The sequence below is a fragment of the Pantoea folii genome (genome assembly GCF_056678875.1).
The window spans coordinates 115,343-173,013 of sequence record NZ_JBWXON010000012.1 but is presented as its reverse complement, the minus strand read 5'-3'; the positions used below and the strand labels follow the sequence as shown (position 1 = coordinate 173,013).

Genomic DNA, 57,671 nt, shown 5'->3' with positions numbered 1-57,671 from the left:
TGGCGTCGATGGTGCGGGCACGGTGGTCGCGGTTGGCTCCGATGTCGACCAGCACTGGTTGGGCAGGCGCGTTGCCTACCATCAGAATTTACAACGCAATGGCAGTTTCGCTGAGTATACCGTGCTGGCTGCGCAGGTTTTGCTGCCTATCCCGGATGGACTCGACTTCGCGACCGCCGCCGCTTTCCCTTGCCCGGCACTTACCGCCTGGCAGGCAATTGAAAAGATCCCGGTTGAGCCTGGCGCGCCACTCTTGATTTCGGGAGCGGGGGGATCGGTCGGGCATTTTCTTGTGCAGCTGGCCTACGCACGTGGCTTTGAGGTCACGACGTTAAGCGGTGAACGTCACTGGCCACGTCTGCACGCGCTGGGTGCGAAGCGCTGTTACAGCGATGAGCAGCATGATGCTTCTGCCGTGAAGGAGCGCTATTTTGCTGTTATCGATGCTGTCAGCCCGGAAAAAGCAGCGCTTCTGGCGAATAACCTGATGGCGAATGGGCATCTGGTATGCATTCAGGGGCGGGTGAAAGAGTGGCCAAATCCGGCGTTTGGTCGTGCGTTGTCGTTGCATGAAGTGGCGCTCGGCGCGCTGCACCAGCATGGTAATGCACAGCAATGGCAACGACTCACGCAGCAGGGTGAACAGATGCTGAGGCAGATTGCGCAGGGCACACTGCAAAGTGAAATGTTGCTGCACTTCAGCTGGGAACAACTCCCGGCGCAGCTGCTGGCTCTGCAGTATCGTAATTTTAGTGGTAAGCAGGTCATACTGCTCTAGTTGTAAAAGCGAAAGCACACTGGTTTGTCAGCACAATATCGATAGCCGGATTATGTCACTCGTAAATCGGCTAATTGTTTATTCAGTTCTCACGGCAGTGGAAGCCTTTACAGAATTATAAAATCCCCTCTCTCGGATGCTATCCCGGCACCGTTCGTTAGTTCGATTGTATCCACCCTCAGAAAGCAGTATTCACCGCACCCCTCATGCTGTATTCTGCTGTATATTGCAATATTTTGCGGTTTTGAGATCGGCATGCATAAAACAGCCAGACAAAAATTATTGATGGAATTGCTGCTTGAACAAGGTCAAGTGGGAATTGGGCAACTCGTGGAGCAGTTGCAGGTTTCAGCGGATACCGTGCGTCGCGACCTGGCCGATCTGGAAAAACAGGGTCTGGCGCAGAAAAACCATGGTGGAGCCGTGGCACTGGATCTGTCAGTGATGAATCGCCACCAGCGCAGCGCACTGATTCCCGATGTCAAAATTGAACTTGGCAGGCAGGTAGCGGAAAAAATACCGGCAGGTGCCACGCTGTTTCTGGATGCGGGCAGCACAGTGCTGGCGGTCGCCACGTTGCTAAAAGGCCCAGCAACGGTCATCACTACGTCACTGGATATTGCCCATCACCTCAGTGATAAGCCGGATGTCGAACTCATTCTTTTGGGCGGCAAATGGGACAAACAACAACGGCTGTTTTCTGGCAGCGCCACGCTATCTCTGCTTGAAAAGTATCGTGCCGACATCGCCATTCTGGGGGCCTGTGCGCTGCATGCCCGATTTGGATTGAGTGCTAGCCAGGAGGGGGATGCGGAAGTGAAGCGCGCCATGCTGGCGGCAAGCAGCGAACACTGGGTGGTGGCCGATCATATGAAGCTCAACCGTTGTGAACCCTATCTGGTCGCACCGCTCACCGATATCCATCAACTTTTCCTTGATGCGCCCTGGAGCGATTTTGACGTCACCGACGCTACACAGGTCAACATCACACATTCTTAATGGCAAGAGGAGTCAGAAATGAGTATTCAGAAAGAGATTCGCGTCGCCCTCATCGGCTACGGATTTGTCGGTAAAACATTTCATGCACCCTTAATTCAATCCGTTCCCGGTTTGAAGCTGCATGTTGTTTCGTCTGGCAGTGAGGAGAAGGTCAAAAAGGACCTGCATGACGTCATCGTTCTCGACTCCCCGGAAGCGGCCATCCAGCATGCTGAAATTGATTTGGTGGTGATCGCCTCGCCCAATGCGACTCATGCACCCCTGGCGAAGCTGGCGCTGAATGCCGGTAAGCATGTTGTGGTGGATAAACCCTTTACGCTGGATCTGGCAGAGGCCAGAGAGCTGGCGGCACTGGCCCGTGAGAAGACATTACTGCTCTCAGTATTTCAAAACCGTCGCTGGGATACCGATTATCTGGGGGTAAAAAAGGTCATCGATTCTGGCGCGATCGGTCAGGTCAAACATTTCGAGTCTCACATCGACCGATTCCGCCCGGAAGTGCGCGACCGCTGGAGAGAACACGATATTCCTGGCAGCGGTTTATGGTTCGACATCGGTCCTCATATCATCGACCAGGCGTTGCAGCTGTTCGGACTGCCAGAAACCGTTTCTGGTGACATCGCCGTCCTGCGTCATGGCGGAAAAAGCAATGACTGGGCGCACGTCACGCTTAGCTACCCTGAGCATAAAGTGATCCTGCATGCCAGCATGCTCGCCGCGGGTGGCGTGTCACGCTTTACCGTTCACGGGGACAAAGGCAGCGTGGTTAAACCCAAAGCCGACCAGCAGGAAGCGCAACTGATTGCTGGCATCGAACCGGGTTCCGCGACCTGGGGCGAAGATCAGGATGATTTGATGTTGTTTGACAGTAATCTGCAGGTCACGTCACTCAAAACGCCAAAAGGCGACCAGCGTCAGTACTATATCCAGGTGCGAGATGCGCTGGCGGGCAAGCAGGCTAATCCAGTTTCTCCCGCTCAGGCGATTGCGGTCATGGCGGTGCTTGAAGCGGCAGTGCGCTCATCTGAGACCGGTACGGTGCAGAAACTCGCGCTGAGTGAAGCGGAAGCTGGTGCGTTTTATCAACTGAGTTAGCCGGGCGGGGCTTTACGGACAAGCTTTTATACGCTGGTAGAAGCCTGCCAGCGGATTAGAAGCCTCTGGCAAGCCTGTCATACATGGAATCAATCGTGCCGCAATGGAATCTCACATCTCCGATAGCAGCGCGATTGATGTTCTGATCGTCTTCGCAAGATTTTATCCAAGGCAATGAAGGATGAAATTTGGTGAAATGCATGCACGCTTAGCTACGATCATCATTGCCATCGATGTTGCTCGCTTCTTACCCAAGTCATCATCGCGGTGAGAAATTGACCTGATTCATATTTTGATGCATGATGACATCAGTTTGTGAATCATATGAGGTGGCGAGATGCGTACTACAGTGACGATTGATGATGTGCTGTATGCTCAGGCTCTGGATATGGCCGATCCAGATATGGATAAAGCTGATATTTTCCGAGAAGCGATGAAAACGTTTGTTCGGGTACAAGCGGCAAAGCGCCTTGCTTCATTGGGTGGCGCAGCACCTGAAATGGAAAGCATTCCCCGCCGTCGCGAGGAACCGTCTGCATAATGTCCATTCTGGTTGATACATCTGTCTGGGTAGATCATTTCAAAAACAGAAATGAAGAGTTAGTGCGGTTACTGAGCGGGGACCTGGTATTGATTCATCCAATGGTGATTGGAGAACTTGCCTGCGGCACCCCGCCAGCGCCCCGCGTGCGCACACTCCGTGACCTGAACTTGTTACCGCAATGCCACCAAGCCAGCATGAGTGAGGTGATGGCATTCATTGAAAATAAAACGCTGTACGGACACGGCTGTGGCCTGGTGGATATCGCCTTGCTTGCATCTGCTCTCATTACCCCCGGAGCAACGCTCTGGACGCTCGATAAACGGCTCGTCAAGTTAGCCAATCATCTTAATGTAGGTTATCAGCCTGTTCACTAACGTTAACTTCATCGTTAAGTTATCCCGCCCGCACAATCATAGCGAGATGAACCTCTAACAACACCATATTCAACACCAATCAAACGCGTTCCGATATCCGCCGCTGCCAGTTCGGGGATGCTCAATGTCGCAGTGGTTGACTGCTCCCCGGCCAAACTGCCAACTAAATCGACATGCGTGCCAGGCGTGACCCAGCTCCCTTTAATCAGTGGGCAGGTGGCACTGGTTGCCTTGGAGATGATGTCTGCGTGTGAAACGACGGTAGCAAGATCTGGAGCAATACGAGCGTTGATGCCTTGCTGCTGCAGATTGTCTGACAGTGGATGAAGCTTCTCTGCGGAGCGATTCCACAGCAATACGTGTGTAATACCAGGGCGAACCTGTAAATGCGCTTGTACCAAGGCTCTCGCAATAGGGCCCGCGCCGATCACCAGTAGCGTGTGGCTATCTGGACAAGTTCTGAACAAGTTTACCGGTGGATTTGCCATATGACTGCATTATGAAAAAATGGCGGGATTCCTTATAACACCACCCCTCAAACAAAACAGCCACCCCAGAGGGATGGCTGTTGATCTCATTCACACCTTTAATTACGGCAACTTATAAGCAATCACATAATCACCGCGATCCGGTGAGTTACGTGCGCCGCCTGCAGAGATAAGCAGGTACTGCTTGCCATCCACCGGTGACTTATAGCTGATTGGCGTGCCCTGGCTACCCACTGGCAGTCGCGCTTTCCACACCTCTTTACCGGTAGAGGTATCGAAGCCGCGCAGATAGTAATCCTGCGTGGAGGCGATAAATACCAAACCGCCCTGAGTCGCGAGCGTACCGCCAATGGTTGGCATACCAATCGGCATCGGCAGGCCGATTTTCACGCCAAAGGGACCGGTATCCTGTACGGTACCGACGGGCACCTGCCAGGCAATTTTCTGCGTTTTCAAGTCAACCGCGGTCAGCGTGCCGAACGGTGGCTTCTGGCAAGGGATCTCCAGCGGTGACATAAAGCGCACTTTGGCATTAATGGCATACGGCGTGCCTGCTAATGGCAGAGGACGGCTGATTGCCGCGGCTTCGTTGCCATCATTTTTCGCGCCCTGAATCTCCGGTGAAGCCGGAATCAGCTGCACTTCCAGACCCACGCGCATATCGTTGATAAACAGATACTGATTAACCGGATCAATCGACAATCCGCCCCAGTTCATGCCGCCCAGCGAGCCAGGCAGATTGAGTGAAGGATCGGTACCTGGCGGGGTGAAGAGTCCGTTATAACGCTTTGATTTAAACTGAATGCGGCAAATCAGCTGATCGAATGGCGTGGCGCCCCACATATCCGACTCTTTCAACACATCAGCACCGATCGTGGGCATACCGACAGAGAAAGGTTGCGTCGGGGAGTAGATCTCATCAGGGATCTGTCCCTTGGACACCGGGCGCTCTTCCACTTTAGTCAGCGGTTTGCCGGTAGCGCGGTCCAGCACAAAAAGCTGACCCGATTTGGTACCGAAAATGAGTGCTGGTGTGGTTTTGCCATCAGGCCCTGGGAAGTCAGAGAATGAGGGCTGCATCGGCACATCGAAGTCCCACAGATCGTTATGAACCGTCTGATAGACCCATTTCACCCGGCCAGTGCTGGCATCCACGGCCACCATCGAGGCACCAAACTTACGATCCAGCGGGTTGTGTTTCACGCCCCATAAATCGACCGCCGCGCTGCCGGTTGGCATATAAACGGTGTTGGAATGGCTGTCATAAGACATTGGCGCCCACACGTTGGGTGTCGAGCGTGCATAGGTTTGACCCTCTGTTGGCGCCTGTTTCTGCTCAGGGTTGCCTGGATCAAACGCCCAACGCAGTTGGCCGGTGATCACATCAAATCCACGCACCACGCCGCCTGGCATATCGGTCGCCACGTTATCCGCGACGCGACCGCCGATGACCACGGTCGTGCCCGCCAGCGTTGGCGCAGAGGTAGGGTAGTATTCGCCTTTGTCCGCGCCTTTACCCATATGGTCGCTCAGGCTGACACGGCCGTTGTTACCGAAGTCATGGCAGAACTCACCGGTATCGGCATCCAGCGCAATCAGCTCTGGCGTCACGCTGTTCATCAGAATACGACGCTGGCACTGAGCATTTGCCGCAACAGACACGGTACTCACCGGAGTGGAGTCCGGCAAATCAGGTTGCTGTAACGGTGCCTGGGCATCGAAGTAGGCCAATCCGCGACAACGCATCCATTTTTTCTGCTTAGTGTTGATTTCGGTTTTCCACAGCTCTTTGCCCGTGGTGGCATCAACAGCAATCACGTTGTTGTGCGGAGTGCATAAATAAAGGCGGTTACCGATCTGCAAAGGTGTTTGCTGGTCTTCCGCTCCGCCACCGTTCGGGCTGACCGGGATATCCCCGGTGCGATAGGTCCATGCAACCTGCAGGTCCTTCACATTGTCGCGGGTGATTTGATCCAGTGCGACAAAGCGCGTCCCGCCTGAGGTGTTGCCGTAGTTGTCCCAGTTGACCTGCTCTTCGCCTGGCTTCACTTTGACCAGCGGCAATGCGTCACCTGAAGCGCTGATAGGATCGTGCGGCACAAACATACCGCCAAGGGTTGCAGCGAAGGCAATCGCCAGTCCACCGGCTAAGGAGGCGGTGAGTTTCCAGCCTGACTTTTTACCTGCTTTCTTAAGCAGAAGCGGTAGAGAGAGGGCCACTAAGATGCCAAAGCCTGCCAGCGTCAACAGTCGTGAGACCAGTGGCCAGAAATCCAGACCGACATCCCACAGCGCCCAAATAGCGGTGCCCAACAGCACAACGCCATACAGCAGCGCGCCGCTAACCCGTTGGCGGATGATCTGCACTCCCGAAATAAGCAATGCCACGCCAGCGATCAGGAAGTACGCGCTGCCGTGCAGGCTGACCAACTGCCAGCCGTAAAAGGTAAGAAATGCGGCCATCACCAGAATGATGGCCCCCAAAATAGCAAGCCATGCGGCTGCTGGTTTGGACAGTTTATGACCAGACATAAATGTTCCCTAAGGTGTAACGCAAGCAATAACAGTAAGGCTAAATCCTTACTGTTTGTGAAGTTTATCAATGAGATGTAAAAAAATGCGCGGTAATGTTAGTGAGTTTTTAAGCTAATGGCTATCGATCTTTAATTGGTACTGAATAAGGATTAATTGATTGGAGAAGGAGCAGAAAATCACCCTACGGGGAGGAGGGTGAGGGAAATTTTGCGCTGATGTTAATGCGACGCTTTGGGTCTGTCGTGATGTCAGGGGAAATTGTGGATGCGGGGCGAAAAAGGGTCCAGGCCAGGCTTCAGCAGCCAATCTCCATTTTGATTTACGCTGGAAAATGGCAGTGACTGAGTGAGTCATGTTATTCAGGACCTTCCTGACCGGCATTACCGCCCCGTGTCGCGTTGTTAGAGCGAGCGAGGCATGCCAGTTAGCTGGCCGTTGAAGCTTTATCGAGATGCTTCAGTTTCTCGACCATCACAGACTTAAGCCAGTCTGTGGCTTCCCGTTTTCCGCTGCGTTTATGGGTATAGATCTTCACAGTGAAGCGGGGTGCCTTAAACGGTAACGGGAAAGTGCTTACGCTGACGGTGGGAGCCAATTTCCCCGCCACGAACGATGGAATCGCCATCAGTAGATCACTCTCAGCCACGATAAAGGGCGAACTGAGCATCGACGGGGTTTTGATTACCGTCCTTCGTTTCAGACCCAGTCGTTCCAGGTGCGAGTCCAGCAATCCCTGTTTCTCATTCCAGGGAGTGACGACCAGATGGCCTGCTGACAGATACGATTCCAGTGTCAGACGGGTTCGGTTCAGATTACTGATCACCACAAACTCATCACTGAATAAATCGGTCTCTTCCATGTCGGGATGTTTGCTGTCACCCGGCTCGCTGAAGCTCAGCGCAAGATCGACCTCACCGGCCAGCAGTTCAGTGAGTGCCGGGTTGTGCGGTAAATGGCACAGTTCAAAACTCAGGTGAGGGGCGGCATCACTAAGGGCCTTCATCAGACCGGGAAACACGCAGAACGCGGTGTAATCCGTTACCGCAATTTTAAAACAGTCCTGGTTTAACAGGGGATTAAACGGTTCTGCAGGGCAAAGGTGTTTGTTTAGCGCGGCCAGCGTCTCGGCAATAAAGGGCGCAAGCTGGCAGGCATATACGCTTGGGCACATTTTATGTCCATCGCGGTAAAACAGCGGATCTTTGAGGAACTCACGCAAGCGCGTTAAAGCGTGACTGAGGGCTGAAGTGCTCAAGGAGAGTTCAATTGCTGCCAGTCTCACCGATCGGTGTCTGAACACCGCGTCAAAAACCGGTAAGAGATTAAGATCCAGCCGCCGCAATATATGATGCATGAAATTCACCTATTGTTGATTTTATTGCACTTCATTCACTCAACATTACCCTTTATCATCCAAAGCTTCAATTCATTGAAATAAAGAAGCTTTTATGACCCTGACTGTCCGGCAAGCCTGCCCTGATGATGCTGAAGCGATCTACAACATGATTGCTGAACTCTCTGTTTATAAACACGGTTTACAGGATTCGCTGACCAGTCCGGAAGCCATTAAAAGCATGCTGTTCAGCACTGAAAGCAATACCGAGGCATACCTGTGCGAAATCAGCGGTCGGGTGGCGGGTTATGCCGTGATCACCAGCAGCTATTCTGCCTGGCTGGGTCGGCGTGGCATTTATATGGAAGATCTCTATTTTTCGCCGGACTATCGCGGGCTGGGCGTGGGAAAAGCGCTGCTCAAATTCATCGCCCAGGAAGCGGTCAGACGCCAGTGTGGTCGGATTGAATGGAGCGCGCTGAGCTGGGATCAACCCGCTAAAGAGTTCTATCAAAGCATTGATGCGCTGCCATTAAACGAATGGGTGCGCTATCGACTGGATGGGCAAGCGCTGGAGCGGTTTGCCGAAAGTCACCTGAGTTGACGCTTCTGACATTCTCCAGCAGAAAACCCTTTGCACGCCTCTCCCTTGACCGATGCCTGAAGTCACGTCATCGGTGCCCCATAGTGAGTTATGAATACCAAACAAAAAAGGCCACCTCGCGGCAGCCTTCTCTGGCACATCCTTTTGCGACCATGATTAATTGGTCAAACGCGCCGTCATATGCACCTGATTGCCTGCGTAGGCTTCCGTGATGCTGTAGCCAGAATGTGCCAGTTTTGCTTTGGCGGCAATCTGCGCTTCGGCACCGTCTAAGGTTGAAGCGGTTGCAGTGATGGTCTGGGCGAAACTCGCAGATGAAACCAGTGAGAGTGCGATAACTGCAACGAAAGTTTTGATGTTTTTCATGGTCATTTCCTTAGGTTAATTTAGATTTGGTGAGGCGTTTTGCCTCGATGTGATGAATAGTAGACCTAAGGTGCGAGCATGAAAATCACATATTCATGTTCAATTAAGTCAAAAAAATTGAATAATAATTGACGGTCTTTTTCCTCCTTTATCAGAACAAATACGCCTTCAGAACTGACAACTAAAATGAGACATTCATTGCCGATTTGGCGCATTGTTGACGAATTATGTTTACGATAATTTTTCTCCTATCGAAAGGGCACTGGCGTCTTTTCCCTTACATTCAGGAGAGTAAACATGATTGAACAACGCTTAGCCGATGCTCGTGGTCTCGGTGATCATGGCTGGTTGCATTCACGCCATACGTTTTCATTCGCCAATTACTGGGATCCTAAACAAACCGGTTTCTCTGACTTGCTGGTTATTAATGATGACAGGGTGGCAAAGGGGCGGGGCTTTGGCGCGCATCCGCACAGCAATATGGAAATTATCTCTTATGTATTAGAGGGCGCGCTGGAGCATAAGGATTCAATGGGGACCGGTTCGGTGATTGTACCGGGGGATGTTCAGTTAATGAGTGCAGGCACCGGGGTGACGCACAGTGAGTTTAACCACTCACGAGATAACGGCGTTCACTTCCTGCAAATCTGGGTGGTCCCGGCGGAGAAGGGCAGTGAGCCGCGTTATCAACAGACGCGCATCTCTGAAGAAGAGAAACGCGGCAGATTCAAGCTGATCATTTCGCCGGACGGTGAGCAGGACTCCCTGCAGATCCGCCAGGACATGCGCATTTATGCCGGTCTGTTTGACGGTGATGAGCAGGAAACGGTACAGCTGGATGTCAACCGCTATGCCTATATTCACGTGGCGAAGGGCAGTGTGGTGGTGAATGGGGTGAAATTTAACGCGGGCGATGGTGCGCGCGTACGCCAGGAATCACAGTTGACCTTCAGTGGCGGTAAGCAGGCGGAAGTTCTGCTGTTTGATGTGCGGCCATTAGAGACCAATCAGCCCACGCGGTAAAAAAAACCGGCTTGGGAGCCGGTCAGTGAAAGCTTCTCCACTCAAGATGACAGCCATTAAGTGATGTGTGGCTGTCATTTTTTTACGATCAGAATGAGGGAACTGATCGTTCTACGCTTTATGCAATGACAGTGTCTTCAGGAATGACAGCAGATCAGCGTTCAGCTCATCACCGTGGGTGACGGCAAAGCCGTGCGGCGCGTTGTCATACACCTTAAGTTTGGCCCCCTGAATCATCTCTGCGGCCAGTTTGCCCGTGGTCTCAAACGGCACCACCTGGTCATTGCTGCCGTGGATCACCAGCGTCGGCACATCGATTTTGGCCATATCCGGACGGAAGTCGGTTTCGGAGAACGCGGTGACACAATCGAGCGTGCCTTTCAACGACGCCAGCAGCGCGATGTTCAGCGTTTGCGTCAATACGCCCTCAGACACAGTCTGGCCTGCATTGGTGCCGTAGAACGGCGCGGCGAAATCACTGATAAACTGCGCGCGATCTTTACGCAGCCCCTGACGGATCCCTTCGAATACCGACAGGTCAACACCCGCCGGATAGTCTTCCGCCTTACCGAAGATCGGCGTCACTGCACCCAGCAGCACCAGGCCGTCCACGCGCCCCGTACCGTAGTTATTGATATAACGCGTGACATCACCGCCACCCATCGAGAAGCCGACCAGCGTCACATCCTGCAGGTCGAGGCAGGTGATCAGGTCGTTAATATCAGAGGCGAAAGTGTTGTAATCGTAACCCGTCCACGGCTGGTCTGAACGGCCGAACCCACGGCGGTCGAAAGCGATCACGCGATAGCCATTTTCGGCCAGCAGGTTCAACTGGTTGTCCCACATATCTCCATCCAGTGGCCAGCCGTGGCTAAACAGTACCGGCTTTCCTTTACCCCAGTCTTTGTAATACAGGTTAGTGCCATCAGCTGTTTTGATCGTGCTCATCGTGATTTTCCTTGCGTTAAATTGAACAACAATAGTTGAGGTTGATGCTTATACCGGCGCAACCAGATAGCGCGCCTGTGGCATGTTTTCACCCTGATGGAATTGATAGACGCGGGTCTGGATCTTCTGATCGTTCATGGTGTAGCGCTCCAGCTGGCGCAGGTGTTCCATCCAGGATCCCACCACAAAGGTTTCAACAAAGATGCCCGGTTGCAGAATGTCTTCATACACTGCCCAGTTATCCGCGCCGCCACGACGTCGAACGCGGCGCATATCCTGCATGCAAAGCGTGAAAGCATGCGCATCTTCCAGCCGGATCAGATACTCGTAACTGACACGGACCGGCCCACGATCGTGATGAATTTCCAGTGCGGGGATGCTCTCGCTGACGTCACTGACGTCCAGATTGAGATCCGGGTCCTGATCCAATCGCCAGCGCAGCACCGTCAGGCTGGCGAGTGCCATGCCGACTGTCGCCACGCACAGCGACACCGGAATACTGAAGTGCGAGGCCAGCTGGCCCCAGATGGCGCTACCGACGGTCATCGAGCCAAAAAACACCGTCAGATACACCGCCAGCGCGCGCGCTTTCACCCACTTCGCGGCACTGCGCTGCGCACCCACGTTGAGCGTGGAGAGCACGGCAATCCAGGCGAAGCCGGTGAAGAACTCACACACATTCAGCAGCCAGAAATGACGGACGAATGCCAGCGCCAGCATCGTGGCGGCAAACATCAGGCTGGCCAGCACCATCAGTCGGTCCGGGTTGAAGCGTTGACGCAAACGCGGCAGCAGCACCGCACCGCAAATAGCGCCAACACCGATAAACGCCAGCATAATGCCGTAGCCGCCAGGCCCTAATCCCAGCTCACGGCGCGCCACCAGTGGCAGCAATGCCCAGCCCGCGCTGCCGAACACAAAGAACGCCACGGTGCGCACCAGCACATTGCGCAGCACCGGTGCGGCGTGGACGTAGCGAATACCCGCGCGCACCGCTGAGAAGAAGTGCTCAGGCGGCAGGCGCTGCACGCCTCCTTCCAGCGATAAAGCACCCATGCCACGCCCAGCACCGACAGAGCGTTGAGCATGAACACCATCCACGGACCGGCGAAGGAGAGGATTAAACCCCCGAGCGCCGGGCCAATGGCACGACTGATATTGATGCCCAGCGAGTTCAGCGCAATCGCCGGACTCAGCTCATGTTTCTCCACCAGATCCGGCACGATGGCCTGAAAAGGCGGTGAACTCATCGCCGCGCCAGCGCTCATCAGAAACGCCGCCATCAGCAGCACCAGCGGCGTGACGTGCCCGGTGAAGGAGAGCACGGTCAGACTGGCTGCCGCGATAAACACCCACAGCTGGGAGAACAGCAGATACTTACGACGGTCGATAATATCCGCCAGCACGCCTGACGGCAGTGCAAACAGGAACATCGGCAGACTGCTGGCCGCCTGGACCAACGCGACATTCAGCGGGTCGGCGCTGAGCGTCAGCATGGTCCAGTTAACCCCGACATCGTTCATCCATGAGCCGATGTTGGAGACCACGGTGGCAATCCACAGCATGCGAAAAATCGGCTGACGCAGTGGTTGCCAGGGCGATGCGCTGGTTGAGGTCACTGTGGCTGGCGTGGCGATGGCGTCCTCTTCCTGAGGAACATCATTGATATCATTGACCTGCGCCATGTCGGATTCCCTGCTGTTTGGTGGTCGCGATACGCCACGTGCCTGGTCCGGTAATGGCCAGGGTGGTGAAGATAATCAGCAGCAGCCAGCCAAACTGACCTTCAGCAATGCTCCAGCCAGGGTGCACAAACACCATCGCTACCAGCAGCACGCCGATAATCGGCAGGCAGGCCAGGCGAGTGAAGATGCCCAGCAGGATGAAGATGGGGCAGATCACCTCGGCAAAGATGGCCGGGATTAAGCTCATATAAGGACCGAGGCCAAAAGGATCCTCGATACGTGTCAGTTCTTCGCTGAAATGGAACACCTTAGGCAGCCCGTGTACGTGCAGTAACAGCAGGCAGCCGGTCAGGCGCAGGAAGAACAGCCCCGCATTCACGCGGGGCGGCTGAGAGAAGAGACTCGTCATGATAATCAGAACGCGAAGCAGCTGCAGCCGAGCGCGCCCCAAAAGGCGTTCTCTTCCGACACCGGCAGGTTGGCACCGCGCGCGATATCATGTGAATGGCTGTGTACGCCACACGGGCCGCTGCACTGGTGCGGCATCGGCTGCATGCCGACGCGCGTCTGTGCCGTTGGCGGCGCGCTGCGGTAGTGACCCGGCACCTTCACCACCGGGGACCACTCTGGCAGCACCGGAATAGACGGCGGGGCTTCTGAACCAAATGAACCAGCGGCATAAACGATATTGCCGTCGACCAGGGTCAGAACAGACTCGATCCCTTTGATCTCCTCTTCCGGCACGCTGAAGTAGTCCTTGCTCAGCACCACCATGTCCGCCAGCTGGCCAGCTTTGATCTGACCTTTTTTCCCCTGCTCGCTGGAGAACCAGGCGCTGCCCTGCGTCCACAGCATCAGCGCGGTGTCACGGTCCAGGCGGGCGTTGACGTCATACATCTGCATGCCGCCGACGGTGCGACCGGAGACCAGCCAGTACAGTGCGGTCCACGGGTTATAGCTGGCGACGCGGGTGGCATCCGTACCCAAACCGACCGGCACACCGGTTTCCAGCATGCGCGCCACCGGCGGAGTGTGGCGGGTGGCTTCAATGCCGTAGCGTTCGGCAAAGTATTCGCCCTGGAAAGCCATGCGGTGCTGAACCGCGATGCCGCCGCCCAGCTCTTTAATACGGTCGATGTTCCGTTGCGTCACGGTTTCGGCATGGTCGAAGAACCAGTGCAAACCATTGAATGGAATATCGCGGTTCACTTTTTCAAACACATCAAGCATGCGGCTAATGGATTCGTCGTAGGTGGCGTGCAGACGGAACGGCCAGCGATGTTCAACCAGATGACGTACCACGCGCTCCAGTTCATCTTCCATACCTGGCGCCAGATCCGGACGCGGCTCAAGGAAATCCTCGAAGTCAGCGGCGGAGAACACCAGCATTTCACCGGCACCGTTGTGACGGAAATAGTCGCTACCCTGACCCGGCGTCAGCATGTCGGTCCATTTCTCGAAATCTTCCAGTTCGTGCCCGGGGCGCTGGGTAAACAGGTTATAGGCGATACGAATCGTCATCTGCTTCTTCTCATGTAGTTCCGCGATGACTTCGTAATCTTCCGGGTAGTTCTGGAAACCGCCGCCTGCATCAATGGCGCTGGTCAGGCCGAGGCGGTTCAGTTCGCGCATAAACTGACGGGTCGAGTTGACCTGCTGTTCCAGCGGTAACTTAGGACCCTTGGCCAGGGTGGCATAAAGGATCATGGCGTTCGGGCGGGCAATCAGCATGCCGGTTGGGTTGCCATTGCTGTCGCGCTGGATTTCGCCACCTGGCGGGTTGGGGGTGTCTTTGGTGTAACCCACTACTTTCAGCGCAGCGCGGTTGAGCAGGGCGCGATCGTAGAGGTGCAGCACAAACACCGGCGTGTCCGGTGCCGCTTCGTTGATCTCATCCAGTGTTGGCATGCGGCGTTCAGCAAACTGGAACTCCGTCCAGCCGCCCACCACGCGTACCCACTGCGGATTTGGCGTACGCAGCGCCTGTTCTTTCAGCATGCGCAGCGCGTCAAACACCGAGGGCACGCCTTCCCAGCGCAATTCGAGGTTGTAGTTGAGGCCGCCACGAATCAGGTGCAGGTGCGAGTCATTCAGACCCGGCACGGCGGTGTGGCCCTTCAGGTCGATGACTTTAGTGCCTTCGCAGTGATGCTGCATCACTTCGGCAAGGGTGCCGACTTCCAGAAATTTACCATCGCGAATCGCCACCGCATCGGCAACCGGATTGCCGCGATCAACGGTGTGAAAACGGCCATTGGTGAGAATGACGTCCGCCTTACCTAAAGTCACCATAAAACCTCCTGAAAAAGAGTGGTCCTGCACATGCGCAAGAGAAGTAATAGGCGGAATTATGTTCAGCAGGTCAGGAGAGCGTCTAGTTATACAAAAGGATAGGTATACCTTCGTATAGTTATACCTAGAGATAATAGTGTGGAAAAAAAAGGCTCCCTACACTGCGCTGAGACAGTGAGTCTGAGCTGCCGTAAACGCGGCATCCCCGGCATGACTGTTCTTTTGACACCGTTCAATTTCGCGAAACTTCGCCACACTAACCTCAATGGGCAAAACCATGACCACTAGCAAACTTGAAGTACTGACGCCGCAGAACTGCCAGATCATCTTTATCGACCAGCAGCCACAGATGGCGTTTGGCGTGCAGTCGATTGACCGTCAGGTGCTGAAAAACAACGTTGTCGCATTAGCGAAAGCGGCCAAAGTCTTCAACATTCCTACCGTGCTGACCACCGTTGAGACGGAGAGCTTCTCAGGCAACACGTTCCCGGAGTTGCTGGATGTGTTCCCGGGTCAGGACATTCTTGAGCGTACCTCAATGAACTCCTGGGATGACCTGAAAGTGCGTGATGCGCTGAAAGCCAATGGTAAGAAAAAGGTGGTGGTATCGGGCCTGTGGACGGAAGTGTGCAACAACACCTTTGCACTTTGTGCGATGCTGGAGGGCGACTACGAAATCTACATGGTGGCGGATGCATCAGGCGGCACCACCAAAGAGGCTCACGACTATGCGATGCAGCGCATGATTCAGGCTGGCGTGATCCCGGTGACCTGGCAGCAGGTGATGCTGGAGTGGCAACGTGACTGGGCGCACAAAGACACCTATACCGCGGTGATGGATATCGCCAAAGAGCACTCCGGTGCCTACGGTATCGGCGTGGATTACGCCTACACCATGGTTCATAAAGCGCCTTCTCGTCAGAAGAGTGAGCACCGTACCCTGGCGCCGGTTCCTGCCCCGGTTCGCTAATGTGTTAAGGGCCAGACCTGTGCGCTGGCCCCCTTTTAAAAAGGAGGACCCATGAGTCCTTTGCTGATTTCTCTGGGGGCTGGCGCGTTAGCCGGTCTTATTTATGCACTGCTCAAGGTTCGCTCTCCGGCCCCGCCCGCCGTGGCACTGATTGGCCTGCTGGGCATGGTGATTGGCAGTGCGCTGGGCGGTAAGCTGCTGCATCAGGATGCGGCTGCGTTTACGCCGGCGGGTGTCTCGCTCCCCGTGGCAGCAGACTCTCGTCCTCACGCTTTAGAACAGGTGGGATGATCATGCTGAAATCCTATGTTTTATCGCTAGTGGTAGGCATACTCATCGGCTTACTTTATGCCGTCATGGATGTCAGCTCTCCGGCTCCACCTGTCATCGCGCTGTTAGGCCTGTTGGGGATGCAAATCGGCGAACATATTATTCCGGTTTGCCAACGGCTGATAAAGCGTGAACGGATCGCTCTCTCCTGGTTCCGCCACGAATATCCACCGAGAGCCATTGATACTCCACCGGCTTCGGGTGATAAAAACGCCTAATGATGCGCGTCAGGGAGTGGTAAATTTTATTAAGGAATACAGCATGCAGCTGTCGCAGCGCATCATCATTGTGGATGATGACCGTTCCGTTCGCAGTGCCCTGACCAACCTGCTACAGTCTGAAGGCTATGAGACGCAGGCATTCGAATCAGCGGAAGCATTGTTAAGTGATGAAGCAGCGCTCAGAGATGCGGCGCTGTTTATCATTGACGTCGAACTCAAAGGCATGTCTGGTTTTGACCTGTTTAAAGAACTGATAACACAGCTGAACAACCCGCCAGGCATCATCATTTCGGGCAATGGCGATGACAATTTACTGTGGTACGCCATCAACCTGGGCGCCATCACCTTCATGCGCAAGCCTATTGATATTGACGCGCTGTTCGAACATATTCGGGCTGAGTTATCTGCCCGGACGTTGCGACCATGAGTTCACTTTTTCTGGCTTTGAACCTGTCTGATGAAACCGCTTATGTACTGAATGATGACATCGTGTTCAGCCCGCTGGCACAGGAAGGCAACATCGAGTGGCTGCTTGGCAGGCATGCGGTGTCCGGTGAAAGCGTTATGTTGGCGACCGCTGCCAGTGAAGAGGCTGTTTTTCAGGTCACCCAACTGCTGAAAAATGAGTTTGCCCTGCGAGCGATGCTTTCCGAGAGCGGGGCGATCAAACCCATTCGATATACCTCCTATCAGGGGCGTTATGCGCTGCTCTATACCCCGTTTAACTACCGCACATTGGCTGACCAGCTATGCATGCCGCCGGGTAATCTGAAAAAATTCTTCCACAAAGCCACACTGCTATGTGAGGCGCTCGGCAAGATGCATTTGCAAGGCCTGGTGCACGGCGACATCAAACCCTCTCACTTTTTCTTTACTGAAGAGAATGTGGTGCAACTGGGTGGCTTCGGGCTCTCCTCGCTGGAATCGGATTTGATGCAACCCGCCCGCACGCCGGTCATCGGCGGCACGCTGGCTTATATGTCGCCTGAACATACCTCGCGCACGGTACATCGCGTCAGCCGCATCAGCGATTTGTACAGTCTGGGCATCGTGCTTTATGAGTTGCTGACGGGCAAATTGCCCTACGGTAGCGCGAACGGGGGCATGTCTGAGTGGGTACATCATCACATCGCATCAGAAGCGATCCCGCCGCACATGCTGCGCCGCGATGTGCCGGTGGTGCTGTCATCGATTATTTTACGCCTGCTGGCGAAGTCTCCTGAGTATCGTTACCAGACGGTAGAAGGGGTGATGGCGGATTTAAAACGCTGTGAATCCAACCTGATGCCAGATGGCGCCGTTGAGTCATTCGCGCTGGGACAACAAGACGCACAGCCGCTGACGCTCTCCTCCGAGACGCTGTATGCCGATCACGCACAGGCAGCGGATGTGCTGGCGGCATTTGATGATGTTAGCCGCAGCGGGAAGCACACGCTGGTGGTGATCAACGGCGCACCAGGCTCGGGGAAGTCATCGTTAATCGTCTCGGCACTGAAGGTTTTACGCAGTAAAAACGCCATGCTGACGGTAGTGAAAGCCGATAAAAACTCACCGGTGCTGCCGTTCTCGGTGTTTACCACCGCATTTCGTATGCTGACGTTGCATCTTCTGGGGCTGCCGGCCGAGGAGATGGCGCGCTGGAAAGCGCATATTTCACGCAATCTTGGCGAGTTTGCCGGGTTGGCTGTCAATCTGGTGCCGGAACTGGGCGTGGTGCTCGACAAGAGAGCGGTGGCGCAGCGTGATACGAATTTACCCGACGCGCGCGATCGCTTAAACCTGGTCGCCTGCAGCCTGGTCAGAGCGTTTACCGCACCAGGACGGCCACTGGTGATGCTGATCGATGATGTGCACTGGGCCGATCAGGCGACCCTTCAGCTACTGCAAAATCTGCTGAGCCTGAGCGAGGATCTTCCGCTATTACTGGTGATCAGCCATCGCGATAGCGTTTCAATGCCTTGTCCCACCGTTGCCAGCAATCTCAGCCGCATTCGCGCCTGCGCCTCACGCATTATTGATGTGACCCCAGAGCCGCTGTCGACCAAAAATATTGCGCGCTGGCTGGCGGGCATGTTTCATAGCCGCAGTGCCGCCACTGCCGAACTGGCACAGATCGTGTTTGAAAAAACCGCGGGCAATCCCCTCGCGACCCATGAGTTTTTCCGTCAGGCGGTGCGCGATCACCACATCACCCATCACGCCGCCTTTAAATGGACCTATGACGCGCAGGCATTAAAAAACAGCCATTACGCGGCAAATGTCGCAGCCTGCGTGCTGGAAGATCTTAAAACGCTGCCTCGTGCCGCTCACATGCTGTTGGGTGAGCTGGCACTGATTGGCGCCACTGGCGCACTTCGCGACATCAGCACGATCCTGGCGCTTTCACCGCTAAGGGTAGGTGAAATACTCAAACCCGCTGCGGAGAACCGTTTAATCGCATTAAGTGACACCACGTGGTCATTTATGCATGACAGCGTGCATGAGGCGGCAATGGGGTTGCTGAGTCCTGAGGAGAAGGATGATTTTCATTTTGCTGCCGCGCGTTATTACCTGCAGGAATCCAGCCTCGACCTCGCCAATGCCCCGCTGTTCAGCGCCGCGCATCACCTGGTGTCGGTCCAGAATATTGCAGTGATTGCCGATGAAACGGCGCGGTTTTGCCCGCTGCTTTTGCAGGCAACACGCCGGGCAAAAATCACCGGTGACTATGTCTCTGCGCTTCGCTATCTCCAGTTTGCCCGTCAGATAACGCTCCGTTCCGGCAGTGAGTGCAGTAATGAATTTCTGCTGGAGGAGGCTGAATGCGAATTCCTTAACGGTAATTTGCTGAGTGCCATGACGCTTAGCTCGCAGATTTTGGTCTCGCCCGGTGAGGTAACGGACAAAGCGGAAGCAGCCAGTCTGATCGCTGAAATTCATATGCGCAGGTCAGACAGCCAACTGGCGCTGGAAACGGCACTTGCCTGGTTGGCGGTGTTTGACATCCAGCTGAATCGCTACCCCGATCAGGACGAGTGTGATGCGGCAAGAATACTGCTCAAAGAGGACGTGGGTAAAAATCCTTACACGCGCTTTCGATCTCTGCCGCGGGTGAGTTGTAAAAAAACCGAAGCGATCATGAATTTGATGGCGAGTGCCAGTACCTTCGCGGCGTTTATCTGCCCGCGTTTGCAATTCCTGATCCTGTGCAAACTGCTGCATCTGACCATGGCACGCGGCCTGAGCGGTGCCTCGACGCTCGCGCTGTCATGGTACGGCGTGGTGTGTGGCGATCAGTATGATGAGTACAGCCGTGGATTTGCCAGCGCGTTACTGGCACGTGAGCTGGTGTACAAGCACGACTTCGTGAGTTACAAGGCGCGCACGCTGCTGCCACTCGATCAGGTCAGTATCTGGACGATGCCGCTCACCTATGCCATCGAACGCGCAAAAGCTGCGTTTGATGTCGGGGTCGAAATTGGCGATCGGACATCGGCATGTCTGGCGCTGCGTCATCTGGTGATGAATTACCTCACGCGTGGCGATCACCTTGACGGCGTTTGTACTTCGATCACGCGTGGCATGAGCTACGTGCGCAAGGCACAGTTCCGCGACGTTGAAATTGTGTTAGGGATGCAGCTGGATTACGTGATGTTTTTGCGTAAGCCGCGCGGGGAGATTTTCTCTGGGAATCACTTCATACCGCCTGATTTAGACAAAAAGCTGCATGAGTTTGCCATCGAGCCGGTGCTGCTGATGCAGTTCTGGTGCCGCCTCTACAAGGGCATGGCACACTTTTTTGCCGGTGAATATGAGGAGGCGGGAAGGTATTTTGCTGATGCCGCCCCTCTTACCGACTTCATTCCGGGTCATGTGCATCTGCTGGATCTTCATCTCTATAGCGCGCTGTCACTCTCCATCCCACTCAAGGCAGAGGAATATACGGCCGAACATCGGCAGGTACTGCTGCGCCATCTTGAGAGGCTGGTGACCTGGTCGAATGAGAATGAAAAGACCTTTGCGGACAAAGAAGCGCTGCTACGGGCTGAACTGGACAGGCTGGAAGGCGAAACCGCTAAGGCTACTGAGCAGTACGAAAAAGCCATCGATTTATCCCGTCAGGGTGAGTTCCATCATATCAACGGACTGGCCTGCGAGCTGGCGGCTCGAACGGCCGAGGCCCGTGGTATGCGCTTTGCGGCAGAAGCTTATATCAAGGGCGCCATCGCGGCCTGGGGGCGGTGGGGCGCTGGCGCCAAAGTGCACCAACTTGAATCGCTGTATCCCGGATTAGCGCACCCCTCGCCGCATACGGCGCTGGATACCGTGGCGTTTGAGCAGAGCGCCGCCATCAGCGATCTGCAAAGTATGGTCACGGCGATGCGTGCGCTAACCGAAGAGATCAATCTTGACCGTCTGATCCATACCCTGATGGTGATGCTGGTGGAGCGAGCCGGGGCGCAGGACTGTATGCTGATCCGGCTGGTCGATGGCAATGTGCCGGAGATACAGGCGAGAGCGACCACCACCGCTCAGGGGATTCGGGTCAAAATTGTTAAAGAGGTGCCGGTTGCCACGGATCTGCCCCTGTCCATCTTGTCCGCTGTCATACGCACCGGTAAGGAGATCCGCACCGGTAAGCCGGAAGTGTTCAGCCCCTTTAGCCAGGACAACTACCTGGTGGCCTCCGGGGCGGCCGTGATGTGTGTACCGATGTTCAAGCAGGCGCAGATGGTGGGTGTGCTGTATCTGGAAAATCGACTGATGCCGGATGTGTTTACCGCCGAACATTCGCGTATTGTCGCGATGCTGGGATCGCAGGCGGCAGTGTCGCTGGAAACGGCCCGGCTCTACGCCGAGCTGATGGACGAAAACATCCAGCGTGGCAAAATTGAGAAGCAGCTGCGCGCCAGTCAGACGTCATTAATGTTGGGTGAGAAAATCAGCCATACCGGCACCTGGCACTGGCTGATGGAACCGGATATCCAGTTCATCTCGGACGAGTACAAACGCATCATGGGCCTGCCTGACGGACAGAAGACCACCTCCATGGCGGAGTTCCAGAGCCGAGTGCACCCTGATGATATTCCCTGCCTTAGGGAATTGATTGATTCGCACTCCCGTCAGGGACTCATCATGCAGGCGGAGTTCCGAATCATCCGCGATGATGGTGAATGCCGCTACATTAAAGGCATTGGTGAGCCAGTCGATACCTGGCCCGAAGTGCGTGAATACTTCGGCACGCTGACGGACATCACCAGCCAGCGACTCTCTGAAGATGCCACGCGTATCGCGCAGGCTGAACTGGCTCGCGTGGCACGCGCCACCACGGTCGGACAGCTCACCTCATCCATCGCGCATGAAATTAACCAGCCGCTGATGTCAATCGTCGCTAATGCCGGTGCCAGCCTGCGATGGCTGAAACGCGATCCCGCCAATCTTGAGAATGCCAGTCACAGCCTGGAAGAGATCATCCGTGAAGGGCGTCGCGCAGGCGATATCATTCGCGGGCTGCAGGCGCTAACGCGTAATCAGGTTTCTGAGTTTGCACCGGCCAGATTGCATCAGCTGGCGCGCGACATCCTGAACCTCTCCAGAATGGAACTGGAAAGACGCTATATCTCACTGGAGCTGGACTTCAAAGCACAGATTGATGAGGTTTACTGTGAGCGGGTGCAGATCCAGCAGGTGCTGCTCAATCTGGTGATCAATGCTATTGAGGCCATGACAGACAACAGCGGTCTTTGCACGCTGCGATTGTCGTCATCTCATCCACGGCCAGATGTTATTCGCTTCGAGGTGGCTGATAATGGGACTGGACTCTCTGAAGAAGTGATTGGAAAAATTTTCGATTCATTCTACACCACCAAAGCGGAAGGCATGGGCATGGGGTTAACCATCAGCCATGAGATTATTAAGCGGCACGGCGGAGAGATTGGCGCCGGGAATCGGCAGGAGCAGGGAAGCGTGTTCTGGTTTACGCTGCCGGTTCATCAGCAGCCTGTGAATTGAAGAAAACTCCCGCCTGACAGGGCGGGAGCCTCAGGTGAGTCTACTCATCATCGAGCAAATTCAACTTCTCTGCGGCTCTGACCAGCTCTGATGCCGATCGCACCATCATCTTCTCCATCACCCGGCGTTTATGGACTTTCGCGGTGATTTCACTGATCCCCATTTCAGCGGCAACTTGCTTATTCAACAATCCACGCATCACCAGCTGCATCAGCTCTTTTTCACGCGGGGTGAGCGACTGATAGCGGCCGGTGAGTTCGACCTTCTCTTTGGCAACCGCATCACTTTTTTCGGATAACGCGATCGCGTCGCTTACGACGCTCAGCAGGTCATCGGGCATCACGGGTTTGGTTAAAAACTCAAAGGCTCCCGCCTTCATCGCTTTCACCGTAATCGGGATAGTGCCAAAACCGGTCAGGAAGATGGTCGGTATCGAGTATCCCCGCTCTGTCAGGCGGGCAGAGACGTCGAACCCATCGAGTCCAGGCATATTCAGGTCAACAATCAGACAACAAGGCGTGGTGAATTCCGGTTGGTTTAAAAATTCAGCCGGAGAAGTAAAAGCAAAGACCTGATATCCCTCAGAACTCAGAAGGTTTTTCAGGGAGGTGATGACTGAAACATCATCATCAACAAGATAAATCGTTTTATCCATAAAGACTCATTAAAACTCAGGCGAGTTCTCTTATACAGAACAGGCAATATACCTTTAAAGAGTTAGCGTTGGAATTGGCGAACGCTGATTTCAGGCGCTTTTAGGTCAATTGAGTGTTAATAAATGCGGCTGATATGCAGACCAGCGGTTAATCAATAAGCTGAGGCGTATTAAAGAATGGGTAAGCACACAGAATAATCAACAGGCTGAAAAAGCATTCGCAGACTTTCATATAACCTTATCCTGCTATAAATATGGAGCAAGGCCCTGGCAGGAAAATTCAATTATCCAAAAGTATAACTATCCTTTTGTATAATTCCCTTGCGGCAACGCCCAGCGGATAATCCCTGCACTAACCTTATCCCTGTCGCTCAGCCGTAGCCGCGGTGCGTTTGATATCGGAAGAGCCGGAATATGAATACCGTCAACCCGGAAGCGAAAAGCAGCAGTGTCCGTATTGAGATGAGAAGTGCCGTTATCCGGGATATGTTGCCCTGGATTGAAGGCATTTTGTCTGATGAGCGGGTGCGGGTAAAAACCATCACTGAAAAGAGCGGTTATGGTCACTGGCATTTCCAGCGCGTATTCAGAGAGCAGATAGGATACAACCTGGCAGAATATATTCGTGTCCGACGCATCGCCAGGGCGGCACATTCGTTGGCATTCACCGACAAAGAGTTCATCGATATTGCGATTGAGAATGGCTTTACCAGCCAGCAAAACTTCTCACGGACTTTCAAAAAGTATTTGCGGCTGCCGCCTATGCATTTCAGACAGGCCTGTTGCGGCAGGGACAGAGTGTTTCAGACATTCACGCGCGAGCTGCATGAGAATTATGTCAGTGTTTTTTACTGATCGTTATTTGGCGGTTTAACGCATTTATCCGTTCAACCATTTCACGGTTTAAACGTAACCTTTTTGCTGGGAATTATCATGAATGACACAACGCTGAAATTTGTCACGCTCACTTGTAGCCTGCGGGCAGGTTCCTTCAATGCGGCGATTGCGCATGCTCTGCCAGAACTGGCTCCTGTGGGTACGACCTTTGAATCACTTGGCTCACCCGGAGCGTTTCCGCATTACAGCTCTGATACCGAAGCTGAAGGTTTCCCTGCTGCAGTGCTGGCCATGGCTGAGTTAATCGCCAGCGCAGATGGACTGATTATTATCACCCCGGAATACAACCATTCGATTCCAGGTGTGCTTAAAAACGCGCTGGATTGGTTGTCCCGCGTATCGCCCCAGCCTATTGCGGGCAAACCGGTGTTAATTCAGTCCGCCTCACCTGGAAAATTGGGCGGAGTACGCGCGCAGATGCATTTACGCCAGATTCTGAATTACTTTGATGCGCGTGTGCTTAATAAGCCGGAAGCCATTATTGGTGACGTGGGGGAGAAAGTGATTAATGGCGAACTGACGGATGAAAATACACGCAGCTTCCTGTCTCGACAATTAGCGGCTTTCGCCAACTTTGCGGCGAAATAAACGCGGTGCAGCGATAATGCTCCCGCAGGGTCAGGCGTAACGGCAGGAATCTGACCTGCCAGAACAGCGGAGCTTTTATGTTGAGTAGCAACACCGTAGCCCTCCATGCTGACAAAACATATCACCAACAGAAAATGAGTCGTTCATCGATTAGAGCCAGCATTGAATTACGCCAGAGCGCGGTGCGGGTGACGGTTTGTGTCCCCTCAGTGCAACCGGGAGGCCGGATGACGCGTTACACTGGCGGAGCTTCTGCCATGATCGGTGAGAGAGAAAAATCGGTGGTTGCCGTTATTCAGCAAATGGTTGAATGGATCGATAACCATCTGGATGAAAACCTGTCAGTAGACAGAATCTCGAGCAAAAGTGGCTACTCCATCTGGCATTTTCAGCGCAAATTTGTCCAGCTCACGGGGTTAAACGTGTATGAATATGTTCGCGTACGCAGAATCATTAACACCGCCTATATTCTGACGCGAAGCCGTAAACGCATTCTGGAGGTGGCGGTGGAAAATGGCTTTAACTGTCAGGCTTCTTTTACCCGCACCATGCGTGATCTGACGGGATATACGCCTGGGCAAATTCGGGCGCATTTTACCGGGAATGAAGAGGGGCTCGTTGATATCATTCACGCCCTGATAAATCCTGCCTGAGTGAGTAATGCCAGCAATGCTGGCATTATTTTCATCTGAATTATTTCTTCGTGCCTGACATACTCTCAAATTGCTGCGTGAGATAATCGCTGGTGCTATTTAATGAACTCATGATGGTATCCAGGTGGGTAAACTGCGCCTTATAGCGGGCAATGGTGTCATCAATTTTCTTGCTGGCGTTGTTATATTGTTCCGTCAGTGCGTTTAGCTTTTTACTGATACTGTCAGTGGCGCCTTGCAGCACACCTTTACTACTCAGAATGAGCGTCATACTGGATGCCATTCCGGTCGCGATACCGGTTTTCTCACCATCCCCCGAAAAGATATCTCTGACTGCTTCCGGAGTGACGGCTAATGCGCTGGTTAATTTATCCGTATCCAGTTTGAGTTTTCCATTCGTCGGATCGGTACTGATGCCTGCCTGAGTCAGAGTTTTGAACTGTGAGGAGCCCGATCCGTTTGCGAGAATGTTTTTCAGCTGGGTCTGAATCATGCGCAGTGTGCCATCCCCTAACAACGCACCATTTTTGCTGTCCTGATCGGCGCCGGCATCAACGGGGGTGTATTTTGTCAGGTTGTCCATGGTGTCCTGCAACGCGTTATAGGCATTGACCCAATCTGTGACGGCGGTTTTTGCTTTGGAATTATCACTGGCGATGGTGAGTGTCTGAGCGTCGGATGTCTGATCGCTCAGATTGAGCGTGATCCCCTCAACGGCGTCCTTGATGGTGTTGCTGCTGCTGTCAATCGGGATGTTATTAATGGTCAGGCTGGCATTCTGCGCCTCGACGTTTTGCGTCATCCCTGATGCGCCGTTGGCAGGGTCATAACCCAGGAATGCCTGTAGCGTATCATCACCGGTTATCGCCAGGCTTTTGAGCGCATGTCCGGTTCCGGTTTGGGTAGAGGTCAACGACAGGCGATAGTCTTTATCTGACACCTTGATCAGACTTGCGCTGATGCCCGCATTCGACTTGTTAATCGCGTCTCTGATGGCGCTGAGCGAAGTTTGCTCCTGACCTAATTCAATGGTGTGCTCACTGCCATCTTCACTGATCAGTGTCATGCGGCGATTATCTGCTGCACTTCCCACAGCCTGATTGATATCTGAGCGTGTTGCACTGGTCAACGTTTGTGACTGGGCGAGCTGGGTGACGCTGATGCTGTACTTTCCCGGCAATGCATTTCCCGTTGAATCTGCGTTAAACGCACTGGAGCTGCTGGTGGCTTTAGTCTGCGTATATAAACCTGCGTCTTGAAGGCTTTTGTTCGCTGTCTGGAATGACTGCACGGCTGTTTTGAGTGTGCCGTAGGCGGAAAGCTTGGCCGTTGCAGCCGACTGCTGCTTTGAAATCGGCACTAGCACCTGTTTTTCTGCTGTTGTCAGGCTATCCAGAATATCGCCCAGTTTTAGACCGGACCCAATGCCTAAGGTTGAAATCCCTGCCATCATAAACTCCTGTTTTATGTTGTTACATATCATGTCGTTAGGCTTGCGCCAGTCAGGAGTTTACGTGGGGTGTATTTACGATTTCTTTACGAATACAGGGTTATGGCCAGGCGTTTGCACGGGGCAAGTGAGGGAGGAATGGGGGGGATAAAATAAGTCAGTGCTGTCGCTGCAATGTTGAGAAAAGAAAATAGCAAAATAAGCGGGCAGGAATAAAATCGTTATTATTTATTTCATATATTTAATATGGATGAGGATAAATATGTCATTCCAGTCATTAGGACAGCACCCCGACTGGATAAGTTTCAATTACAGATGGCTTCCATTTACGTATCTAAATGGAATTATCACTCTCAGGAATAAATTCAGCGTGATTTGTGTTTATTTTTCGTCATAAGAGTAAATAACTTGCTCAGAGAATTGTAATAATTATAATTCTCATTCGCCTTATTGGGCGAGTGGGAATCTGTTGCTGCGTACCTCTTTCACGCTAAAGCGCTTCCTACTAATTCAGTTTCGGAAATATGTTTTACAGGGAATTCTGTCTCTCATTCTGACGGAGTTGGGCGTTTGCGCATCTGAACACCCACCAGTCATCTCATTAATAAAAAATTTCAAAGGATGATAATGTCTCGTTCTTCACGTCAAGCCAGGGTAATAAAGGCGAATAATAATATCGGTGTGAGCCAAGCGCTGCCGGTGATCTCTTTACTGGCCTTGGTTATCGCGACTGCATTACACAGCCCGAAAGTTTCCGCTGCGGAGACCACCACTAAAGAGCAAACGCTGGAAGTCACGGCGGCAGCCGGTAGCACCAGTAACAGCCAGGACACGGATTACAACGTCCCGGTTACGCGCGCCGCCACAAAATTAGCGCTGACCGCGCGTGACACGCCGCAGTCTGTTTCTGTCATCACCAAACAGCGTATGCAGGATCAGAAGCTGGAGACGTTAACTGACGTCTTAACCAACACCACCGGCATCAGTCAGTTCAACTCCGGCGCCAACCGCAGCAATTTCTATTCACGCGGGTTCATGATCGATAACTACCAGATCGATGGCGTGCCAGCACTGGTTGATAGCGCCTGGAATCTGGGCGACACCCTGTCGGATACGGCGGTATATGATCGCGTTGAAGTGGTGCGCGGCGCGACGGGCCTGATGACCGGCGCTGGTAGCCCGGCAGCATCCGTAAATATGGTGCACAAGCAGGCAGACAGTAAAACGTTTCAGGGTAATCTCTCAGCCAGCTACGGCAGCTGGGATACCCAACGCTATGTGGCCGATCTTTCCGGTCCGTTGACCGAGTCCGGCAATGTGCGCGGACGCGTGGTCGCCGATTATCAGGATGGCGACAGCTGGCTGGATCACTACCATACGCAGAAGAAATTCCTGTATGGCACCGTCGCGGCCGATTTCACCGATTCCACGACATTGACACTGGGTTACGATTATCAGGAAACCAACATACAAGGTGCGACCTGGGGCGGTTTGCCGACTTTCTATCTTGACGGCAGCAAAACTAACTACTCCCGAAGTACTAACCTCGCGCCGGATTGGGCCTATAACAACAGCGATTCCAAAAAGGTGTTTGCCAGCCTGAAGCAGACGTTTAATAACGGCTGGGAGCTGAACCTGAGCGGCTCGCATACTGAAGCCACCATGGACAGTAAGCTGCTGTACATCGACGGTTACTTTGATAAATCGACCGGTATCGGCGTTGGCCCTTATGCAGGCTATGACTTGTTAGGCGGCACTGGCTACAACACTGCGAAACGCAAAGAAGATACCGCAGACGCTTATGTCACCGGTCCGTATGAGCTGTTTGGTCGCCAGCATGAGTTAATGGCGGGTGTCACTTATATTCGACAGCACGATCGCTACGTCAGTGCCTCAACCAGCTTCACCTCGGCAGACGTGGATGATTTCAATGACTGGGGCAATTATCCAGAACCGGATTGGGACGACCAGGCGCTGTCGCAGGATAATGTGATCCGTCAGAAATCTGCTTACTTAGCCACGCGCATTTCGCTGGCCGATCCGCTGCATCTGATCCTTGGCGCGCGTTACACGCAATACAACGCCAACACGCTGACGCAGAATATGGAGAAGAATAACATCACGCCTTATGCGGGCCTGGTGTATGACATCAACGACACCTATTCCGCCTACGCCAGCTATACCTCGATTTTCAAACCTCAGACTTATCGTAATGCGCAGGGTGCTTATCTCTCTCCTGTCACCGGTAAAAGCTATGAAACCGGGATCAAGGGCGACTGGATGAACAGCCGCATCACCGCTTCGCTGGCAGTGTTCCGTATCGAGCAGGATCACCTGGGCGCAACCGATTATGCGCTGGTGCCAAACAGCACCGATTACGCTTACTACGAGCAGAATGGCACGGTGAGTAAGGGTGTTGAATTCGAAATCAACGGTGCGGTGACCGATAACCTGCAGATGAGCTTCGGGGCAACGCGCTACGTAGCGAAAGATGGCGAGGATGCCGCGCTGAACCCAACTCAGCCGCGTACTTCACTGAAACTGTTCACCAGCTATCGCCTGCCGATGCTGCAGGACCTGACCGTGGGTGGCGGCGTGAACTGGCAGACGCACACGTGGGATAATGTAGCGGGCCCAGGCGGAACCTCAACGCTGTATGCAGAGCAGGGCAGTTATGCGCTGGTGGATTTGTTCGGTCGCTATCAGGTCACCAAACAGCTTTCCGTGCAGGCCAACCTGAACAACCTGTTCGACAAGACGTATAACATCGATGTCGGCAGAAACACCGTGTACGGCGAACCGCGTAACGTTTCCATCTCAGCGAACTACCGATTCTGATTTGGCTGAATTCTCCACGGAGAAAGGCCCTGTCGTAATCTGATAGCTGGAACCTTCACGCCTGGTGTGCGGAGGTTCCAGCGTCACACCCATCAAGTAAAGTTAATTCCGCAACACCTCAATGAGTAATCACAAGTCTCTATACTTAACGTCATTCGTTAAATTGAGGGCGTAAGTTTTGATACCAGAATCTGAACATATTGATGCCATTGCCTGGCAGGAACTGCATAACGCAGCAAACGATCTCCATGCCGGGTTTCGTTATCTCAACGTCTGCACCATCGATACTGAACTAAAACCACAGGCTCGCATGATGGTGTTAAGGCGAACGGACAGTGCCCGGCGGTTTCTGGAGTTTCACACCGATATCCGCAGTGCAAAATGGCAGGAATTAGCCCTCAACCCCGCTGCAACGGTATTGGGATTTTGCTCGCAATCACGCCTGCAGTTACGTTTGCAGGGGATTTTCAAACGATATGAACCGGCAAGCGCTCTCGCCGGGCAAACGTGGCAAGGGCTCTCAGTCTGGACGCGCAGGAGTTATTCAGGCGGGCCGCCGGGAGAAGAATGGTTGTTTCCGCGCGATCAAAACCGACATGCCGAAGGTGAGGAGAGCGGGGAAGGCGGTCAGCGCCATTTTGGTGTGTTGGTTTTTCAGGCTGAGTCGCTCGACTGGTTTCGCCTTGAGCGCGACAATAATCGCAGGGCGCGACTGACTTATTCCGCAACGGGAAGTCTAACTTCATTCTCCTGGGTTAACCCTTAACGGTCCTGTATCGTTTTATTCCAGCGTAATAACAGCCCCGTTTTACTCCTTGTGCACCGAAAATAATACTTTGCTATTAATGAGGATGCCTGTGAAGGCAGACCCACGATATGAATTCGACAATCATAAGACTGCTGCACGAACCTCTCAGGACCAACGAATTACCGTGACCCAGATCTCATTCTTCAAATCCTGACTATACTCCTACCTTTCTTTACACAGTTTTGGCTGTGTTTTTAGCAACCCATGGAAGATCAAATGCAAAACTCTTCTCCGGCTCCATCGGATGATGGCGGCTCGCTCAATTTAACCGTGCAGCAACGTCTGTTCTTTGTGGTGTTAGTGGCCACCATGGGCGCGCTGGCGTTCGGTTATGACACGGGCATCATTTCCGGGGCGCTGCCCTACATGACACTGCCGACCTCGCTAGGCGGACTTGACCTCACCCCCTTTACTGAAGGGCTGGTCACTTCTGCGCTCACATTCGGTTCAGCATTCGGAGCCTTCGTTAGCGGGTTTGTCTCAGATCGCTTTGGCCGCCGAATCACGCTGCGCAGCCTGGCCGTGTTATTTGTTGCTGGCGCGTTAGGCACTACCATCGCGCCGAATCTTGAAATTATGGTGGTGATGCGATTTATCCTCGGATTCGCCGTGGGTGGCGGATCTTCCACGGTGCCAGTGTTCATCGCTGAGATTGCGGGGCCGAAACGTCGCGCACCCTTGGTCAGCCGCAACGAGCTAATGATTGTGTCAGGCCAGTTGCTGGCTTACATCGTCAGTGCGGCCATGAGTCTGTTACTGCATGATCCGAGCATGTGGCGCTATATGCTGTCGCTGGCGATGATTCCGGGCGTGCTGCTGTTTATTGGCACCTTTTTTGTGCCGGCCTCACCGCACTGGATGGTGGCCGAAGGGCGCATAAACGAGGCGTTACGTATTCTGCGTAAATTGCGTGAGAATCCTCGCGAAATCAAAAAAGAGATGGCGGAGATGCGCCAGAACGCGCGCGAAGCCCGTCAGGGGCCGCCCGCTCGTGAACTGCTGAAAGAAAAATGGATAGTGCGACTGCTGCTGTTAGGCTGCGGCATGGGGATCGTGGCGCAATTCACCGGTGTGAATGCTTTTATGTATTACACGCCTATCATTCTTAAAAGTACCGGACTTGGCACCAGCGCGTCGATCGCAGCCACGATAGGCAACGGCGTGGTATCTGTGATCGCGACTTTTGCCGGCATCAAGGCGATCAGCCATTTTGGTCGCCGCCCAATGCTGATCACCGGGTTATCGGTGGTGATCGCGATGCAGCTGGCGCTGGGGGCGGTGCTGATACTGATGCCGCACAGTTTAGTGCAAAGCCTGCTGGCGCTGGCCTGCATCCTGGTGTTTCTCTTCTTTATGCAGATGTGTATTTCGCCCGTGTATTGGCTGCTGATGTCTGAGCTGTATCCGATGAAAGTACGTGGCGTATTGACCGGTTCTGCCGTCGCTTTTCAGTGGATATGTAACGCCATCGTTGCGTTAGCTTTCCCACCACTGCTGTCGCTGGTGGGAAATAATGCCTTCTTTATCTTCGCTGCCATCAACGTGGCTTCCCTGGTGTTTGTCGCGGTGATGTTGCCTGAAACCCGTGGCAAATCGCTGGAAGAGATCGAATCGCACATGCGTGAACATTTTGGTGAGAGCGCGACTGAAACGGCGGCTTCAGCGTAGCGATCAAATCGTGTCAGGACCCGCTGCTGTCCGTGTGGCCTTTGGCTGCACGGCGGCAGCGCTCCGAGCAGTACTGCACCTCTTCCCAGCAATTTTCCCACTTTTTACGCCAGGTCATCGGCTTATGGCACTGCTTGCAAAAGCGGACGGGCAGGGATTTTTTGTTTCCTTTGAAATCTTTCATATCGTTTGAATGGGGCTTTTCCCAATAATTGGACTGCTGACCTGGAGCTGGACACCAAGGCAATGACATTGCCTATCGCACGCCATTTGAGCGGGACGGTAAGGAGTGCTTTGAGCAGATCAGGCGTCAAACAATAGTAGATCATTTGGTGAGGATGGTCGTTTCATGTTGCCAGGGTTGCTATTCAGGTATGACGCGCTGATGGTTCGCGCTCCTGGCATTAATCATTAATAACAGAACGAATAAAACGGTTTAACCTTGAGTCAAACCAGCGCAGCGCTGCTGCTAACAACGTTAAGGGATAGAGATGAGTCAACTATTTAGTTCCGTAAAGATTGGAGAGCTTGAGCTGGGGAACCGCATCGTGATCGCCCCGATGTGCCAATACTCCGCCGATGCGGGATGCGCCAGCAGCTGGCACCGCATCCATTTAGGTTCACTGGCGCTTTCTGGCGCAGGATTGCTGATTCTGGAAGCCACCGCCGTCGAAGCACCGGGGCGTATCTCGCCGGGAGATCTCGGGCTGTGGGATGACAAAACAGAAGCCGCGTTACACAGCGTGCTGTCTGACATTCGCGCCTGGTCACCGATCCGTCTGGGTATCCAGCTGGGCCACGCAGGGCGTAAAGCCTCATGCCGTGCGCCGTGGCAGGGCGGGCATCAACTGCCGGAGAGTGAAGGTGGCTGGCAAACCGTCGCACCTTCTGCATTGAGCTTTGCTGAACAGGATGCCGCTCCAGCAGCACTGGATTCGGCGGGCTTGGCGCGAATCAAACAGGCATTTGTAGACAGCGCGCAGCGTGCGGTGCGTTTGGGTATCGAGCTGATCGAAATCCACGCGGCACACGGTTATCTGCTGCACCAATTCCTGTCGCCGCTGAGCAACCAACGTCAGGACCAATACGGTGGTTCGCTGGAAAATCGTTTACGTTTCCCACTCGAGGTGTTTGCGGCGGTACGTGCTGCTGTGCCAGCTTCGATTCCGGTTGGCGTGCGTCTCTCGGCCAGCGATTGGGTTGAGGGTGGCTGGGATGTTGAGCAATCCATTGTGTTTAGCCAGCAACTGGAAGCACAGGGCTGTGATTATGTGCATGTGTCGAGCGGTGGGCTATCACCACAACAATCCATCACTGTGGGGCCGGGTTATCAGTTGCCGTTCGCACGCGATATCCGCCAGCAGGTGAAGATTCCGGTTATTGGCGTGGGCTTGATTACCGAGCCGGAGCAGGCAGAAGCGGTGGTGGAGCAGGGGGACGCGGATCTGGTCGCGTTAGGACGTGCCGTGCTCTACAACCCGCACTGGCCATGGCAGGCTGCTGCCGCGCTGAATGCGCAGGTCAAAGTACCGTCACAGTATTTGCGTTCTGAACCGCATGGCGTGAAGGGGACGCTGGTTTAATTTTAATTAGCCTGGCGGCTCAGCATTCTGGGCCGCCTATGAATCTTCCGAGTGTAAACCCTGAGTACTCCATTCCCCAATGCCATCGCTTTAAACTTCAATCATGCTCAATGTTGACCCTTTAATTGGCATCATTGAGTCACGGTTTAACGATAATGCTAATAATTATCATTTCTATTAATTTTAAGTTACTTGTCGATGAACTCTGCTCATACTTCTCAACATCGGGGCGCGGCTCTAACCGTCTCCGCTCAACAGCCTTCTTCTGTGTTTACCTCTTTTGTCTCAACGGCCTCAGTGCCCCGGCTTAATTCTCACTGGCTAGTGGCCTCTGCACTGATGGCGAGCGCTTTCGCGCCTTCACTGGCAATAGCCAATCTGGTGGATGACAGCCAACTCGATCTCACCGCACGCACGCTGTACTACAACAATGACACGCGAGGTGCCGTCAAAAATCAGCCGACCGGCGAGCAGCTGGGGCAGGGATTTATTCTCAATGGCCGTTCAGGCTATACCGATGGCCCTGTTGGGCTGGGTGCGGATGCGATCGGCATGCTCGGACTCAAGCTCGCCGGACGGGATGGGTATAACACGGCAACCGGATTGTTTCCGCAGCATAGCGATAACAGTGCACCGGGTAGTTTCGCTTCAGCGCGTTTTGCATTGAAGGCCAAGGTGAGCAAGACCGAGGCAAAAGCGGGCTTTCAGTCATTGAACCTGCCGGTGATAAAAACCAATGATGGCAGGCTGCTGCCGTCGCTTTACCGTGGCTATACGCTGCATTCAACCGACGTTGAAAACCTGGTTCTGGATGCCGGATTTATCGATCGTGTTCAAGGGCGTAACCAAACTCACTACCAGCCGTTAAAGGCCACCGGCAAAGCGAGCGGATTCAGTTCTGGATTAAGCTATGCTGGTGGCCGCTATACGCCAGTCAAAGCGCTGGAACTCAGCTATTAATTTGCGCAACTTAATGACTTTTACCAACAGAATTTTGTGGGTGTGACGAAGACGTTACCAATCGGCCCCGGCATGCTGAAAGCAGATCTGCGCTATTTCAGCAGCCGTGGTAATGGCAATGAGTATGGGGGAAGTGTCGATAACAATGCCTACGGAGGGATAGTCTCCTGGTCAGCGTGGGGCAATACTTTGGGGTTAGGTTATCAGCAACTGACGGGATCAAGCGGGTTTCCTTACCTCGATCCAGGTCAGACGGTGGACGGTGTCTCAACCGATACGTCCGGAGGCTCGACGGGGTTGATCAGTGAGTCACCGCTCTCGAAGTTCAAGACCGCCCATGAGCGTGCGCTGGTGGTGCGTTACAGTGCAAAACTCGATGCGCTGGGCTTACCAGGCCTGAGTTTTAACAGTCGCTATGTGTCAGGCAGTCATGCGCGTGCCTCCAGCACCAGCGGTAACCAGAATGAGTGGGTGCGTACATTGGGTTTAAGTTACCAGCTCCCGGAACGCGTGGCGAAAGGTGTCACCCTGGCGTGGAAAAATGTGACTTATCGCACCAACATTACCGGTACGCGTAGCCAGGACCAGAATATGCTGGTTGTGAATTGGAAGTTTGGCTTGCTGTAAATTTATGAACCCGGACGCAGCCCATATCTAATATCGTCGTGTGATTAACAGGCAGCTTTAGTTGCCTGAATTTTTGGTTAGGCATGAATTTTTAAGGCTGACTGACGGAGCGTGATTCAGCCACATGCCTTTCCAGAAAATCAATAAATGCGCGCACTTTTTCAGGTAAATGGCGGGTATTGGGATAGATCGCATAAATACCCTGGCGGGGAAAATGATGATCTTGCAACACGTGGACTAAATCGCCTCGCATTAATTTATCCTCGACCAGCCATGCGGGAAGGATCGCCACTCCAGCGCCTGCCAACGTAAAGGCAAGCAACGACGCTGCGCTGTCGGCCATTATCATTGCTGGATGGCGGGCGCTAAACAGGACCGATTCTCCTGCTGGTGTAGTGACCTGCCAGCTTAAGGGTGCTGATAAGCGGCTGTGCGCAATCCACTTCGCTTCGGCGAGTTGTTCCAGAGTCACAATGGGTTGTGCGGTTAAGTACTGGGGAGCCGCAACCGGTAGAATAGCGAACCGATCGATGAGCCTGGCTTGATGGTTGGAATCCGCCAGTTGACCGAGACGAATAGCCACATCAAAACGGCCGGCAATCAGATCATCATTTTTGGACGATGAAACATGCTGTACGCGCAAATGGGGATGCTTGAGCGTAAACGCCGCCAGCGCGGGAACCACCACGCGTGCCCCGTATTCGGGCGTGGTGGTGATGCGCAGTGTGCCACTCAGCCCGAGGTGATCGCTGCGAACATCGTCCAGAACGCGTTCTGCATCCTGCAAAAGGCCCTGGCAACGATGGTAAAACTTATCACCGGTGTCTGTCGCCGCCACTCGCCGCGTGCTTCTGGTCAGTAAAGAGACGCCGAGCTCCTTTTCCAGCTGCTTTATATTAAAACTCACTACGGCTTTAGTGAGCCCTAAAGTCTGGGCCGCGCCAGTGAAACTTCCAGCCTCGACCACCGCGACGAACATTTCCAGACGCTGCATGTTAATCATCACGCACTCCATTGATATTAGATGACTGTCAAAAATCGTATGACAGTATAACCATGTTGAGTGGATTTATCGCGATGATCCCGGCGCTTATACTGCGCGCATAACGGCTGATCTGGCGGAAAGAATCATGAGTTATCGCGTGCGTGTTGCCATTGTGTATTTACTGGGGTTCTTCATCGACCTGGTGAACATGTTTATTGCCAATGTTGCCTATCCTGAGATAGCGCGGCATTTTGCTGCCCCGGTCAGCCAGCTGGCGTGGGTTAGCAATGCTTACATTCTTGGCCTGACGCTCGTGATACCGCTTAGCCGCTGGTGGATGGAACGTGTTGGCGCGAAGCGACTTTTTATCCTTTCCCTGGTTATTTTCATGGGGAGCAGTGCGGGCGTTGCCGCATCACAGTCAATGTTTCACCTGATTGGCTGGCGTTTGTTGCAGGGAATAGGGGGTGGATTGCTCATCCCAATCGGGCAAACCATGACTTATGCGCTGTATCGCAGCCATGAGCGCGCAAAGCTGTCCTCTGCAGTGATGTTAGTGGCTTTACTGGCTCCGGCGCTGGCACCAGCCGCCGGTGGACTATTGATTGAAATACTTAACTGGCGTTGGGTGTTTCTGGCCAGTCTCCCGTTGGTCATCGTGGCACTGGTGTTGGCGACATTGTGGCTGGAGGCGGATAAATCCCCGGCTGCGAATGGGCGCTTGGATTTGGTGGGATTGATCAGTGGGTGCAGTGGCTTAACCCTGATCCTTTTAGGTCTGACTTCATTGGGCGAATCTCAGCTTATACATCAAGGCGCGTTGTTGCTCTTAGGTGGGCTGATTGTCTTCGGCGGATACGTGTGGAATGCGCTGGGTAAAAGCCAGCCGCTGGTGAATTTGCATCTGGCAAAAGATCCTCTGTTGCAGACTGCCATGCTGATTTATCAATTTGTACCGGGTGTTTTTACCGGAGTCAGCTTGATAGCCATGCTCTACCTGCAAAATGAGTTTGGCCTGCCAGCTGCCTCTGTCGGTGCATTGATGTTGCCCTGGTCGGCCGCTTCATTTATAGCGATTAGCGTTACGGGGAAGTGGTTCAATATGCTGGGCCCGCGTCCACTGTTTATTATTGGGAGTATCACTCAGGCGTTGGGCATTGGGGTGCTAGCCACCATCGGCCATCCTGCATCAGCAGTGGTGTGTGTCATCGCATTCTGTCTTATGGGATTTGGCGGCAGTTTGTGCAGCAGTGCGGCACAAAGCTCGGCCTTCCTGCAGATTCCTGACGAGCAACTGGCCGATGCCAGTGCGATATGGAATATCAATCGTCAGCTGAGTTTTTGTCTTGGCGTCACATTAGTCACCTTGCTATTTAATCTGCTCGCCAACAGCAGCATATCGGTTGATCGCGCCTATCGACTTTGCTTTCTACTCGCCGCGTGTAGCGCCATAGTGCCAGTTATATGTTGCCTGCACATTGCGAACCGAAAAATATTATTCACTCTTAATCAGGAAAAAAAATGAACCGCTATTTTCAGGAAGTTCTGGATGCACACGAAATCATTCGTCACTGGCTTGGTGATGCAGAAGCAAAGGGTGATCTTTGCGATAATCTATTAGCGCGTTTTAGCCCAGACTTTATGATGGTGAGCCCGGCAGGCGTCATACTGAACTTTGATGCGTTGAACCGTTTCTTCCGCACACAGCGTGGCGCTCGTCAAGGTCTCACGCTTGATATCATGGCTATGCAGGTCGTGGCTGAAAGTGAAACGGGCGCGACGGTGTGCTACCAGGAACACCAGCAAATACCCGGACAACAATCGAGCTTGCGCTTTTCGACGGCGGTTTTTGAATTAGGTCCACAAGGGCATGTGATCTGGCGTCATCTGCATGAGACGGCCCTGCCGCAGGAATGATGGTGCAGTTTATTCCAATACATTGCGAAGCCAATACAGCAGCGGTGATAGGTAGAGCATTTATCTGCACTATTAATATCACTCAGACTGCATCGCCTGCTCCAGATAATTAATGAATGTTCTGACCTTTGTATTAAGCGCTGAACGTTCGCTAACGCAGGCGTAAATATTCATGGGCGAAGACGCGATACAGCCTTCATTGCATTGACTGGAGTGAAATAAAGCGATGAGTTGCCCATTGTCGATCAACGGTTGTGCAATAAAACTCGCCAGACGGGCAATACCTCCGCCATTGATCGCGATATTAGCGATGATATCAATATCGTCACTGATAAATCCGGGATTGAGTTTCGCTGTTACCAGTTGACCGTCAACTTTAAACGTCCAGGGCAAAAAGCGGCCGTCGGTGGGATAACGGAAAACCAGACAGGCGTGCTGGCTTAGCTCTTCGGGGCTTTCCGGTATGCCCGCACGCTCCAGATATGCTGGAGATGCGCAGAAAATAAAAGGTAAGGATGCAATTTTCCGGGCAATTAGTTGATCGTTCAGTTGTGCTTCAATGCGAATGCTGACGTCAACCCCCTCCCGACGATGGTCAACGTTGCGGTCGGTGCTAATCAATTCGATATCAATGTCAGGGTAGTTCTCTTTGAATTCCGGCATCAGTGGCGCAAGCACATAGCGCCCAAATGCCGCTGTGGTGGCGATGCAAAGTGACCCCTGTGGTTTGGTTTCCAACGCAGCAGCCTGCGAAGCGTCATCCACATCATGTGGAATGTGACGCACTTTCTCGAAATAGCGTTTACCGCTTTCCGTGAGGGTCATACTGCGGGTAGTGCGTGATAGCAGGCGTACCCCTAAATGCGATTCCAACCGGGCAAGACTCTGACTGACTGCCGCAGGGCTCATCCCTTTCGCGCGCGCCGCCGCGGCGATGCTGCCATTCTCCACCACACGGATAAAGGTAGTGATTAAGCCTAACAAATCCATAAGACCTCATTACATGATTCGTTATGTTTACTTAATAATGATTTAAGCAGTGCCGTTCTACTGCCGCTTTAGTTTGATTGATAGTTTAGCGGCTGTTTCGCTAACTTTGTTTAACAGGATATCGCTATGACGGATGCAGTCACCAAGAAAAACATCAATTTACGCCTTCCCAAACACGCTTCACCTTACATCTTCGCACTCTATATGGCGACCATCATGGCCTTTCTCATGAGTTTGGTCATTACCTATGCGGAGTTCGGTATGGGGGTAAATTACATGATAAATGTGATGAATGCTTACAAGGTTGCCATGCCCGCCGCGTTTGTTTGTATCCTGGTTGTGCGCCCGATGGTGGTTAAGCTGGTGGGGATGACGGTGCATGGGCATTGAGAAGGATAAATTGGCTAAGTCTTTTCAGTTAGGTTGGATTCCGGTAAAGGGATAAGTCCTTAGCTTTGGGGAGCTAAATGCATGCGAACGTACTGAATACCGTTCTTTAGGAAAGGTGCCCCATCAGAGATGAAATTAAAGCGACGATAAAACGCTTCTCCGCTGAGTCGTGCATCAAGGAAAACATATTGAACGTCATCCTCCTGCAGTTTAATAAGAACTGATTTCATCAGGAAGCTGCCGAAACCTTTCATCTGGCACGCTTTCATTGTGGCAAATTTTCTGATTTGCCTGGAGCCCTGACCGGCGTCAAATACGGACAGACAGCAAACGATTTCGGCCTCAAATTCCACGCCATAATGCAGAGCCAGGTGGTCGCCGGGCACCCGTACAAAATCACGACTCTTTTCAGGCCATAAAACGGCATGCCTGATATTAAGGCACTCATCAAGGGTGATAGCTTTAAATTCCATATACTCGCTCCAGGTGTGAAAACGAACCCAAATTTATCAAACATCGGGATGGTTTTGAATGTTATTAATCCAGGAGATTAGTTACCCTGAAATGGCTTTGTGCAAGAATGTTTAGCGTTGTGTTCTCTTAGGAAATTCCCTGGTTTTTATTAAAATGATGAAAATATCTACATTTTCCCCTGATTATTCAGGCAGCTATTATATTTATCAAGGCATCTGAAAGCGCACTCCAGACCGTGTCTGGCTATCACCTACCTAATCCTAAAGCTTGTAAGGCTCCAGCACAGAATAGCTGCGGAGCCCGTTTCCAATTAATATTTAGACATTTTCAAGATCAATACCGGTAGCATTTGGTAGGCAAAGCGCAGCCACTATCCCTATGAGGTAAGAAGTAATCGCCAGGGCTCCCATTGCGTACCCAAGATGAATATGACTAGATACAATCCCTACTATTGCAGGCATTAGTGAACCAAAGCCACGACCAAAACTTGCACAAAAACCGGCTCCACTTCCGCGTATATATGTCGAGTAAAGCTCCGAAAATGCGGGAGTTAAGCCAGAGGCCAAGCCGCCTTGTAAGGAGCCCAGGAAAAAGCCAAGCACTAATGTAATGTTCAGACTGATATCAGCAAACATATAGACACTGACCACCGCAATTTGGCCCATCAGGAAAAGGATGATAGTTTTCCATCGACCGAATCGGTCGCTTAATCTTCCATAAAGAAACGGACCTATCAAAGACCCCAGTATATTAATTGCCAGATAACCAGACATGGATAATACCGGCAATCCTAATTCCATCCTCAGATAGGTCGGTAGCCAGGTAATCATGACATAGGCTCCGCCAAATATTCCAGAGGCGAGCAATGTCGCGGTAATAGTGATGCGTAGATTCTTACCTTTGAAAATGTCGCTAACACTGCTTTTATTCTCTTCTACTTTTTTTCTCAAAAAGACAGGCGATTCCGGCACCAAACGGCGGATAAACCAAACGAGAATGGCTGGCACGATTCCTGCCAGGAAAAAAAGTTTCCACGCTATTTGTTGTGGGAAAAAATTGAGCAGCATAGGTAGGACTGCTAAAGAGATTGCGTAACCAATGGCGTAACCACTTTGGATAGAAGCACCCACTCGTCCCCGATAGCTGGCCCGGATCACTTCGCTGATCAATACACCGCCGACAACGACTTCACCGCCATAACCCAGTCCCTGAAGAAATCGGACGATGAGAAATTGCCAAAAATCACCGCACAGTGCGGTTAATGCTGTAAAGCAAGCCACCCACAATACCGTCAACTGCATGACACGAATACGCCCCAGGCGATCGGCCAGCATACCAGCGCTCCATCCGCCTAATGCACTTCCAATTAATGACGCGGATCCTAAAATACCTGCTTCTGATTTTGTCAGGATTGCAAGGCTCAATAATATGGGCATGACTAGAGAGTATATGGTGCTATCCATAGAATCGAGCGTGAATCCTCCAAGACATGCCCACCATGTTTTTCGCTCATCCCTGTTTAGATTACTGTACCATCCCAATTTCATTGCTCACCTGCCATTTTATAATATTAATTTATTGAGCACCGTGTAGGTGTCGAGGGTTTCAAGTTTTCAGATGTTGAGGAGTTAAATTTTATAAAAACACGCGACATTAACATCGGTATCTGGTTAACCCGAGGTGGTGTAATTTGTCTTAATACCACATTTTTATATAGACATTAAATATTGGAAAGGCACCCAGAATACCGATTGAATTTTGTCTGGGATAATGAAAATTAATTGCTCCACCAGTACGTCGGTCGAATAAGGGTTGTTCAACAAGACACTTTTTTCGCTGCTTTTTCAATGGTTATTGCCTGTTTGCCCCTCTAATTTCATCCTGACACGCACTCAGCATCACGAATAATACCTTTCATTTAGTATTCTATGAGTTCTATTTATGTTGTGATGGTGATCTCATCTAAGAATAAAAGGATGCGAGCCGCAATAGGATAAATTGAATATTAAACAATGAATTAAGAGGATTATAAGAGTTTTGACAAAATCTTCCCTCATAAAACCGTCACCCCCTGCGAATAAACTCTGTCAGCGCTCTCAGCGCAGGCGGCACCAGCCGATGGCCTGGATAATAGAGACAGAGCGCCCCCAGATTGACATGCCAGTCCGGCAGCAATCGCACCAGCCTTCCAGCCTGCACATCCGCCGCAATATGTCGTTCCGACAAACAGGCAATCCCTAATCCAGCAATCGCCGCTTTGTGCATTGACGCTAAATCGCTCGCGGCAAAACGGGGTTCACCCTGCAATTTGTAGGATTGCTGCTGATGGCTCAATTCCCAGCGATAAAGACTGCCGTCGGACATGCGCATACACAAGGTTGCGTGTTCGCTGAGTTGCTCTGGCTGCGTGGGGGCCTGGGCACGATCAAGATAATCCGGCGCAGCGACCACAATCATGCGCAAATCTGGCGTCAGCTTGACCGCAATCATATCGGCGGGAATGTCTTCCGCCAGACGAATCCCGGCATCAAATCCCTCGGCCACAATATCCACCCGCTCTCTCTGGCTGCAGATATCGACACGAATGCGCGGATAGCGCTGTAAAAAGGGGATAAGCACCGACTCGTACCAGAGTGAGCAACTCTCTGGGGGCACATTAAGACGCAGAATACCGGCTGGATCGTGAGGCTCGCTGCTCACCTCTTCCGATGCGCTACGAATAATTTCCAGCGCTGGCGCGATCTTCTGCATAAAACGGCGCCCCGCATCCGTTAGGGCCACGCTACGCGTGGTGCGATTGAACAGACGCACGTCCAAACGTTTCTCCAGCGCGGCTACAGCATTGGTGACTGCAGAAGGGGACATTTCCAGCTCGCTGGCAGCGGCTTTAAAGGTGCCACGCCGCGCGACAGCCAGCATGATTTCCAGTTCAGTAATACCCGTTCGGCTCATTGATTATTCCGTTAAACGTAATACCCCTTGCAGGGTTTCGCGGATTATTCTCGCGCACAGGACATGATAATTTTCCTGCCAATTCATCTCAGGAGCAGCGTCATGCATGTTATCGAACACATCTACATTAATGGCCGTTTTGTTACCCCTGCCGGCAACGAGTGGCTGGACATCATCAAGCCTGCCGACGGCAGCGTTATGGGCAAAGCGCGTCTGGCAAATGAACAGGATGCCGAACGCGCTATTGCTGCTGCTCATGCAGCGTTTCCCGCTTTTTCCCGCACTTCGGTGACGGAGCGTATCACGCTGCTGGAGCAGATGTATGACGCCGTAAAAAGCTGTGAAACGGATCTGCATACCGCCATCCTCGAGGAGTATGGCGCACCGACTTCACGTTCGCAGTGGATGGCAAGTTATCCGGCGGACGTCATTCTCCAGGTCATCGAAGAACTGAAGCAATATCCATTTATACAGCAAGCCGGGCGCGCCCGTGTCCAGATGCTGCCGCTCGGTGTCGCCGGACTCATTACCCCCTGGAACAGCAACGCGGGCTTTATCTGCCATAAGCTGGCGACTGCTCTGGCAGCGGGGTGCACGGCAGTGATTAAGCCCAGTGAATATAGCCTGATTCAGACCGAGGTGATCACCCAGGCGTTGCACCGCGCCGGATTGCCTGACGGCCTGTTCAACATCGTCACCGGGCGTGGCGCTGAGGTAGGCGATGCTATCAGCCGCAGTGAAAAGGTGGCAAAAATTTCCTTCACCGGTTCAACCGCCACAGGCAAAGCCATTTTGCGCACGGCCGCCGACACGTTCAAACGCGTCACGCTTGAGTTGGGCGGTAAATCACCGACGCTGATCCTGCCGGATGCCGATGCCTCCACCGCAGCAAAACTTGCCGTTCAGGCCGGATTTATCAATAGCGGACAAGCCTGTATTGCCGGTACGCGTATTCTGGTGCCTGAAGCCCGCAAAGACGAGTTCGAACGTGCACTGGCGGCAGAAGTTGAGGCACAGCACTCTGGCGATCCCGCCGATGCCAGCACCACCATCGGCCCGATGATCAATGAAAAGCAGTGGCAACGGGTGCAACACTATATTGGGCTCGGCGAGGAGGAAGGGGCGCGCTTATTGAGCGGGGGACCGGGAAGACCGGATGGGTTAACTCACGGTTGGTATATTAAGCCAACGCTGTTCAGCGACGTAAACCCGCAGATGCGCATTGCCCGCGAAGAGATCTTTGGGCCGGTGCTCAGCCTCATCAGCTATCGCGATGAATCGGAAGCAATTGCGATCGCTAACGATACGGAATATGGCCTGTCCGCGCTGGTAATCGGCGCAGATGAGCAGCATGCGCGTGACGTGGGCGAGCAGATTCTGGCGGGCCGGGTGATGATCAATACGCTGGCGCACGAACCCCGCGCGCCTTTTGGTGGCTTTGGCCATTCCGGAATCGGTCGGGAAATGGGGCAATGGGGTATCAATGCCTTTCTGGAACCGCGCGCGGTGACGATTGCTTAAACCGTTCAGGATGCGCAGAAATGCGCATCCTGCAATCATCGCGACGGTACAAGCAAGGTCGCCAGCAATGGCGACCTCCATTTACGTCCTCGCCTCTTTGAGCAACTGCTGAATCACGCGTTCCTGCTCCGCATAATTACCTTCACCAAAGGCGGTGTACCGCACCTGACCATGCGCATCGAAAATATAATGTGCGGGCCAGTATTGATTACCAAAGCGATTCCAGATGCTGTAGTTATTGTCCGCTACCACGGTATACGGCAGTTGCCACTGTTTGATCGCGCGGTTCACCGCTTTCTCATCCCGTTCCCACGGATATTCCGGGGTGTGAACCCCGATGACCGCTAATCCGTGAGACTGATACTTGTTGGCCCAGTCACGTACGTGCGGCAAGGTGTGTTGGCAGTTAATACAGTCGTAGGTCCAGAAATCCACCAACACCACTTTGCCTTTTAATGTCTCAGGCGTCACCGGTGAACCGTTCAGCCATGACGTACCACCATCCAGTGAGGGCAGGTCGCTGCGAGTTTTTGGCATCACGACAGGTTCGAGGCGAGGTGTCGTTGTAGGTCGAGGTGTCCACTCACTGAGACGCTGCTCCAGATGCTGTGCAAACGCAGGGCCACTTTGCAACTGACCTTGTGTTCCGCTAGCGATCAGCGCGACCGCTGCCAGCATGAATATCCCCGCCACCTGGCGCAAACGTGTAGTGAATGCCAAACCCGGCCGCAATCGTGTGACTAATCCCCGTCCTGCCACGTAAAGCAGTGCCAGCATCAGTGCCGCACCGCTGCCATAGGCTGCCAGCAAAAGGCCAACCGAGACAGGATCCTTCCCCACCACGGCCAGGCTGAGAATCGCACCCAACACTGGCCCGGCGCAGGGTGACCACAGCATTCCGGTAGCCAACCCCGCCAAAAATGCTGCCGTTAAACCGCGACGGCATTGGCTGGCATTATTGATGCGATTACCCAACGCCACAAAGGGTTGGGCAACATGCTGAGCAATGCGCGGTGACAGTAAGGTCAGTGCGGTTACCGCCAGAAAGGCCAGAGCTATCCAGCGCCCGGCGGCCGTAACACTGGCGACCCAGTGGCTGGTGACCGAAACCAGAAGCGCTACGGCGGTAAACATCACCACCATACCGCTCAACAGTGCCAGCAACTGCCCTTTTTGACCGCGCACGCTGGCAAACACAAACGGAATCACAGGCAAGGTACAAGGGCTGAGTAACGTCAACATGCCTGCAAAGAAAGCAATAATGAAAGACATACGGCCTCCTTAATGGGCGTTAACCGCAGCGGTGATTACACGCACCACGCTATCCGGCTGGCTCAACATCGACACATGGCTTGCCGTGACTTCACTCACGTGCGCATGGATTTTTTTCACCATATCAGCGAATGCATCGTGGACCAGCACAACCGAGTGCAGACTTTCAGCCTGCGCGAAGGGGGTAACAGAAAGTGCCAGCAGGGTGGTGGCGAAGAGTTGAGACAATGCTTTCATAGGAACCTCGTGACAGTGGTTAAAAGGCTGCGTGCTTGAGCAGTGCGCTCATTTAACCAGGCTGATGTGTTCACGAAGTGTCGGATACCGCCCGTATTGTCAGCCTGTATGTGTACGGGCGGCGCAGATACAAAAGGCTACAAATCGGTTTGTTGCAGAGTGATGTGTGCGTCGAGCCCGCCTTCAGGTCGATTGGATAGATGCAGCGTGCCGGACATCTGACCCACCAGCTGCGTGGCAATCGCCAAACCCAATCCAGTGCCGCCGGTGTGACGATTGCGAGAACTCTCAACGCGATAGAAAGGTTCCAGCACTGCCTGCAGTTCCGCTTCAGGAATACCCGGTCCGTTATCCAGTGCGTGAATCTCTACCCGATCCCCTTGCGGTGCGCTCAGTACAATGCGAGCCTCGCTACCAAACTTCAGCGCGTTATCAATCAGGTTGGTCATGATGCGGTGCAGCGCCTGAGGCCTGACGGCAAAATTATCTCTGCCGTGACAGGGCGTGAAACTGACCGCTTTGCCGATGTCCTGATAGTCGCAGGCAATACTGTCGAGAAACGCATTCAGACTGACGATCTGCCGCGCTTCCTCCAGTACTTCCGATGAGCGCGCATAGGCAATGCCTTCCCGCACTAAGCGGCTCATGTTATCGAGATCGCCGAGTAATTTATCGCGCAATTCCGGCTGTTCCGACATCTCCACGCGCAGCTTCATACGGGTAATCGGCGTTTGCAGATCGTGAGAGATTGCTGCCAGAATCTGGGCTCGCTCTTTGAGATGATCCTGAATGCGCGTCTGCATCGCATTGAACGCACGCGCCGCCTGTTGCACTTCTTCCGGACCACTCTCTGGCATCAGTTGCGCGCTGTTTGACGCGGGTTTCAGCCCTTCGACGGCTTGGGTGAATCGCATAAAGGGCCGCACCACCTGACGCACCGCCAGCCAGGCACAACACAGCAACAGCAACAGTTGGCCGATTAATACCACTGGCAGCCAGCGCGCGATGGCGGGCATGCGCGGCCAGAGATCCAGCGTCAGCGGCGCGCCATCGTGGAGTGTCAGATGCACCTGAATATGCTCTCGCGGGCCGGGAATGGCGTGAATGCTCATCTGATAACGTCCGCCGAGACTCTCCTGCAGGGAACGGACCGCATCACGCGCACGCCAGCTGCTGGGATAGGGACCTGGTAAACCCTCTGATAATTCATAGCGATAATTACCGCGCTCCAGTTTTGCCAGCCAAGCCGGTCGCTCCGCCGCAGGCAGACGGTCGAGAATGGCGACGCTGGTTGCCACATCATATTCAAGATTGCCGAGCATTACCGTTTTGGCACTGCTCATACGCTCGATCATCAAGCTGACTAAGGTGGTGGCATTCGCCAGCAACAAACCACCCAGCACGATAATCAGCAGGCGCGCCAGCAACGATCGCGGCCACAGCTTCATTCATGCGCCTCTTTGATGATCACCGGTGCAGCCAGCACATAACCTTCGCTGCGCACTGTTTTGAGGTAGGCGGGCTCACGCGCATCATCACGCAGGCGCTGGCGTAAGCGGCTGACCAGCAGGTCAATGGATCGTTCGAACAGCTCGGCATCGCGGCCCTGTGTCAGATTCAATAGTTGGTCGCGGTTTAATACACGCTGTGGATGATCAAGAAACACGCGCAGCAGGCGATATTCAGCCCCACTCAATGCCACAATCACGCCTTCTTGATCGATGAGATGTCGCGCAGAGGTATCTAATTGCCAGTCGCCAAAAGCGATAACGCGACCGACCTCGGTGATTTGCAGATTGGGCGGCAAGGCGCGGGTGCGACGCAGAATGGCTTTGATGCGCGCCAGCAGCTCGCGGGCGACAAAGGGTTTGATCAGATAATCATCCGCACCCATCTCCAGGCCAAGAATACGGTCGGTATCCTCGCTGCGCGCGGTGAGCATCAGAATCGGCAAGTTTCGTTGGGGATCGCTGCGCAGCTGACGGCACAGTGTCAGGCCATCATCGCCTGGCATCATGATATCGAGCACCACCAGGTCGATAGCATTCGCCGATAACATCGCGCGCATCTCCCGTCCATTGGCAGCGCCCGTCGCACGATAGCCGGACTTGATGAGGTAATCGGTAATCAGTTCACGGATATCCCGGTCATCATCGACAACCAGGATGTGATCAATGTGCTCCAAAACAACCTCCTGTTTTCAACCTACGCAAAAAAGACCGGCATCATGGATACCGGCCCTGAAAAATCATCGTTACAGCGCAGCGGCATCAATCACCGCTTTGACAAAGTCCTGCGGATCTTCCGCTGGTGGATTATGTCCGATGTTGCCGGTGAACGTCCGATGCTCATATTTGCCGCTGAATTTGGCGCGATACGCCTGCGGTGCCGGATGTGGCGCACCGTTGTTGTCTCCTTCAATGGTAATCGTTGGCACGCTAATCACCGGCAAGGTGGCTAACTTTTTCTCATAAGCATCATACTTTTGCTCGCCTTTTTCCAGGCCAAGGCGCCAGCGGTAGTTGCTGAGGGTCACCGCTACCTGATCGGGATTATCCAGTGCTTTAGCGCTCACGTTGAAGGTGGCATCACTGAATTTCCAGCCCGGCGAGGCTTGTTGCCAAATCAGTTTGGCAAAATCATGGGTGTTTTTCGCATAGCCTTGCGCGCCGCGTTCAGTCGCGAAATAGAACTGATACCACCACTGCAATTCCGCCTGCGGCGGTAAAGCTTTTCTGCCAACCTCCTGGCTGCTGATCAGATAACCGCTCACCGAGACTAATGCTTTCACGCGTTCAGGCCAGAGTGCCGCCACAATATCCGCCGTGCGTGCGCCCCAGTCGAAGCCGCCAAACACCGCCTGTTTGATGCCCAGCGCATCCATCAATGCCACCGTGTCGGCAGCCAGTGCCGAAGGCTGGCCGTTGCGCGGGGTTTTATCGGAGAGGAAATGCGTAGTGCCGTATCCGCGCAGATAAGGCACGATGACGCGATAACCCTTAGCCGCCAGTTGTGGCGCGACGCTGGCATAGCTTTGGATGTCATACGGCCAGCCATGCAGCAGAATCACGGCCTGCCCATCGCGTGGACCGATATCGACATAACCGACGTTCAGCACGCCTGCTTTCACCTGATGAATAGTATTAAAAGCGGCAACGTAATCCGTTTCCGTTGAGGTGGCGGCAAAGGCAGAGGTCGTTGCGGTTAACACCAGTGCAGCCAGCAGTGATTGACGGACGATCTTCTTCATGATGTTTTCCTCAAATAATTAATGATGTGCAGCTGGCGCAGGCACGATGAAGTGAAGGGTTTTGCTATCGATAGGTTTATGCGTGGGATCGGCGAGAATAATCGTCACCTTGTGTGGCCCGGCGGGCAGTCCAACCAAAATGATCGGTTCACCGCTGGTATCCGCCCAGTGCCACGGGTTGCTATCAACGATCACGTGGATATGGCCGATGCGTGGTGTCACCTTAAGCGCATCGGGACCGAAAACCGGCTCGATGCGCAGGTTTTCAGCGCGATATTGGATGAACACCGCGCCTTTGCGCAGCGGGCCCGCTAACGGCGCGTCCACGATCAATTTCGCCGGAGGCTGAGGAGTATCGAGTGGTGCCACGGCGGCAGCGCCCAGCACATCTGCGGCGCCGAGGTCGTTGAGTTTTTCGGCCCAGGCACAGGTCGCCGAAGCGGCCATCAGGAAAGATGAAATCAGGAGTCGGGTTAACATCGGGTTATCTCTACGCAGTTGTTGAGTGCGTATAGAAAAACACGGCAATGTACGTGGGATATGTTCAGAACGGTGGGTTGTGCAACGTGCTGTATGCGTTCGGCAGAAAGATACACTGCGATACAAAACGGCTAAAAGATCATATTAAAAATTTTGTTGATAGATATCACTAGTGACAAAAGTGGACGAAGTGGGATTTACGACATGTTCGGACTTCTTAACGTGATACTGAATTCCGGTACAAAGGTGAGCTGACTTCAGGTCAGCGCATAGGGAAATCTCAGCATAAATACCGAGAGAGGGGTTTTATATTGCCTGCCGTAAAGCTCGTGGACAACCAGCTGTCGGCCATTCTCAATTCTGATCTCCAAAATTGTTGTAAAGCTTGCGCCGGCATTGTTTTCAGCTGATACGAAACGCCTGCCTACCAGTGCGACCAATTCCGCATCCGTTAATTTCAGTATCATGCACCTCTTTTCCCTTAAGATTGTCCATATGAAGAAGATAGCGGAACGGTGGCCAGCTGATGAGGTTTGCATGCTTTATCTGAAGATTTCAGATCTGACATGCGTCCCGGTGAATACGGTCAGACAGATATCTGCCTGACCGTATTCAGTTAATCACCTACTAATAACTCACCGGCGTGATGGAAGCAGGATCCAGATTCCGGCCGAGGGCCTTCAGGGCCGTCTTCATTGGACACAACGTGCCCACTTCGGTGATCCGGCAGTCGGACTGGCGCCACTCTTCCCGCAGTAACGGATGTTCCTTATCGACCGTCTGCAGGCGTCGCAGATCATCAAGACTCTGCCCCTGGAAATAGACGTGCAGGAACCGTTCGCCGCTTTTCCTATCGCGCCAGCGCTCAAACACAAGGCTGCTGCCCGGCGGAATGTTGCCACGCGTGTAGCCTGACAGCGTCCAGGTGAAGTTCATCAGGGTGCGCACCATGGCGATGTTGGTATCGTGCGCAACCAGCAGCAGCCAGCGGGTGTCCGGCAGCCTGTCTGTCGTCCCGGAAACACCCTGTCCGACGCCCTGCAGCATAGTGTTGAGCAGGATCGACCCGCGTTTTTGCGCGGTATACATCACATCGTTGCCCAGATCGTAATTCGCAGTGAGCAGCGGCAGCACCGCCGTGATCTGCGTGGATGAGGTGATGTTACCCCACGCTAGCTGGCCCAGTGGCAGGTTTTCATTCCATCCAAGACGCAGAGTTTCGACCATGTTTGCCAGCACGCTCAGGCCGTCGATGGACGCTTTGCCGCTTTTGCCCTGCTTAATTTGCCATGGCTTATCGAAGAAGGAGCAGTCGGCATCCGGGCTGCATACGGCCTTTTTCAGCGCTTGTACCGCAGGCTGCAACGCTTGCTGACGTTTAGCTAAATCGCCAGCAGCGGCTTTAACAGCAGCGAGCTGTTTTGCCGGATCGGTGTTCGTCGCGGGAAACGCTTCCGTCTGAAACAGCGGATCGTCCTCACCCTCTACCCGATGGACCGATACGCCGCAACCGGGAAAGGCCCCGTCAACCAGCGCCTGTGCCGTGGCGCGGGTGCGCTGAAGTGGGCTGGCCCGCACGTATACATCCTGCGGTTGCGGGCAGCCCGCTGTTAGCAGGCCCAGTTCGCGGTAATGCTCGCCTTCCCAGCGGCCCTTCTTAGCCACAGCGGCATAGCCGTGACCGGTGAGTTCACCGTCGTGCGTGGTCCAGGTTGTCCAGGCACGATGTGTGGCCGCTTCAATATCCTTACGGTTGCCCGGCGTGGGCGGGCGAATGCCGTGACGACTAAGCTCGACGACTTTCTCCAGCTGATACTGTGCTTCCGCATGCGCCTGAGACGCGCATAACCATAGTGTACCGGCGATAAACAGGCGTGCGGCGGCCTGATGTCTGCGTGGCATCATAATGTCTTCCTTACTGAACTGATTAAGAGGTAGAAAGGGTGCGGTGTTCGCTGGCGTTGCGTCTCGCCACCATTACGGCGGTGATAAAGCACAACAGCGCGGAAACGAGACCGGCTGCCACCCAGAACAGGGACAACGTGTGAAAATCGTAGATTTTTTTGCCGTTCTCAATCACCGATGTTCTGTCGATGATGATACCGGTGAGAAACTCACCAAACCCGGCGCCAGCGTAGCTGACGATGCCGATGGTACCCAGTGCCGCGCCCGCCGCTTTACGGGATGAAATGTCCACGGCCAGCAGGCCGCCCAGGAAGCAGGTCAGCGCACCGATGGTGGCACCAAAAATGACCATGGAGATGATGTCGGTGTAGTAACTGTGCGGTGACCACAGCATCAGCGCAAAGCCACCGGTGTTAATCAGGCTGATGAAACCGGCCATGATGCTGCGGTTTTTTGCAAAGAAACGGTCCGATAGTACGCCCGCCAGGATGGTGCCGACAATGCCCGCGATGGCATTCACGCCGATGATGGCCGAGGCCTCCACGGTGGTGTAGCCCTTGCCCTGCTGCAGGAAGAAAATGCCCCAGGAGTTCACGCCGTAGCGATCGATGTACATAAAGGCGGAGGCCAGCGCCAGCGTCCACAGTGCCGGGTTGCGCAGCGCAAACAGCTGGTTTTTCAGGATGGAGCTCTTCGCCTCGTGTTCTTCCAGGGGCTCGTTGCTGATTTCATGAATGGACGGGAAACCACTACTCTGCGGCGAGTCACGCATAAACAGCAGCATGATCACCACGCCTGCTGCGCCCAGCGCGGCAGTGGAGAGATAGCCCATGTGCCAGCCGTATCCGGCAATCACCGCGGCGATCACCATATAAGTCATGGCCTCACCGATGTTATGCGCGGTCGACCAGATCGAATAAAAGGTGCCGCGCTCTTTCGTGCCGTACCAGCGCGCGAGCGATACCGCACAGGGACCTACGCCCATCGACTGCGCCCAGCCGTTGATGCCCCAGAAGATGGCCAGCAGCATGGCGTTGGTGGTCATGCCCATCATCAGGTTCATGCCTGCGCTGAGCAGCAGGCCCAGGCTCATAAAGCGCACCACGTTAGCGTGGTCGGCAATAAATCCGTTCACCAGCTTGCCGATCGCATAGCTGAAAAACAGCGCCGAGCCGATCATGCCCAGCTCGGAAGGCGAAATACCAAGATCCACAAGGGCGCTTTTTGCCACGGTAAACGAAAGCCGGCACACGTAGAACGTCACGTAAGCGAGCGTCATCGCCAGAAACGTCTGCCACCGCACGAAGCGGAAGCGCTGTTCATTAAAGGCGCCAGCGTGTTTCTCCGGACTGGCGCGGAAATAGCTGAGTAATCCAGACATCTTGTTGTCTCCGAAAGGCGGAGGCGTTGCTGATTGCTGTGTATCATCCCTGACGGCCGGTTCCATTTTATGTAGAGTACAGAATCAGAAGCCCTGCCCGTGCAGGTTAGCGTAAGGGTTGTTTAACCCATTGTTTTAATTGTGGGTAAAGCGTTTCACTTGCCAGTAGTACCGGGTTGCCGCGCGCGATGCCATCGTCAGCCAGGTAGTCATTCGTGGAGCCGCCAGCCTCGCGCATCAGTACGATGCCAGGCAGGCCGTCCCACGGATTCATATGCGGTTCGTAATAACCAATCAATCGCCCTGCGGCGGCCCAGGCACTCATCAGGGCGCCCGAACCGTTGCGGACGAACATGCCGCCGTGCTGCAGCAGCTCATCCAGAAACGGCAGGAAATCCGCGGAGGACACGCGATGCGAGGTACCGACACCCATCACGCCGCCTGCCACGCTGTCCGCCGCATGCGGTGTGATACGCCGGTCATTGAGCCATGCGCCCTGTCCCTTCAGAGCATGAAAGAGTTCGTGGTGATTAGGGTCGTAGACCACACCAATCACCGGTTCACCGTCCACCACGATGGCGAGTGACAGGCACCAGGTGTGCAGACCATTGAGAAAGCAGCTGGTGCCGTCAATCGGATCGACAACCCACAGCACTCGCTGCTGCGCATCCACGGTGCCGCTCTCTTCACCAAGAAATCCATCTTCCGGGAAGGCTTCTGCAATGCGCGATTTAACGTAAGCCTCCACCTCGCAGTCTGCGCGGCTGACCACGTCCTGCAGGTCATCCCCCTTGTGCTCGGTGAGCAGGCTGTCGCGCTGCTGATAAAACTCATAGGCCAGCTTTCCCCCGGACTCCGCAAGACTGCAGGCGAAACGATAACGCGCCAAAAGCGAATCAACTTCATGGGTAGCCATAACTTCTCCTCGGTAATGCACACGTGTGCATTTTGTGGCAAAAAATTAGCCCCGCAGGGCAGAAAGGAGTCTGGCTGGATTGCGAAGATTAATCTGTGAGCAAACCCGCATAAAATTAATTTTCCATTATGCGCTTTGACGAACGATTAATTTCACCGCTACGGCGCGCTGGCGGGACGGGAGATCAAACTGTTCAATACGGGTGACCAGCAGGTCGACCGCCTGCTGCGCCAGGGCGTCCGTATCCTGCTGTACGGTGGTAAGGTGGTAGGGATCCCAGCTGGCCTGCGGAATGTCATCAAAACCGATGACCGCAGGAAGAGGGCCGCTGCTGTTCAGCGCCCGCAGGCCGTCCATCGCGCCCAGTGCCAGCATGTCCGTGGCGCACAGCAGCACCTGACATCCGCCGAGCTCCTGTGCCGCCGACCGGCCCGCCGCATAGCCACCGCCGGCAATGAAACGGGCGTTAACGGTGAGGTCCGGCGCACAGGCCAGCAGCGCCTCGTGGCGTTGTTCTGTGCTGAAATTGGTGCTGTGTCCGCCGATAAAGCCAATATTCTGCCAGCCCTGCTGGCGGCAGTAGTCGGCCATCAGCTGCATGCCCTGCGCGTTGTCACTGGTCACGCGGTCGCAGCCCGGGAGATCTGCGTGGCGGTTAATCAGCGTGACGGGGATTTTGCGCGCCAGATACTCTTCGGCAAGCGACAGCGGCGGAGCCCCGGAGGTGATGATGACGCCCGCGACGTGATAGCTGAGCAGCTGTCGCAGTGAAGGCGCCAGCTGTTCCGGGTCGTCGGCATTCATCAACAGCGGCATGAAGCCGTGCAGGGCCAGCTGGTGGACCAGGGGAGCGAGAAGTTTGCTGCGGAATGGGTTGTCGAATCCGGCGGTGACGATGCCGATAAAGTTGCTGCTGCCGGTGTTCATGGTGCGGGCAATGATATTGACCTGGTAGCCCAACTGCTCGGCGGCACGCATCACCTTAGCCCGGGTTTTTTCGGCAACGGATGCGCCGGGCGTAAAGGTTCTTGATACCGCAGAACGGGAAACCCCCGCCAGCCGTGCAACATCTTCTGCTTTGACCCAGCTTTTCCCTTTGTCACTCATCCGTTTTCCACCGTAACGATTAACCTACGCTGATTACACAGGTAAAACTCCTTACAGAGCCAGCACTATTTTTGATAATTTCACAATCAAACCTCCCGTTAAGGTGTGCGTTAATTCAAGCCGGGTCACTCGTTGGTCAGTCTGGTGAAAAGAGAATGATTGCATGAGTTATGCATATTTTAGCATTAGACGCTGACAGGTCTGCGCATATAGGATTTCGACTCTTAATTTGTTAATAACGCGGTGAATTTAAAATAAATTCACCTTAAAAATAATGAAAATAAAAAACCTTCCTTTTGACCAAAATATTAATGGCTGGTCATCAATAATCCCTTCCATTCGTGGCTTTCCCTCACTCAATCAAAAAATCACTGCTGACTGGTTAGTAATAGGTGCAGGTTACGCCGGACTGGCCTTCGCCAGGCGTATTGCTGAACTACGGCCACATCAGCATGTGGTGGTATTGGACGCCATTGGGATTGCGGACAACGCTTAGCGCAAAATTCCATAACGGACAAACGCTGACGGCTGGGGATGTGGTGAAACGCTGCGTAGCCAGATTGAGCCAATTTTCTGCAATTAGATCTAGGAAATTTCAGATATTTCATGCGGATGAGACCATTTTCATCTTTTTGAATTTATCCTCCTGACATCAATTGACTTAAAGGAAGATGAGATAAAATTGAAGCATTATTTATTAGTCAGCGCGCTGGGTCTGTTCAGCGCCACCGCCTTTGCCGCAGAAATGAAAAATCCGCTGAGTGTACATGTATTGAATTTGCAAACTGGCATACCGACAGCAGGCATTGAGGTCGAGTTGGATCGAAAACAAGGAGATAAGTGGGTAAAACTGGCCGAGGGAACCACCAACGCGCAGGGGCGTATTCCAGGACTTTATCCGGCGGGTCAAGTAGCTCAAACGGGTGTTTATCGTGTCGTTTTCAAAACCGGCGACTATTACAAAAAAAGCGGTGAGCCAACCTTCTTCCCGGAAATCCCTGTGATGTTCACCCTGGATAAAGCCGACCAGCACTACCATATTCCGCTGCTGCTTAGCCAGTTTGGCTACTCGACCTATCGCGGCAATTAAGCTTTTCGATGGAGTAATATTGCTGACGACTTTATTACTCCGCGCCATTAGTACTCCTGAAGATGTAGAGAGCCGCCACTATAAGATTCAAGTCTCAGCAGACAAGGATTTCCCAGACAAATGTGCCTGATAAAGAGTGGCGTAAACACCCTGCTTAGCCATTAAAACGTCATGACTCCCTTCTTCAAGAATTTGCTGATCACCTACCACCACGATGCGGTCAGCATGTTGAATGGTCGATAGACGGTGAGCGATGATCAGTGAAGTGCGGCCTTGCGAAAGCTCATTCAGTGATTGCTGAATGGATTGCTCGGTAGCCGTGTCCAGCGCCGAGGTGGCCTCATCAAGGATTAAAATAGGGGGATTACGCAGGAAGACGCGGGCAATCGACAGACGCTGTTTTTGACCTCCAGAGAGTTTCACCCCACGTTCACCCACGACGGTATCTAATCCGTCAGGCAGGCTTTGTATCAGACTATCGAGATGGGCACGCTTCGCAGCTTGCCAGATTTCACTTTCAATGGCGTCCAGTCTGCCATAGGCAATATTTTCGCGAATGGTGCCGCCAAACAGAAAGACATCCTGTTGCACGATGCCTATTTGATTCCTCAATGCGCGTTGCTGGTAATCACGCACATCAATCCCATCAATACGAATGGCGCCATCCTGAACATCGTAAAACCGTGGGATAAGTGCACAAAGTGTTGTTTTGCCTGCTCCACTTGGCCCTACGAATGCCACGGTCTCCCCGGGTTTGATCGTCAGCGTGATGTCTTTCAGTACTGGTGTGTCGCTATAACCGAAAGTGACATGATCAAAAATGATGTATCCCTTGAGGGCCGTAACGGCCTGGGCATCGGGTCGATCAACAATATCAGGCAGGGTATCGATCAGATTGGTGAAACGGCGAAATCCCGCGATCCCTTTTGGATAGCTCTCCAGGACCGCAGAGATTTTTTCGACCGGGCGGAAGAAGACCTCGGTGAGCAAAAGAAAGCCGACAAAACCGCCATAGCTCAGTTCGCCTCGCAGCACATAAGCCGTTCCAGCCACCATAATGACCAACTGGGTTAAGCGCGTTGAGAGGTAGCTTAAGGTCATGCTGGTGGTCATAATCCGGTAAGCGCGCAGTTTGGTCTTTTTGTAGAGCGCGTTGTCTTTGGCAAACAGTCGGGTTTCCTGCTGTTCGTTGGCAAAAGCTTTGACGACGCGAATCCCCCCGATGCTTTCCTCAATGCGGGTATTAAAATTTCCCACCTGATGAAAAAGATTTTGCCATGTTTGCGTCATTTGCCGGCCGTAACGACTGACCAGCCAGACCATGCCGGGCACAAGAACCAGCGTGATCAATGCCAGATTAAGATGCACATTGGCCATCAGAATAAATGCGCCGATAAACGTCATCACGGCAAGAAACAGATCTTCCGGACCGTGATGGGCTATCTCGCCGACTTCTTCAAGGTCCTTGGTCACATGCGTGATGATATGACCGGTTTTCGTA

51 protein-coding genes and 3 pseudogenes (2 of these 54 running past the window's edge) are annotated in these 57,671 nt (G+C 53.5%); 26 read left to right on the top strand and 28 right to left on the bottom strand.

Features of this window, described 5'->3' with window-relative positions; all coding sequences use genetic code 11:
- The 5 genes from AC1MDE_RS15450 to AC1MDE_RS15430 form a co-directional block, all read left to right on the top strand.
- Positions 1-778, top strand: partial view of a zinc-binding dehydrogenase gene (locus AC1MDE_RS15450; protein WP_479402101.1) — the 3' portion only. Its footprint begins 197 nt before the window's first position; only the last 778 of its 975 coding nucleotides appear in the window; its start codon lies off the left edge, out of view; it ends in the stop codon at positions 776-778.
- A 255-nt stretch (positions 779-1,033) separates the two neighbouring features.
- Positions 1,034-1,777, top strand: a complete 744-nt coding sequence (locus AC1MDE_RS15445) for a DeoR/GlpR family DNA-binding transcription regulator (RefSeq protein ID WP_479402102.1) — start codon at positions 1,034-1,036, stop codon at positions 1,775-1,777.
- Positions 1,778-1,795: 18 nt separating this feature from the next.
- A complete protein-coding gene (locus AC1MDE_RS15440; RefSeq protein WP_479402103.1) occupies positions 1,796-2,872 on the top strand; it encodes an oxidoreductase in 1,077 nt (358 codons plus the stop codon).
- Positions 2,873-3,209: 337 nt separating this feature from the next.
- Positions 3,210-3,413: a type II toxin-antitoxin system VapB family antitoxin gene (locus tag AC1MDE_RS15435; protein WP_034830833.1), complete on the top strand. Its 204-nt coding sequence runs from the start codon at positions 3,210-3,212 to the stop codon at positions 3,411-3,413.
- Positions 3,413-3,790 (top strand): type II toxin-antitoxin system VapC family toxin, encoded by a 378-nt coding sequence (locus tag AC1MDE_RS15430; protein ID WP_480344802.1) that lies wholly within the window; start codon positions 3,413-3,415, stop codon positions 3,788-3,790. Before AC1MDE_RS15435 ends, AC1MDE_RS15430 begins: the two co-directional genes overlap by 1 nt.
- Before the next feature lie 14 nt (positions 3,791-3,804).
- Here the strand turns inward: AC1MDE_RS15430 and AC1MDE_RS15425 are convergent, their stop codons facing one another.
- From AC1MDE_RS15425 to AC1MDE_RS15415, 3 genes are all read right to left on the bottom strand, one after another.
- The gene (locus AC1MDE_RS15425) at positions 3,805-4,278 is read right to left on the bottom strand and encodes a hypothetical protein (RefSeq protein WP_480344801.1); all 474 of its coding nucleotides are present in this window, start codon (positions 4,276-4,278) and stop codon (positions 3,805-3,807) included.
- Positions 4,279-4,380: 102 nt separating this feature from the next.
- Positions 4,381-6,810, bottom strand: coding sequence for a membrane-bound PQQ-dependent dehydrogenase, glucose/quinate/shikimate family (locus AC1MDE_RS15420; protein WP_480344800.1), 2,430 nt, complete (start codon positions 6,808-6,810; stop codon positions 4,381-4,383).
- A gap of 427 nt (positions 6,811-7,237) precedes the next feature.
- Positions 7,238-8,167: a LysR family transcriptional regulator gene (locus AC1MDE_RS15415; RefSeq protein WP_479402106.1), complete on the bottom strand. Its 930-nt coding sequence runs from the start codon at positions 8,165-8,167 to the stop codon at positions 7,238-7,240.
- Between the two features lie 94 nt (positions 8,168-8,261).
- On the opposite strand from AC1MDE_RS15415, the gene AC1MDE_RS15410 reads away from it, so the two are divergent.
- Positions 8,262-8,750, top strand: a complete 489-nt coding sequence (locus AC1MDE_RS15410; protein WP_480344799.1) for an N-acetyltransferase family protein — start codon at positions 8,262-8,264, stop codon at positions 8,748-8,750.
- Positions 8,751-8,906: 156 nt separating this feature from the next.
- Here the strand turns inward: AC1MDE_RS15410 and AC1MDE_RS15405 are convergent, their stop codons facing one another.
- Positions 8,907-9,116, bottom strand: a complete 210-nt coding sequence (locus AC1MDE_RS15405) for a DUF1471 domain-containing protein (RefSeq protein WP_480344798.1) — start codon at positions 9,114-9,116, stop codon at positions 8,907-8,909.
- A 297-nt stretch (positions 9,117-9,413) separates the two neighbouring features.
- Here AC1MDE_RS15405 and AC1MDE_RS15400 point away from each other — a divergent pair, with 297 nt between their 5' ends.
- Entirely contained in the window at positions 9,414-10,139 is a 726-nt protein-coding gene (locus tag AC1MDE_RS15400) for a pirin family protein (RefSeq protein WP_480344797.1), read from the top strand.
- 111 nt (positions 10,140-10,250) lie between these two features.
- On the opposite strand, the gene AC1MDE_RS15395 is transcribed toward AC1MDE_RS15400, so the two are convergent.
- From AC1MDE_RS15395 to AC1MDE_RS15380, 4 genes and pseudogenes are all read right to left on the bottom strand, one after another.
- The gene (locus tag AC1MDE_RS15395; protein WP_283227418.1) at positions 10,251-11,087 is read right to left on the bottom strand and encodes an alpha/beta fold hydrolase; all 837 of its coding nucleotides are present in this window, start codon (positions 11,085-11,087) and stop codon (positions 10,251-10,253) included.
- Positions 11,088-11,135: 48 nt separating this feature from the next.
- Positions 11,136-12,772, bottom strand: a pseudogene (locus AC1MDE_RS15390) (MFS transporter).
- Positions 12,756-13,181 (bottom strand): DoxX family protein, encoded by a 426-nt coding sequence (locus AC1MDE_RS15385; RefSeq protein WP_479402110.1) that lies wholly within the window; start codon positions 13,179-13,181, stop codon positions 12,756-12,758. Before AC1MDE_RS15385 ends, AC1MDE_RS15390 begins: the two are co-directional and overlap by 17 nt.
- A 5-nt stretch (positions 13,182-13,186) precedes the next feature.
- The gene (locus AC1MDE_RS15380) at positions 13,187-15,064 is read right to left on the bottom strand and encodes an amidohydrolase (protein ID WP_479397766.1); all 1,878 of its coding nucleotides are present in this window, start codon (positions 15,062-15,064) and stop codon (positions 13,187-13,189) included.
- A 277-nt stretch (positions 15,065-15,341) separates the two neighbouring features.
- On the opposite strand from AC1MDE_RS15380, the gene AC1MDE_RS15375 reads away from it, so the two are divergent.
- Genes AC1MDE_RS15375 through AC1MDE_RS15355 form a run of 5 tightly spaced genes read left to right on the top strand, consistent with a single transcriptional unit; the run spans position 15,342 to position 22,576 of the window.
- Positions 15,342-16,034 (top strand): hydrolase, encoded by a 693-nt coding sequence (locus tag AC1MDE_RS15375; RefSeq protein WP_479402111.1) that lies wholly within the window; start codon positions 15,342-15,344, stop codon positions 16,032-16,034.
- A gap of 51 nt (positions 16,035-16,085) precedes the next feature.
- The gene (locus AC1MDE_RS15370; protein ID WP_480344795.1) at positions 16,086-16,325 is read left to right on the top strand and encodes a DUF1427 family protein; all 240 of its coding nucleotides are present in this window, start codon (positions 16,086-16,088) and stop codon (positions 16,323-16,325) included.
- 2 nt (positions 16,326-16,327) lie between these two features.
- A complete protein-coding gene (locus AC1MDE_RS15365) occupies positions 16,328-16,582 on the top strand; it encodes a DUF1427 family protein (protein WP_200575584.1) in 255 nt (84 codons plus the stop codon).
- A gap of 43 nt (positions 16,583-16,625) precedes the next feature.
- Entirely contained in the window at positions 16,626-17,012 is a 387-nt protein-coding gene (locus AC1MDE_RS15360; RefSeq protein ID WP_200575581.1) for a response regulator transcription factor, read from the top strand.
- Complete coding sequence (locus tag AC1MDE_RS15355; protein ID WP_480344794.1) at positions 17,009-22,576, top strand: AAA family ATPase; 5,568 nt, start codon at positions 17,009-17,011, stop codon at positions 22,574-22,576. The genes AC1MDE_RS15360 and AC1MDE_RS15355 overlap by 4 nt, the downstream gene beginning before the upstream one ends.
- 40 nt (positions 22,577-22,616) lie before the next feature.
- Here AC1MDE_RS15355 and AC1MDE_RS15350 read toward each other — a convergent pair whose 3' ends face one another.
- Positions 22,617-23,231, bottom strand: coding sequence for a response regulator transcription factor (locus tag AC1MDE_RS15350; RefSeq protein WP_200575578.1), 615 nt, complete (start codon positions 23,229-23,231; stop codon positions 22,617-22,619).
- Positions 23,232-23,645: 414 nt separating this feature from the next.
- Between AC1MDE_RS15350 and AC1MDE_RS15345 the strand changes: the two genes are divergently transcribed.
- The 3 genes from AC1MDE_RS15345 (at position 23,646) to AC1MDE_RS15335 (ending at position 25,369) form a co-directional block, all read left to right on the top strand.
- On the top strand, positions 23,646-24,086 hold the full coding sequence (locus AC1MDE_RS15345; protein WP_480344793.1) for a helix-turn-helix domain-containing protein: 441 nt from the start codon (positions 23,646-23,648) through the stop codon (positions 24,084-24,086).
- 78 nt (positions 24,087-24,164) lie between these two features.
- The gene (locus AC1MDE_RS15340; protein WP_479397763.1) at positions 24,165-24,716 is read left to right on the top strand and encodes an NADPH-dependent FMN reductase; all 552 of its coding nucleotides are present in this window, start codon (positions 24,165-24,167) and stop codon (positions 24,714-24,716) included.
- Between the two features lie 77 nt (positions 24,717-24,793).
- On the top strand, positions 24,794-25,369 hold the full coding sequence (locus tag AC1MDE_RS15335) for a helix-turn-helix domain-containing protein (RefSeq protein WP_479402115.1): 576 nt from the start codon (positions 24,794-24,796) through the stop codon (positions 25,367-25,369).
- Between the two features lie 40 nt (positions 25,370-25,409).
- Here AC1MDE_RS15335 and fliD read toward each other — a convergent pair whose 3' ends face one another.
- Entirely contained in the window at positions 25,410-26,819 is a 1,410-nt protein-coding gene (gene fliD / locus AC1MDE_RS15330; RefSeq protein WP_480344792.1) for a flagellar filament capping protein FliD, read from the bottom strand.
- A gap of 627 nt (positions 26,820-27,446) precedes the next feature.
- Between fliD and fhuE the strand changes: the two genes are divergently transcribed.
- The 3 genes from fhuE to AC1MDE_RS15315 all read left to right on the top strand — a co-directional run bounded on the left by fhuE (position 27,447) and on the right by AC1MDE_RS15315 (position 32,133).
- Positions 27,447-29,657 (top strand): ferric-rhodotorulic acid/ferric-coprogen receptor FhuE, encoded by a 2,211-nt coding sequence (gene fhuE, locus AC1MDE_RS15325; RefSeq protein ID WP_480344791.1) that lies wholly within the window; start codon positions 27,447-27,449, stop codon positions 29,655-29,657.
- Positions 29,658-29,835: 178 nt separating this feature from the next.
- On the top strand, positions 29,836-30,423 hold the full coding sequence (locus tag AC1MDE_RS15320) for a pyridoxamine 5'-phosphate oxidase family protein (RefSeq protein WP_479397760.1): 588 nt from the start codon (positions 29,836-29,838) through the stop codon (positions 30,421-30,423).
- Positions 30,424-30,681: 258 nt separating this feature from the next.
- Positions 30,682-32,133, top strand: a complete 1,452-nt coding sequence (locus tag AC1MDE_RS15315) for a sugar porter family MFS transporter (protein ID WP_479403041.1) — start codon at positions 30,682-30,684, stop codon at positions 32,131-32,133.
- 13 nt (positions 32,134-32,146) lie between these two features.
- Here AC1MDE_RS15315 and AC1MDE_RS15310 read toward each other — a convergent pair whose 3' ends face one another.
- Positions 32,147-32,317, bottom strand: a complete 171-nt coding sequence (locus AC1MDE_RS15310) for a DUF2256 domain-containing protein (RefSeq protein WP_479403042.1) — start codon at positions 32,315-32,317, stop codon at positions 32,147-32,149.
- A gap of 307 nt (positions 32,318-32,624) precedes the next feature.
- On the opposite strand from AC1MDE_RS15310, the gene AC1MDE_RS15305 reads away from it, so the two are divergent.
- A complete protein-coding gene (locus AC1MDE_RS15305; protein ID WP_479403043.1) occupies positions 32,625-33,716 on the top strand; it encodes an NADH:flavin oxidoreductase/NADH oxidase in 1,092 nt (363 codons plus the stop codon).
- Between the two features lie 198 nt (positions 33,717-33,914).
- A pseudogene (locus AC1MDE_RS15300) lies at positions 33,915-35,303 on the top strand (OprD family outer membrane porin).
- 91 nt (positions 35,304-35,394) lie between these two features.
- Here AC1MDE_RS15300 and AC1MDE_RS15295 read toward each other — a convergent pair.
- Entirely contained in the window at positions 35,395-36,306 is a 912-nt protein-coding gene (locus AC1MDE_RS15295) for a LysR family transcriptional regulator (protein WP_480344790.1), read from the bottom strand.
- Positions 36,307-36,433: 127 nt separating this feature from the next.
- Here AC1MDE_RS15295 and AC1MDE_RS15290 point away from each other — a divergent pair, with 127 nt between their 5' ends.
- Together AC1MDE_RS15290 and AC1MDE_RS15285 are read left to right on the top strand one after the other, a co-directional pair.
- Entirely contained in the window at positions 36,434-37,813 is a 1,380-nt protein-coding gene (locus tag AC1MDE_RS15290; RefSeq protein ID WP_480344789.1) for an MFS transporter, read from the top strand.
- Entirely contained in the window at positions 37,810-38,205 is a 396-nt protein-coding gene (locus tag AC1MDE_RS15285) for a DUF4440 domain-containing protein (protein ID WP_480344788.1), read from the top strand. The genes AC1MDE_RS15290 and AC1MDE_RS15285 overlap by 4 nt, the downstream gene beginning before the upstream one ends.
- A gap of 78 nt (positions 38,206-38,283) precedes the next feature.
- Here AC1MDE_RS15285 and AC1MDE_RS15280 read toward each other — a convergent pair whose 3' ends face one another.
- Positions 38,284-39,195, bottom strand: a complete 912-nt coding sequence (locus AC1MDE_RS15280) for a LysR family transcriptional regulator (protein ID WP_479402122.1) — start codon at positions 39,193-39,195, stop codon at positions 38,284-38,286.
- A 126-nt stretch (positions 39,196-39,321) separates the two neighbouring features.
- Between AC1MDE_RS15280 and AC1MDE_RS15275 the strand changes: the two genes are divergently transcribed.
- Positions 39,322-39,585, top strand: a complete 264-nt coding sequence (locus AC1MDE_RS15275) for a DUF2798 domain-containing protein (RefSeq protein ID WP_480344787.1) — start codon at positions 39,322-39,324, stop codon at positions 39,583-39,585.
- A 59-nt stretch (positions 39,586-39,644) separates the two neighbouring features.
- Here AC1MDE_RS15275 and AC1MDE_RS15270 read toward each other — a convergent pair whose 3' ends face one another.
- The 3 genes from AC1MDE_RS15270 to AC1MDE_RS15260 form a co-directional block, all read right to left on the bottom strand.
- Positions 39,645-40,058, bottom strand: coding sequence for a GNAT family N-acetyltransferase (locus AC1MDE_RS15270; RefSeq protein WP_480344786.1), 414 nt, complete (start codon positions 40,056-40,058; stop codon positions 39,645-39,647).
- 318 nt (positions 40,059-40,376) lie between these two features.
- On the bottom strand, positions 40,377-41,606 hold the full coding sequence (locus AC1MDE_RS15265; protein WP_479397751.1) for an MFS transporter: 1,230 nt from the start codon (positions 41,604-41,606) through the stop codon (positions 40,377-40,379).
- A gap of 517 nt (positions 41,607-42,123) precedes the next feature.
- The gene (locus AC1MDE_RS15260) at positions 42,124-43,011 is read right to left on the bottom strand and encodes a LysR family transcriptional regulator (RefSeq protein WP_479402123.1); all 888 of its coding nucleotides are present in this window, start codon (positions 43,009-43,011) and stop codon (positions 42,124-42,126) included.
- Positions 43,012-43,113: 102 nt separating this feature from the next.
- On the opposite strand from AC1MDE_RS15260, the gene AC1MDE_RS15255 reads away from it, so the two are divergent.
- Entirely contained in the window at positions 43,114-44,532 is a 1,419-nt protein-coding gene (locus tag AC1MDE_RS15255) for an aldehyde dehydrogenase family protein (RefSeq protein ID WP_479402124.1), read from the top strand.
- An 81-nt stretch (positions 44,533-44,613) separates the two neighbouring features.
- Here AC1MDE_RS15255 and AC1MDE_RS15250 read toward each other — a convergent pair whose 3' ends face one another.
- The 11 genes from AC1MDE_RS15250 to AC1MDE_RS15200 all read right to left on the bottom strand — a co-directional run bounded on the left by AC1MDE_RS15250 (position 44,614) and on the right by AC1MDE_RS15200 (position 55,080).
- A complete protein-coding gene (locus AC1MDE_RS15250; RefSeq protein WP_480344785.1) occupies positions 44,614-45,804 on the bottom strand; it encodes a cytochrome c biogenesis protein/redoxin in 1,191 nt (396 codons plus the stop codon).
- A gap of 9 nt (positions 45,805-45,813) precedes the next feature.
- Positions 45,814-46,041 carry a hypothetical protein gene (locus tag AC1MDE_RS15245; protein ID WP_479397747.1) on the bottom strand — a complete coding sequence of 76 codons (228 nt, stop codon included), beginning with the start codon at positions 46,039-46,041 and terminating at the stop codon, positions 45,814-45,816.
- 137 nt (positions 46,042-46,178) lie between these two features.
- Positions 46,179-47,489: an ATP-binding protein gene (locus tag AC1MDE_RS15240; protein ID WP_479402126.1), complete on the bottom strand. Its 1,311-nt coding sequence runs from the start codon at positions 47,487-47,489 to the stop codon at positions 46,179-46,181.
- Entirely contained in the window at positions 47,486-48,226 is a 741-nt protein-coding gene (locus AC1MDE_RS15235; protein WP_480344784.1) for a response regulator, read from the bottom strand. Before AC1MDE_RS15235 ends, AC1MDE_RS15240 begins: the two co-directional genes overlap by 4 nt.
- A 69-nt stretch (positions 48,227-48,295) precedes the next feature.
- On the bottom strand, positions 48,296-49,291 hold the full coding sequence (locus AC1MDE_RS15230) for an alpha/beta fold hydrolase (RefSeq protein WP_479397744.1): 996 nt from the start codon (positions 49,289-49,291) through the stop codon (positions 48,296-48,298).
- 18 nt (positions 49,292-49,309) lie between these two features.
- Positions 49,310-49,771 carry a DUF6130 family protein gene (locus AC1MDE_RS15225; protein WP_479397743.1) on the bottom strand — a complete coding sequence of 154 codons (462 nt, stop codon included), beginning with the start codon at positions 49,769-49,771 and terminating at the stop codon, positions 49,310-49,312.
- A 257-nt stretch (positions 49,772-50,028) separates the two neighbouring features.
- Positions 50,029-50,238 carry a hypothetical protein gene (locus tag AC1MDE_RS15220; RefSeq protein ID WP_480344783.1) on the bottom strand — a complete coding sequence of 70 codons (210 nt, stop codon included), beginning with the start codon at positions 50,236-50,238 and terminating at the stop codon, positions 50,029-50,031.
- A 160-nt stretch (positions 50,239-50,398) separates the two neighbouring features.
- The gene (locus AC1MDE_RS15215; RefSeq protein WP_480344782.1) at positions 50,399-51,676 is read right to left on the bottom strand and encodes a histidine-type phosphatase; all 1,278 of its coding nucleotides are present in this window, start codon (positions 51,674-51,676) and stop codon (positions 50,399-50,401) included.
- 22 nt (positions 51,677-51,698) lie between these two features.
- Entirely contained in the window at positions 51,699-53,057 is a 1,359-nt protein-coding gene (locus tag AC1MDE_RS15210; protein WP_479397740.1) for an MFS transporter, read from the bottom strand.
- Positions 53,058-53,163: 106 nt separating this feature from the next.
- Entirely contained in the window at positions 53,164-53,973 is an 810-nt protein-coding gene (locus AC1MDE_RS15205) for an inositol monophosphatase family protein (RefSeq protein WP_479397739.1), read from the bottom strand.
- Positions 53,974-54,099: 126 nt separating this feature from the next.
- On the bottom strand, positions 54,100-55,080 hold the full coding sequence (locus tag AC1MDE_RS15200) for a LacI family DNA-binding transcriptional regulator (protein ID WP_479397738.1): 981 nt from the start codon (positions 55,078-55,080) through the stop codon (positions 54,100-54,102).
- A 274-nt stretch (positions 55,081-55,354) separates the two neighbouring features.
- Here AC1MDE_RS15200 and AC1MDE_RS15195 point away from each other — a divergent pair.
- Both AC1MDE_RS15195 and uraH read left to right on the top strand, forming a co-directional pair.
- A pseudogene (locus AC1MDE_RS15195) lies at positions 55,355-55,573 on the top strand (NAD(P)/FAD-dependent oxidoreductase); the annotation flags it as partial.
- Between the two features lie 183 nt (positions 55,574-55,756).
- Positions 55,757-56,170, top strand: a complete 414-nt coding sequence (gene uraH / locus AC1MDE_RS15190) for a hydroxyisourate hydrolase (protein ID WP_479397776.1) — start codon at positions 55,757-55,759, stop codon at positions 56,168-56,170.
- Between the two features lie 87 nt (positions 56,171-56,257).
- Here uraH and AC1MDE_RS15185 read toward each other — a convergent pair whose 3' ends face one another.
- Positions 56,258-57,671 carry the 3' portion of an ABC transporter ATP-binding protein gene (locus AC1MDE_RS15185; protein ID WP_480344781.1) on the bottom strand. The gene runs 320 nt beyond the window's last position, so 1,414 of the gene's 1,734 nt are visible here — the last part of the coding sequence; its start codon lies beyond the right edge, outside the window — the gene reads right to left on this strand; its stop codon occupies positions 56,258-56,260.

What these genes read in the sequence shown, in the direction of transcription:
- AC1MDE_RS15340 (WP_479397763.1), top strand. Translation starts at nt 24,165, where the DNA reads ATGAATGACACAACGCTGAAATTTGTCACGCTCACTTGTAGCCTGCGG.
- AC1MDE_RS15270 (WP_480344786.1), bottom strand. Translation starts at nt 40,058, where the DNA reads ATGGAATTTAAAGCTATCACCCTTGATGAGTGCCTTAATATCAGGCAT.
- AC1MDE_RS15265 (WP_479397751.1), bottom strand. Translation starts at nt 41,606, where the DNA reads ATGAAATTGGGATGGTACAGTAATCTAAACAGGGATGAGCGAAAAACA.
- AC1MDE_RS15290 (WP_480344789.1), top strand. Translation starts at nt 36,434, where the DNA reads ATGAGTTATCGCGTGCGTGTTGCCATTGTGTATTTACTGGGGTTCTTC.
- fliD (WP_480344792.1), bottom strand. Translation starts at nt 26,819, where the DNA reads ATGGCAGGGATTTCAACCTTAGGCATTGGGTCCGGTCTAAAACTGGGC.
- AC1MDE_RS15345 (WP_480344793.1), top strand. Translation starts at nt 23,646, where the DNA reads ATGAATACCGTCAACCCGGAAGCGAAAAGCAGCAGTGTCCGTATTGAG.
- AC1MDE_RS15280 (WP_479402122.1), bottom strand. Translation starts at nt 39,195, where the DNA reads ATGGATTTGTTAGGCTTAATCACTACCTTTATCCGTGTGGTGGAGAAT.
- AC1MDE_RS15440 (WP_479402103.1), top strand. Translation starts at nt 1,796, where the DNA reads ATGAGTATTCAGAAAGAGATTCGCGTCGCCCTCATCGGCTACGGATTT.
- AC1MDE_RS15350 (WP_200575578.1), bottom strand. Translation starts at nt 23,231, where the DNA reads ATGGATAAAACGATTTATCTTGTTGATGATGATGTTTCAGTCATCACC.
- AC1MDE_RS15240 (WP_479402126.1), bottom strand. Translation starts at nt 47,489, where the DNA reads ATGAAGCTGTGGCCGCGATCGTTGCTGGCGCGCCTGCTGATTATCGTG.
- AC1MDE_RS15370 (WP_480344795.1), top strand. Translation starts at nt 16,086, where the DNA reads ATGAGTCCTTTGCTGATTTCTCTGGGGGCTGGCGCGTTAGCCGGTCTT.
- AC1MDE_RS15220 (WP_480344783.1), bottom strand. Translation starts at nt 50,238, where the DNA reads ATGATACTGAAATTAACGGATGCGGAATTGGTCGCACTGGTAGGCAGG.
- AC1MDE_RS15410 (WP_480344799.1), top strand. Translation starts at nt 8,262, where the DNA reads ATGACCCTGACTGTCCGGCAAGCCTGCCCTGATGATGCTGAAGCGATC.
- AC1MDE_RS15310 (WP_479403042.1), bottom strand. Translation starts at nt 32,317, where the DNA reads ATGAAAGATTTCAAAGGAAACAAAAAATCCCTGCCCGTCCGCTTTTGC.
- AC1MDE_RS15385 (WP_479402110.1), bottom strand. Translation starts at nt 13,181, where the DNA reads ATGACGAGTCTCTTCTCTCAGCCGCCCCGCGTGAATGCGGGGCTGTTC.
- AC1MDE_RS15360 (WP_200575581.1), top strand. Translation starts at nt 16,626, where the DNA reads ATGCAGCTGTCGCAGCGCATCATCATTGTGGATGATGACCGTTCCGTT.
- AC1MDE_RS15365 (WP_200575584.1), top strand. Translation starts at nt 16,328, where the DNA reads ATGCTGAAATCCTATGTTTTATCGCTAGTGGTAGGCATACTCATCGGC.
- fhuE (WP_480344791.1), top strand. Translation starts at nt 27,447, where the DNA reads ATGTCTCGTTCTTCACGTCAAGCCAGGGTAATAAAGGCGAATAATAAT.
- AC1MDE_RS15420 (WP_480344800.1), bottom strand. Translation starts at nt 6,810, where the DNA reads ATGTCTGGTCATAAACTGTCCAAACCAGCAGCCGCATGGCTTGCTATT.
- AC1MDE_RS15260 (WP_479402123.1), bottom strand. Translation starts at nt 43,011, where the DNA reads ATGAGCCGAACGGGTATTACTGAACTGGAAATCATGCTGGCTGTCGCG.
- AC1MDE_RS15275 (WP_480344787.1), top strand. Translation starts at nt 39,322, where the DNA reads ATGACGGATGCAGTCACCAAGAAAAACATCAATTTACGCCTTCCCAAA.
- AC1MDE_RS15225 (WP_479397743.1), bottom strand. Translation starts at nt 49,771, where the DNA reads ATGTTAACCCGACTCCTGATTTCATCTTTCCTGATGGCCGCTTCGGCG.
- AC1MDE_RS15415 (WP_479402106.1), bottom strand. Translation starts at nt 8,167, where the DNA reads ATGCATCATATATTGCGGCGGCTGGATCTTAATCTCTTACCGGTTTTT.
- AC1MDE_RS15295 (WP_480344790.1), bottom strand. Translation starts at nt 36,306, where the DNA reads ATGATTAACATGCAGCGTCTGGAAATGTTCGTCGCGGTGGTCGAGGCT.
- AC1MDE_RS15255 (WP_479402124.1), top strand. Translation starts at nt 43,114, where the DNA reads ATGCATGTTATCGAACACATCTACATTAATGGCCGTTTTGTTACCCCT.
- AC1MDE_RS15335 (WP_479402115.1), top strand. Translation starts at nt 24,794, where the DNA reads ATGTTGAGTAGCAACACCGTAGCCCTCCATGCTGACAAAACATATCAC.
- AC1MDE_RS15250 (WP_480344785.1), bottom strand. Translation starts at nt 45,804, where the DNA reads ATGTCTTTCATTATTGCTTTCTTTGCAGGCATGTTGACGTTACTCAGC.
- AC1MDE_RS15400 (WP_480344797.1), top strand. Translation starts at nt 9,414, where the DNA reads ATGATTGAACAACGCTTAGCCGATGCTCGTGGTCTCGGTGATCATGGC.
- AC1MDE_RS15380 (WP_479397766.1), bottom strand. Translation starts at nt 15,064, where the DNA reads ATGGTGACTTTAGGTAAGGCGGACGTCATTCTCACCAATGGCCGTTTT.
- AC1MDE_RS15245 (WP_479397747.1), bottom strand. Translation starts at nt 46,041, where the DNA reads ATGAAAGCATTGTCTCAACTCTTCGCCACCACCCTGCTGGCACTTTCT.
- AC1MDE_RS15425 (WP_480344801.1), bottom strand. Translation starts at nt 4,278, where the DNA reads ATGGCAAATCCACCGGTAAACTTGTTCAGAACTTGTCCAGATAGCCAC.
- AC1MDE_RS15210 (WP_479397740.1), bottom strand. Translation starts at nt 53,057, where the DNA reads ATGTCTGGATTACTCAGCTATTTCCGCGCCAGTCCGGAGAAACACGCT.
- AC1MDE_RS15205 (WP_479397739.1), bottom strand. Translation starts at nt 53,973, where the DNA reads ATGGCTACCCATGAAGTTGATTCGCTTTTGGCGCGTTATCGTTTCGCC.
- AC1MDE_RS15430 (WP_480344802.1), top strand. Translation starts at nt 3,413, where the DNA reads ATGTCCATTCTGGTTGATACATCTGTCTGGGTAGATCATTTCAAAAAC.
- AC1MDE_RS15395 (WP_283227418.1), bottom strand. Translation starts at nt 11,087, where the DNA reads ATGAGCACGATCAAAACAGCTGATGGCACTAACCTGTATTACAAAGAC.
- AC1MDE_RS15230 (WP_479397744.1), bottom strand. Translation starts at nt 49,291, where the DNA reads ATGAAGAAGATCGTCCGTCAATCACTGCTGGCTGCACTGGTGTTAACC.
- AC1MDE_RS15405 (WP_480344798.1), bottom strand. Translation starts at nt 9,116, where the DNA reads ATGAAAAACATCAAAACTTTCGTTGCAGTTATCGCACTCTCACTGGTT.
- AC1MDE_RS15285 (WP_480344788.1), top strand. Translation starts at nt 37,810, where the DNA reads ATGAACCGCTATTTTCAGGAAGTTCTGGATGCACACGAAATCATTCGT.
- AC1MDE_RS15200 (WP_479397738.1), bottom strand. Translation starts at nt 55,080, where the DNA reads ATGAGTGACAAAGGGAAAAGCTGGGTCAAAGCAGAAGATGTTGCACGG.
- AC1MDE_RS15355 (WP_480344794.1), top strand. Translation starts at nt 17,009, where the DNA reads ATGAGTTCACTTTTTCTGGCTTTGAACCTGTCTGATGAAACCGCTTAT.
- AC1MDE_RS15435 (WP_034830833.1), top strand. Translation starts at nt 3,210, where the DNA reads ATGCGTACTACAGTGACGATTGATGATGTGCTGTATGCTCAGGCTCTG.
- AC1MDE_RS15305 (WP_479403043.1), top strand. Translation starts at nt 32,625, where the DNA reads ATGAGTCAACTATTTAGTTCCGTAAAGATTGGAGAGCTTGAGCTGGGG.
- AC1MDE_RS15375 (WP_479402111.1), top strand. Translation starts at nt 15,342, where the DNA reads ATGACCACTAGCAAACTTGAAGTACTGACGCCGCAGAACTGCCAGATC.
- AC1MDE_RS15215 (WP_480344782.1), bottom strand. Translation starts at nt 51,676, where the DNA reads ATGATGCCACGCAGACATCAGGCCGCCGCACGCCTGTTTATCGCCGGT.
- AC1MDE_RS15315 (WP_479403041.1), top strand. Translation starts at nt 30,682, where the DNA reads ATGCAAAACTCTTCTCCGGCTCCATCGGATGATGGCGGCTCGCTCAAT.
- AC1MDE_RS15445 (WP_479402102.1), top strand. Translation starts at nt 1,034, where the DNA reads ATGCATAAAACAGCCAGACAAAAATTATTGATGGAATTGCTGCTTGAA.